Raw genomic sequence first — 57,123 nt, 5'->3', positions numbered from 1 at the left:
CCAAAGTGCGGGGGGCTTCCTTTTCCCGGAACAGGAACCCATTGGTATAGACCCGGTGATCTAAGGGAATAGTATGCACGCTGACCCTGTCATCCTCAAACAAAAGTGTTGTTTCCTTTGATTCGATCTCATGAAAGATCAGGGGAAAATTGGTCCACGAATCGCCCAGTTTCAAAAAGAGGGTAATGGCTTCCTTGATGCCCTTGGGCCCATAGATGTGCAGTTCGTTTTCCCGTCCCAAAAGCCTGAAAGTGGAAATGAGTCCGGGCAACCCAAAAAAGTGATCGCCATGGAGGTGGGAAATAAAAATATGCTTGATCCTGGAAAATTTGACCCGGTACTTCCGCAATTGCACCTGGGTTCCTTCGCCACAATCGATCAAAAAAAGATGGTTCTGTATTTCAAGCACCTGGGAGGTGGGATTGGTAAACGTTCTTGGTGTCGCGGCATAACAACCTAGAATGGTCAACCTCATAGATCCAAATCCCTTTCTATTTCCTCCATTTCAATGAGGTCCTTGGCCTCTTGTAAGGTTGGCACAAGGCTTATCTCATCGGGTATCTCATCATAGGAAACCCTGTCCGTGACCAGCACGAAGGATTTTCCGGAGCGTTTGTGCGTATTCGAAATATCCAAAAACTCCAAGATATCATTTGCTGTCAATTTATTGAATGAGAACAGGTTGACAACAATATGGTCGTGTTTCAATTTGGGATAGGCGTTGTTCAGGTTTGCCATGAAGGTAGAAAGCGAGGTTTTCTCCTGAAAAACAATGGTGGTCGTTCCTTCTTTGTCGAAAATCATCTTACTTAATTTTTGATGCCAATAAATAGAGTACTGCCATGCGGACGGCCACTCCGTTCTCCACTTGGTGCAGAATGATGGATTGGTCGGAATCCGCAACATCACTTGTGATCTCCACTCCACGGTTGATGGGTCCTGGGTGCATGATCACAATCTGTTTGTCCAAGCTGTCCAGCAGCTCCTTGTTCACCCCAAATTGCTGGGTATATTCGCGGGTGGAGGGAAAATAACTGATGTCCATCCGTTCGTTCTGGACACGGAGCATATTGGCTACATCGCACCATTGTAGGGCCTTCCTTAAATCCGTTTCCACAGTGACACCCAAAGATTCTATATGCTTTGGGATAAGGGTCCTTGGACCACAGACCTTGACATTGGCCCCTTGCAGTTTCAATGCAAAAATATTGGAAAGGGCCACCCTGGAGTGCAGAATGTCCCCGACAATGACTACGTTCTTACCACCCACATCGCCCAGTTTTTCCCGTATGGAAAAAGAATCCAAAAGGGCCTGGGTAGGGTGTTCGTGTGCCCCATCGCCGGCATTCACAATGGCCGCCTTTACGTGTTTTGAAAGAAATATGCCCGCACCGGGATTGGGATGGCGCATCACCACCATGTCCACTTTCATGGAGAGGATATTGTTCACCGTGTCGATGAGGGTTTCCCCTTTTTTTACCGAGGACTGGCCTGCGGAAAAATTGACCACATCGGCAGACAATCGCTTTTCGGCCAGCTCGAAAGAAAGCCGTGTTCGCGTACTGTTCTCAAAAAAGATGTTGGCAATGGTGATATCCCTAAGGGTGGGCACTTTTTTTATGGACCTGTTGATGACTTCCTTGAAATGGTCCGCTGTTTCAAAAATGAGCTCTATATCCTTCTTGTTCAGATATTTGATTCCCAGCAAGTGATCTACACTCAATTCGCTCATTGTTCTATTTGCTTACTAAATATACGATATCTTCTCCGTCATTTTCTTCCCACATCACCTTCACTTTTTCGTTGTTGATGGCATCCACCTGCCTGCCCCTGTAATTGGGCTGTATGGGCAAATGCCTACTGAAACGTCTGTCGATCAAGGTGAGGAGCTCGATGTTTTTTGGTCTTCCGAAGGACTGAATGGCCGTAAGGGCAGCTCTGATGCTCCTTCCCGTGTACAGCACATCGTCAATGAAAACCACTTTTTTGTCCTCGACCAGAAAGTCCATTTTAGTGGTATTGGCCTTAAGGATCTCCCCACGTCCAAAATCGTCCCTAAAAAAGGTAATGTCCAAAAAACCTAGGGAGATGTTCTTCACTTCATACTCCTGTTTCAGGATCTTGGCCAACCTTTCGGCCAAAAATACGCCTCTGGGCTGTATGCCTATAAGTGCCGTATCCGTAAAGTCCAAATGGTTTTCCAATAGCTGACAGGCCAGCCGGTGCAGTATGATGTTGATTTCCTTTGAAGTGAGAAGTACTTTTTGGCTCATAGGTTTTGCGACCGACTCTGTTGTATGCAAAAGTAAGCAATTCTTTAGAATGGCAACGACACAAAAAAAGCCCCACTGGAAACAGTGGGGCTTTTGTTTTTAGGAAAACCTGATTACTTTTTCTTGGAATCAGCTTCCATTTTATCCTTCAATGCTTGCAACTGGGCGTTGGCATCACCAAGGGTGGGTGCCGCCTCGTCAGAAGAGGAAGACCTCTTCTTGGCCGCTTTTACATTGTTCTCTTCTTGCTCTCTAAAGATAGCAGTGTGGCTGGCCACAACTCGTTTGAAATCTTTGTTGAACTCGATGATCTTGAACTCTACTTCTTCACCTTTCACCAATTTCTTACCATCTTCTTTTTCCATGTGACGTTGTGGAACAAATCCAACAATGTCCTCATTGAAGTTGATGGTAGCTCCCTTGTCCACTACTTCTGCGATCGCAGCTTTGTGAATGGTACCTTCAGCGAACTCCTCGGAGTACTTGTCCCAAGGGTTTGCCGTGGTCTGCTTGTGACCTAAGCTCAACTTGCGTCCTTCAACATCCAACTCAAGAACTTCCACTTCCAAGGTGTCACCAACGGTAACGAACTCGGATGGGTGCTTGATCTTCTTGGTCCAAGAAAGGTCGGAGATATAGATCAACCCGTCGATTCCTTCTTCCAACTCTACGAATACGCCAAAGTTGGTGAAGTTACGAACGATTCCTTTGTGTTTGGATCCCACTGGATATTTGGAAGTGATATCGGTCCATGGATCTGGGGTCAATTGCTTGATACCCAAAGACATTTTACGATCTTCCCTGTCCAAGGTAAGGACAACGGCCTCCACCTCGTCACCAACGTTCACGAAGTCTTGGGCAGAACGCAAGTGCGTTGACCATGACATTTCAGAAACGTGGATCAGACCTTCCACTCCTTCAGCAACTTCGATAAAGGCACCGTAGTCGGCGATCACCACTACCTTACCTTTTACTTTGTCACCTACTTTGATCTCATCACCAAGGGCATCCCATGGGTGTTTCTCCAACTGCTTAAGACCCAATTGGATTCTTGATTTGTTATCATCGAAATCAAGGATAACCACGTTCAATTTCTGATCCAACTCAACAACTTCGTTGGGGTGGTTGATCCTGCTCCAAGAAAGGTCGGTAATGTGGATCAAACCATCCACGCCACCTAGGTCGATGAACACACCATAAGAAGTGATGTTCTTCACGACACCTTCCAATACTTGACCTTTTTCCAATTGGCCGATGATCTCTTTCTTCTGCTCTTCGATGTCCGCTTCGATCAGGGCTTTGTGGGAAACCACTACGTTCTTGAACTCGTGGTTGATCTTCACTACCTTGAACTCCATGGTCTTTCCTACGTACTGATCGTAGTCACGGATAGGCTTCACATCGATTTGTGAACCTGGCAAGAACGCCTCGATGCCGAAAACGTCAACGATCATACCTCCTTTGGTCCTACATTTTACGAAACCTTGTACGATTTCCTCCTTGTCATGGGCAGCGTTAACGCGATCCCAAGCCATGATGGTCCTTGCCTTTCTGTGCGAAAGCACCAATTGGCCGGTCTTGTCCTCACGGATATCGATGAGTACCTCAACCTTGTCACCAACCTTTAGGTTGGGGTTGTAACGGAACTCGTTCAAGGAGATCACCCCTTCGGATTTTGCATTGATGTCAATGATGGCCTCACGGTCGGTCATGTGCACCACTGTTCCTTCGACTACTTCCTCATCGGCAGTGTCCACGAAATTTTCCTCCACAAGGGTCTCGAATTCCTTGAGTTTCTTGTCATCTACGCGCTCAATTCCTTCTTCATACTTGTCCCAATCAAAATTGGCCAGGAATTCCTGTGGATCTTGTTTGGGCTGTGTTTCTTTTACTTCTGGTGCTGCGGCAGTTTCTGTTGCCTCAACGGTTGCTTTTTCTTCAGCCATGTGCTGATTCAAATTTGTATTCCGCGCTTTACAAGAGTTGGACAATCACCGCGAAAGTGGTTTTTAAAAATGTTCCTGTTCCCTTTTCCTCTTGCTTCCTTGTCAAAAAGGTGTGCAAAAATACAATTAATTTATTGATTCACAAAGCCTACGGCACCAAAGGTTGGCGTAAAGAAAGTATTACCATAATTTAATGGTAAAATAGGGCCATAATAGCTATCTTGAGGGTTCTAATTATTAACTATAAAATAAGGAAAACATGAGCGCAAAAGCAAAGTATCAGCCCGTTCTGGACCTAGGTCTTAAACTGAACATAAAGGATGGTGATGTTACTGAGGACGGTGGCGTCCTAAAGATCAAGGGAGTGGCCGCCACCCCCTATGAAAAGAACATGCTGTGGGACAAGATAAAGGAGATCGGGGGCGAGAAACCTTCGGACATCAAGGCCAACATCACCGTGGCGGACGAGTCGGTCTATCACAGGCACACCGTAAAAAGCGGGGAATCGTTGAGCAAGATCGCGAAGCACTATTATGGGGATGCCATGAAGTACAACAAGATTTTTGAGGCGAATACGAACATCCTGAAAAACCCAGATGTGATCCATCCCGATCAGGTGTTGGTGATTCCTAATTTGTAGTGTATTCTTAATAAAATAGAAATGGCGCCTATTTTCGCCATTTCTATTTCACACGTTTAAAGTACAACTATTTTTATTTTAATGATTTGTCAGAATATCTTCCAGAAGATGATGAATCAGTGTTAATGGACAACGTTCGTGACTACGTAGTTTCTCATTGTTGAATTGCTCCTCTAGCAATTTAGCACGAGCTATAGCATCTTCTGTATTTGGAATCATCTTTGGTCGCACAACATACCTAAAGTTATTTTCACTTTTTAAACTGGATTTATAGTTGAAAGTTTCATGGACTCTTGCTCGTTCTAATTTATCTCCGGGATTGTCGATATTCCTAAACACCTCTGTTAACCTATCATAATATGAAAGTCGATGGCAGACGTTTTCATCTGTTATTTGCACCTCCTCGAAATGAAGCAAAACCCATAGCTCAAAAGAATCATTGCTCCATGCGACCTTTATTCCACGCCGCTTTGCATGAGCAATAGCCTCGTCAAATTCTATATTACCCGATTCATTATCTGCCCCATTTGAATTTTTATCTCTATCAAATACACACCACACATTTGCATCTTCTGTAAGACTCCAATCATCACCTTCATTTTCATCAATCATCCCCTGCGCTCGACAATGAGCAACAGCCTTAAGGACATTGTGCATTGAACTTTTTTGATTTGGAACTAAATTCACCTTAATCTTTTTGGTTTCAAAGTATTTAAAATACACAGGCTCACTAACCGAATCTTCACAGAAGATTATGTATGTTTTGAGCATATCCTCTTTACGCTCATCTGATTCTTTTATTTTCCAAGGCTCCTCCATCAACTTTCAACAAAATCATTGAGAATCGGTAAGGCTCCATAAAACCCTGCCAAATATTGTTTAGCAAAATCTGCATCATTTCTGATTCCCCTCAAATCAGCCAGTGAATACAGTCTAGTTGATTGATCTTCATTTTTTTCAGCAAAGTAAAATTGATCTCGTCTCATAATTGAAGGAGACATTAAATTTGTATCATGACTGGTAAACAAAAGCTGAGATTGACTTTTATTTATAGATGGGTCATTAAACATTTTTATTAGTTTAATTAGCAATGAAGGATGAAAATTACTGTCTATTTCATCTAATGTTACAAATGCCGGCTTACTTAAATTAAATGTGATTAGTAGAAGTCCTGCTAAATCAAATAATTTTTGCGTGCCAACTGATTCATTGTATTGAAGATTTAAAAATACAGAACGATTATTGCCTTCTAACGGGGAATACTCTCTAGAAAGATTGATAATATTTTGTGGTATAAGCTTTGAATTCTTAATTTCTTCCTCATCCTCTATTTCAACATCTGAATAGCGGAGATCAAATGAAGACAACATATCTAAAAATTCATCCTTTTTACCCCTAGAAGTTATCATATTAACTGACATTTTCCTGAATCTCTCATGCTCACTATTCAAATTGGAAATTGTCCAGTGACCCAAATAATTGCGTATTTTTTGACTTACTCCTTCACTATCAAATGCTGCAGCATGTGTCAAAAACAAAGTATGTTCATAAGCTACAGTAGGTGGAATAGATTCATTATTTGGCAATCGGTCCTTTTTTATATCGGCCCCTGTACGGATAAAGAGTTCTGCCATATTCTTTTCCTTTGTTCCAAAAAGCCATTCATTTGTAACAATTTCTTTGCTCCAAGATGAATCTCCTTCTTCTTTTTGTTTAGGATTTCTTTTAGCAGTTAGCCCATAACGATACTTCTTTTCATCAATAACAAGTACAATTTGAAAATAACATTCAGAATATTCTGAATCATCTTGATACAAGAATGGATCACAAAGCGCTTCCATATTAGAACTAGAGCTTGCTTCTTGAGTGACGACCTTAATAAAATTATCCAACGCTTTGACCAAATTACTTTTGCCACTTCCATTTGCACCATATATACCAACTGTTTTAAACGTTTGATATCCATGAAGCCTTGCAATATTATTCTTGTCAATAGAATCATACTTCTCTGGACTTTTTAAACCAGTTGGAACAAAACTGATTGTCTGTACATCCTTGATGGAGCGATAATTCCCCACACTAAATTCAATTAGCATTTTTTAGATATTTGCTGATTTACGTAAATAATGAAATATATATTATAGAAATATAGGCTTTTATAGGTTAATTTAAGCTTTAAAATTCAAATATCTGAAATAACACTTAAAATTATTAACTCTATATGTGGATTTAACAATATAAGAACATTGATGTTAGTAATTCTAATACACCTTAATCATTTACAATGAATTATTAAGAAAAGTCAATACAGCTATCTACTCACCCTCGCTTCGCAATCACCCGTTGGGAAAAGTCGTAAATGCGTTCAAACTGTTCTTCCAATCCCATATCGCCATTGTCGAACTCAATGGCATCCTTGGCCTTTTTTAAGGGAGAAATGGTACGGGTGGAGTCTATCCGGTCCCGTTCCTGCACATTTTTGAGCACTTCCTCATAGGTAACCTCCTCCCCTTTGTCCAACAGTTCCTTGTAGCGTCTTGCCGCCCGGGTCTCGGGAGATGCCGTCATGAACAATTTGAGCTCCGCATCCGGAAAAACCACGGTGCCGATGTCCCTTCCGTCCATCACAATGCCCTTGTCCTTGCCCATCTCTTGCTGCATCTCGACGAGCATTTCGCGCACTTCCTTGATAGCGGCCACTTTGCTGACATATCCGGAAACTTTCATGGATCGGATTTCCCTTTCCACATTTTCACCGTTCAGGTGCATTTCCGAAATCCCCAAATCCACATTGGGGACAAACTTGAGCTTTAACTGTGGTAATTTTTGGACCAATGCAGCTACCTCTATCTCCCCTTCGGCATCGATCAGTCCATGGTTCAGCGCATATAGGGACACGGCCCTGTACATGGCTCCCGTATCCACATAAATATAGCCAAGGGTCTTGGCCAAGCGTTTGGCAATGGTGCTCTTTCCTGTGGACGAATGTCCGTCTATCGCAATCGTAATTTTTCCCATGCGCCAAAAATAGGCAGAAAAGCCCTTACGATCATATGACGACCGTCATTGAATTATAGGGTTTTGGCATTTTTCACCTTCTGTCCCGTAATGGCAATGTCGATGACCTCGCTCATATCCGTGACATAATGGAAGGTAAGCCCTTTTAGATATTCTTCCTTGATTTCCTCAATGTCCTTTCTGTTGTCCTTGCACAGGATGATCTCGTTGATCCTGGCCCTTTTTGCAGCCAAGATCTTTTCCTTGATCCCCCCAACGGGCAATACCTTGCCGCGAAGGGTGATCTCTCCCGTCATGGCAAGGCTCTTTTTCACCTTGCGTTGGGTAAAGAGCGACACCAAGGAGGTCAACATCGTGATCCCTGCACTGGGTCCGTCCTTGGGCGTGGCGCCCTCGGGCACGTGGATGTGTACATTGTATTTATCGAACACGTCGGGGTCTATACCAAAGGTATCCGCATTGGATTTGATGTATTCCATGGCTATCGTCGCGGATTCCTTCATCACCTTGCCCAAGTTCCCGGTGATGTTCAGCATCCCTTTTCCTTTGGAAAGAATGGATTCTATAAAAAGGATGTCTCCGCCCACACTGGTCCATGCCAAGCCTGTGACCACACCGGCCACTTCGTTGTTTTCGTACTTATCGCGCTCCAATCGGGCAGGTCCCAAGACCTTTTCCACATCCTCATCGGATACTTTTATGCTGTACTCCTCCTCTATGGCGATGGACTTTGCGGCATAGCGCACCATTTTGGCCAATTGTTTCTCTAGGTTACGTACCCCGGACTCTCGGGTATAGCCTTCTACAATCTTTTCCAATTGGCGTTTGCCGATTTTCAGGTCCTTGGCAGAAAGTCCGTGCTCCTTCAACTGTTTGGGCAACAAGTGTTGCTTGGCAATCTCCACCTTTTCCTCTATGGTATATCCCGTCACATTGATGATCTCCATACGGTCCAGCAAAGCAGGCTGTATGGAGGACAGGTTATTTGCCGTGGCAATGAACATCACTTTGGAAAGGTCATACCCCATTTCCAGGAAATTGTCATGGAACTCCGCATTCTGCTCTGGGTCCAACACCTCCAACATCGCAGAGGAGGGATCCCCTTGATGGCTGTTCGACAATTTATCGATCTCGTCCAAAATAAAAACTGGATTGGAAGTCCCGGCTTTCTTCAAACTTTGGATGATACGCCCCGGCATGGCCCCGATATAGGTTTTTCGGTGCCCACGGATCTCGGCCTCATCACGCAAACCACCCAATGACATGCGCACGTATTCCCTACCCAAGGCCTCTGCCACAGACTTGCCCAAAGAGGTCTTACCCACCCCCGGAGGTCCGTACAAGCAAAGAATGGGCGATTTCATATCGTTGCGCAGTTTCAACACGGCGAGGTATTCTATGATACGTCGTTTCACATCTTCCAGACCGTAGTGGTCCCTGTCCAAGATCTGCTGCGCCCGTTTCAGGTCGAACTTGTCCTTGGAAAACTCGTTCCAAGGCAGGTCGAGAATCAAGTCTAAGTAATTCCGCTGAATGGAATATTCGGCCACTTGGGGGTTCATGCGCTGCATTTTGGCCAGTTCCTTTTCAAAATGCTCCTGGACGTTCTTGTTCCATTTTTTCTTTTTGGCCTTTGCACGCATTTCCTCCACCTCTTCTTCATAGGACAGGCCACCCAATTCCTCTTGGATGGTCTTCATCTGTTGGTGCAGGAAGTACTCTCGTTGCTGCTGGTCCATATCGCTGCGCACCTTGCTCTGGATATCGTTGCGCAGTTCCAGTTTCTGAAGTTCCATGTTCATGTACTTCAAGGTGGCCAAGGCCCTTTCCTGAAGGTTCGGGATCTCCAGCAATTGCTGCTTCTCCGCAACGCTCAGGTTCAGGTTGGAGGACACAAAGTTGATCAGGAACGAATTGCTCTGGATGTTCTTGATGGCAAAGGTGGCTTCACTGGGAATGTTGGGATTGTCCTTGATGATCCTAAAGGCCAATTCCTTGATGGAATCGATGATGGCCTCAAATTCCTTGCTTTTCTCATCGGGCCGTATTTCCTCGGCCTCCTTTACCTTGGCGGTCAAATAGGGCTTTTCGCTGACGATGCTCTCTATCTGGAACCGCTTTTTTCCTTGGATGATGACGGTGGTGTTGCCATCCGGCATTTGGAGCACCCTTAGGATGCGGGCCACGGTCCCCAAGGTGTTGATGTCCTCAACGCCGGGGTTTTCGGTCTGTTCGTCCTTTTGGGACACCACACCGATCGTTTTGGTGCCATTGTTGGCATCCTTGATTAGGTTGATGGACTTGTCCCTCCCTGCGGTGATGGGTATCACCACTCCAGGGAACAGCACGGTATTTCGTAGGGGAAGCACGGGCAAGGTGTCCGGCAGTTCCTCTTTGTTCATCTGTTCTTCGTCCTCAGGCGTGAGCAGTGGAATCAACTCCGCATCCTCGTCCAATCCCTGAAGGTCAATATTGTCAAATCTTGATATTTTCATCTCTCCCATTTCCTCTTTTCGGTCATTTTGTCATAAGCGACAAAAAAAACACTTTTAAATTCTTTCGACAAACCACCTCAACACTCTCATAATCAACACTTATGAAAATCATATAACTTGCCGTTCTCTCCTAAAGGGCAATTCCTGTGCCATTGAAAAATAAATTTTAAGAAAAAAGTGTAACAATTGGTAAATTCCCTAATCTATAAGACAAACCATTCATTTTTTGAGCCACCAAAATGAACATATTGATGCACTGCTCCAATCGTGCATGCAGGGAAAACAAAGTGCACAAATGGAGATCTACAATCGCTATTATAAGGCCATGTACAACACTGCCTATAGGATTGTAAAAGATCCCGCCGAGGCAGAGGATGTGATGCAGGAATCGTTCCTGAGCGCATTCACCAAGATGCATACTTTCAAAGGAGACGTCACCTTTGGGGCATGGCTGAAACGGATCGTGATCAACAACAGCATCTATCAGTACAAAAAGCAGCAAAAAAACAGGACTGCGGATTTGGATGATATCATGTACAAGGTCGAAGATAATGATGGAGTTGCTTCAGACCAGAATGGTTATACTGAACTGAAGGCTCAAAAAGTGATGGAAACCATGAAAAGTTTGAAAGACAATTACAGAGTTTCTTTGACCTTACATCTAATTGAAGGGTACGATTACGAAGAAATCAGTGAAATAATGAACATTAGCTATGCTAATTGTAGGACCATGATCTCGAGGGCCAAGGAAAGCCTGAGAAGTAAGTTGACCGTAAACATGTAGAAGATGAGCAAGGATAGTTTAGATAATTTGTTTGAGCGGCTCCAAGGAGCGTTTGATATCGAGGAGCCACAAGGTGGGCATCAAGAACGGTTTTTGGAAAAACTGAACCAGGCCCAGGGCACGGTTTCCATCCACAGGAAGAAAACTTCATGGTGGAAGCCCCTCTCCATCGCCGCCTCCGTGGCATTGGTGGCCGTATTGGGATATCAGGCATTCGGGCCTACGCCCAGCATCAAACAACAAGTGGTAGAGATCGCTCCCGAGGTAGGCCAGACGGAGTTTTACTTTGCCAACCTCATTGAGCAACAGGTGCAGCAATTGAAGGACGAGAAATCGCCCGAGACGGCAAAGTTGGTCGATGACACTTTGTCCCAGTTACAACGGTTGCAAAAAGATTACCGGGGGCTGGAACAGGATTTGGTCAACGGTGGGGACAGCAAGATCATCATGAACGCCATGATCATCAATTTCCAGACCCGCATTGACCTTTTAAGAGAAGTTTTGAGCCAAATAGAAGATATCAAGAATTTAAAATCACAAAATGATGAAAGCTTTACCATTTAAAAAGATTCTTTTCACCTTGGCTTTGATTCCCCTGGCCATAAGCGCCGATGTGGGCAATGACAACCTGAACGGCAGGTACACCAAGGAAAAGACCATTAAAAAGGAGTTCAATGTAAATGCCGATGCACTTTTCAAGGTGGACAACAGTTATGGCAACCTCAACATTACCTCATGGAACGAAAACCGGGTGGTGATAGAGGTCCAGATCAAGACCAATGGCAACAATGAAGACCGTGTGCGGGAACGATTGGACGAGATCAACGTGGATTTTGAGAACAGTTCCAGTATGGTCTCCGCCAGGACCCTCTTTGGCGACAGGAACAACAGCTGGGGATGGAGCTGGGGCAAGCGCAACAGCGTCAGCGTACAGGTGAACTACACCATCAAACTGCCCGTGAAGAACAATGTGAGCCTGAGCAACGACTATGGCAGTATTTTCCTGGACCGCATTGATGGCCATGCCAAGATCAAGTGTGACTATGGAAAAATAGATGTGGGCGAGCTACGCGGTCGCAACAATGAACTCCGTTTCGATTACACCTCACGGTCCACCTTTGATTATATCAACAGTGCCGAGATCGTGGCCGATTATTCCGGGTTCACCATCGGAAAAGCAGGCAACCTTACCATAAAGGCCGATTATACCAATGCTGTCATCGATGAGATGGAAAACTTGGAGTATTCCTGCGACTATGGTTCCCTTGAGGCCAAAAACATCAAGAACGTGAACGGCAATGGGGATTACATCGGGATAAAACTGGGCACCGTTCATGGCAATGTGGGCATCTCCGGGGACTATGGTTCCTTGAAGATCGACCAAATGGCACCGGATGCGGGCAACATCCAAATACGGACAGATTATACCGGCATCAAAATTGGCTACCACCCGCAGTATTATTTTGACTTTGAGATCATCACTGAATATGCCGGCGTGAGCGGAAAGGATGATTTTGAGATCAACATCAGCAAGGAAAAATCAAGCGAGAAGTATTACAAAGGATACTACGGACGGGAAAACTCCGGCAACACGGTGAGTATTACCAGCGATTATGGCGGCATCACATTCTATCAAAACTAAAACATCATATCAAAAAACCATTTAAACGAAAAATCATGAAAAAAATCATCACACTCGCACTAGCATTGACCACCGTGGCCATCACCAACGCCCAATGGGGACGTAGAGTAAAAGGAGACGGCAATGTGGTCACCACCGAACGTTCCGTTGGGGACTATGACGGAGTGTCACTTGCAGGTTGGTTCGATGTGGACCTAGTGGCGGGCAACGAAGGGGAAATCACCCTAAGAGGAGAATCCAACCTTTTGGAGCACATCATAACCGAGGTCAAGGACGGCGTTTTGGTCATCAAGACCGAGAAAGGGATGGAACTGAAACCTTCCAATTGGAACTCGGGAATCCTGATCACTGTTCCCGTAGAATCCATCAGCTCTGTGAGCTTGTCAGGGTCTGGCGACATCGTGGGCAGGACCACTATCGAATCCGACAGGTTCAGCACAAGGATTGCCGGGTCTGGTGACATCACCTTAGCTGTGGAGGCCAAAGAAGTGGAGGCCTCCCTCTCTGGTTCGGGTGACATCAACCTTTCCGGACGGACCACGGATTTCGATGTCATGGTATCCGGATCGGGAGACATCAAAGCCTACGAACTGGAAGCGGAATTTGTGAAAGCCACCGTTTCCGGATCAGCGGACATCAGGGTAACGGCCAACCAGTCCATAGATGCCAAGGTTTCGGGATCGGGAGACATCCATTACCGTGGAAATCCTAAAAAAATCAATTCAAAATCATCAGGCTCCGGGGATATTTCCAGAGGATAACAGGAGTTTACCACCAATCAAAAAACGAAAAAATGCCCTGGATCTCCGGGGCATTTTTTATGTTGTTGGTTTGAGATTTTGGAAGGGTCAAGCGCTAAAAGTAGATATTTGAATATCTAGAACCTTGTCCCACAGAACCCCCTAAATTTAATTGTACAACCTTCAAGAACTATAAATTCATGGCATTTGTTAGCTGGTTCCTTTTAAGGATTCACCATTGCTGAATGATAAGACATACTTGTCCATCCCTCAACGCAAATTCTTTAGCTCCCCAAGGCCGAAGTGTAATTTTGTTGAGATTGGGATGTAAATATTCTGGATATGATGAGCTGATTTTATCAAAGACTTCTTCAATATTTTTTGTCACAAGCCTAAACTCGGGTTGATGCTCCTTGGCCAATTCTTTGTGTTCGAAAAGCAGTAGATGGAACTCGTCATTTTCAATTACACAAAATGGTTCTTTTGACGCCAATTCCTCATGTCCGATTCTAAATCCAAGACAATCCACAAAAAGCTTAAGACCGTCATTAATATTTTGATAGTAGACATTAGGAACTAATCTGTTAAAATCCATTATTGCTTCAATTTAAAATTGATTTCACAAATTATACTTCTAGAAAAATACTTTTTATTCAGCTGACCTCATTTGCCAATGACAATCGACTAGCCCTTACACTAAAATAGAAATATCATCAATGTATTCTAGCATCCTTTTTTGGTTCACTCCTTGTTGTTCTTGACCCGCATCAACAAAAGGATGCCCACCAAAAAGAAAAGCCCCAAAAAGATGGTACTGTTGCGCATGCTCCCCGTAAGTTGGGCCACAATGCCATACAGGAAGGTCCCGATGATGATGCCTATTTTTTCGGCCACATCATAAAAACTAAAAAAGGATGTGGTGTCCGTGGTCTCCGGCAAAAATTTGGAATAGGTGGAGCGGGAAAGTGCCTGGATGCCGCCCATAACGATCCCTACCAGACCGGCAGCGATGTAAAAGTCCATCGGGGTCTGCAAAAAGTAGGCATACACGCAAAGGAGCACCCAAACCAAGTTGATGACCATCAACGTCTTGATGTTCCCATAGGCCTTTGAGGCCCAGGCGGTCACCGTGGCCCCAAGAATGGCCACCAATTGTATCACCAAAATACTGATAATGAGACCTGTGGTACGTTCGTTATCGGTTCCCCAACTGATTTCTTCCTCTCCAAAATAGGTAGCGATGAGCATAATGGTCTGCACCCCCATACTGTACACGAAAAAAGCACCCAAATAGCGTTTCAGACGTGTGTTCTCGCCCAATTGATGCCAAACGCTCTTCAGTTCCCGGAACCCATTAAGGATGATGTGCTTCCGCTCCCCTTCCCTTTTGTAGCCTTTGGGCAAATGGGCGAACGTATATTGGCTAAAAACGATCCACCAAATCCCTACGGAAATGAAAGAATATTTCATGGCCTTTATCTCGGCAATCTCTCCACCACCGTCTGTTATTCCAAAAAGACCCGGTTTCATGACCATGACCAGATTGAAGACCAGCAATATCACACTCCCGATGTATCCCAAAGAGAAGCCCTTCGCACTGATGCGATCCTGCTGTTCCGGGTAGGCAATGTCCGGCAAATACGAGTTATTGATGGCAAAACTGACCCAAAACCCTACCAGACCGAAGAAATAGCACACCAACCCAAAAAAGATGTTCTCCAAGGAAAACCAGTACAGTCCGATGCAGGAAATCGCGCCCAAATAGCAAAAAAACTTAAGGAACATTCTCTTGTTCCCCATATAGTCCGCAATGCCAGAAATCAAAGGTGTGACTATGGCGATGAACACAAAGGCCAATGAGGTAACATAACTGATCAAGGGCGCCCGGGCAATCTCACCGCCGAAGATGGTGACCTTTTCTATTCCGGCGGTGCGGAACAGCAATCCATAAAAAAGTGGGAAAACGGCGGAGGATATCACCAAACTGTACACCGAGTTGGCCCAATCGTAAAACGCCCAGGCATTCAACAGTTTTTTGCTTCCCTTCAATGCCAGTACCTGTTCCATAAACTTTCGTGAAAAATAAATGTCATTTCGAACTTAGTGAACATTGGTTATCCAAAGGATAAGATGTCCATTAGGTCGAAATGACATAGCTTGTTGTTGTTCGATCTCAATTTATTTGAATGAGGTCACCCCAAACTTTCGTGCTTCCTGCTTCGCAGCGGGTGCCCATGCGGTCAGGTTACTGATCCTGGTATCGTTGGATGGGTGCGTGCTCAAAAACTCAGGTGGGGCCTGCCCTCCCGAATTCGCCTTCATGCGTTGCCAAAGTTTGGCCGCTTCGTCCGGGTTATAGCCTGCAATGGCCATGATCTGCAAGCCAATGCGGTCCGCCTCGCTCTCGTGGCCACGGCTAAAGGGCAACATGACCCCTACTTGGGAACCAAGCCCATAGGCTGTATTGAACATGTTCCTTTTTTCCGGATCTTGGATGGCAACGTTGCCTGCCACGGCACCGATCTGCTGTACCATACCGGCACTCATGCGTTGGGCCCCATGGTCGGCCAAGGCGTGTGCCACCTCATGCCCCATGACCACGGCAACTCCGGTCTCATTTTGGGTAATCGGCAAAATCCCCGTGTAGAATACAATCTTTCCGCCCGGCATACACCAAGCGTTCACGGTTTCATCCTGTACCAAGTTATATTCCCATTGGTAATCCTTGAGATAGCCCGGATATCCATTGGCATCCAGCCAGCGTTCGGCCGCAGAGGCGATGCGCTGCCCTACCTTGGTGATCATTTGGGCATCCGTGGTCCCCTTGACCACCTTGTTCTCTCCCAAGAATTCATCATACTGGGCAAAAGCCATGGGGAACATTTGACTATTGGGGTAAAAGTTCAACGTGCTCTTCCCTGTAAATGGATTGGTCTTACAAGAAGCGACCATCAGAAAAACAGCGGCCGTCAGAATCAATCTTTTCATAACAATATCAGTGTTTAGTCTTAGGTAAATTACAAAAAATTACTTTCCGATAATGTGAAGTTCCGTGAAATCCTTGCTCACTTCTATGGAATTGTTCCCGTTCAACTTGATGTCGTTCAAGTCCACTTCCTCATTGTCCACTTCCACCGTTCCGATGGTGAATGGAAGTCCGTGAAGTGTCAGTTTGAAATTCTCATAGGATGTGACATAGTTTCCATCCTTGAACTGCTGGATGATGAGTTCGTTCTCCTTGCCCCTCAACCGGAACCTACGCAGGCTAAAACGTCCTTTTTTGTAGTCGTAGCCATCCTGTTGGTCCTCATACACGATTGAATTCTCCGTACCCTCCTTGTAATAGACATCCAGGAACAGCTCGGTGATCTCTTTCTCGCCCACATATTGCTGTACGGGATATTTGGGGATGATGGCCCCTTCCTTTACATAAAGGGGAATCCTGTGGATCTCCGCGGGCACCCATCTTTCAATGCCTCCCGCTACCACCTCATCGGTCCAGTAGTTGTACCAATTGCCCCTTGGGAAATACATTCTCCGGCCTTGGGCATTTGGCTCTTGGACTGGGCAGACCAGCATCTGCTCCCCAAAAAGGAACTCATCTGTCCTGAAGTGGGTCTGAGAATCTTCTTGATCATAGAACACCAAGGATTGCAACATGGGCATCCCATCTTTGATGTATTTATAGAACATGGTATAGAGATAGGGCAACAACTGGTAGCGCATCTCTATAAATTGCCTAACAATATCGGTGATCTCTTCCCCGAACGACCAAGGCTCTTGATCGCCGTGGTCCCCGCTGGAATGCACCCTGCAAAAGGGATGGAAAATGGCCAATTGTATCCATCTTGCAAAAAGTTCGCCATTGGGCTGTTCCGCAAACCCGCCAATATCCGATCCCACAAAGGAATATCCGCTCATGCACATGCGCTGCATCTGCACATTGGCGATCCAGAGGTGTTCCCAAGTGGCCACATTGTCCCCAGTCCACGTGGCACAATACCGTTGTGTACCTGAATAAGCGGCACGGGTAAGCACAAAGGGCCGTAACGGGAAGGTGAATTTTTTCACTCCTTCGTATGTGGCCCTCACCATTTGCATTCCGTAGACATTGTGTGCCTTTCTGTGACTGCAGGGATGTCCATCATAATCGTGGCGCACGTCCAAGTTGGCCGTTTTTGAGGGCACTTCCATGACGGCCGGCTCGTTCATATCGTTCCAGACGCCCCTGACGCCCATTTCGGCGATCATTTCCTTGTAGAGGCCTGCCCACCATTCACGGACTTCGGGATCTGTAAAATCGGGGAACTTACACTCCCCCGGCCATACTTTCCCCTTAAAATGGGGGCCATCTGCCCTGCGGCAGAAAAATCCATTGTCCATGGCCTGTTGGTACACCCAATAGTCCCTATCTATCTTGATTCCCGGGTCGATCATGGTGATGACCTTGAAACCTTCCTCTTCCATCTCCTCGATCATTCGCTTGGGATTGGGAAAATAGCGGTTGTTCCAAGTAAAACACCTGAACCCTTCCATGTAATCGATGTCCAGATAAATGGCATCACAGGGAATGGCCAGTTTTCTGAAGGTGGAGGCTATTTTTTTCACCTTACGTTCCGGGTAGTAGCTCCATTTGGATTGATGGAACCCCAAGGCCCACAAGGGGGGTAGTTCGGGAACTCCGGTGAGGTCGGTATAGGCTTCTACCACCTGTCCCATTTTGGGACCGTAGAAAAAGTAGTAGTTCATTTCCCCGCCATCGGCCCAAAAACTGGTGACATTCCTTTTTTCGTTGGCAAAATCAAAATAGGTACTGAACGAGTTATCGAAAAACACGCCATAGGCCACACTCTCCTTGAGCCCTACATAAAAAGGGATGGACTTGTACAGGGGTTCCTGGTCCTTGCCATAGGCATAGGAATCGGTTACCCAATTGTTCACCCTTTTCCCTTTGAGGTTGGTGTGCGAGGCCTTATCCCCCATTCCGTAGTAACTCTCCCCGGAATGACATATTTTGCTCATCTTCACGATGTTGCCCCCGTAATCAAAGTTCTCTTCCCAATGGAAGCCAAGCTCATCCTCACAAAGGATCACTTCTTCCAGATCCACGATCTGGACCTTTAGGTCCGCTTTGTTGACATAGATCTTGATCTTGGAAGTGGTGATGACATACTCCGGGATCTCTTCCTTCACGCTGAGCTCGTTGTACCCCAAGTTTACCCCATCGCTGATGGCATAGGAGAAGTCGGGCTCGAAAACATATTCCGTGGCATACCTGAACCGAACGACACTGTCACGCAAAATGGTGACCTGTAGAATGACGCCGTTATGGGTGGTAAAATAGATCTTGTCGCCTTCTTGTTTAAAGTCGACTATATGGTCTGGGTATTGATTTCCCCGCTTTTCAATTTCTGTATTGGTTATCATCTTTGGTCAATTGACATCCACAAAAGAAACACATTGGTCCGAATAATTAAAACGATGTTTTGAACATAAATCCACTATATCGTTATAGTTTGGCCGTTATTTATAGACCACAACAGACAATGGGGGCAATGTCATCACAACCGATTGCTCATGGCCGTTCCATGTTGTTTTTGATGGCTTTAGGGTCTTTTTGCCCATACCACTTCCCGAATACTTGGTATCATCACTATTGAACACCAACTTGAGCTGTGTAGGCTTCGGCACCCCTACCCTATAGCTTTCACGGGGCACCGGGGTAAAGTTACAGGCCACGATCAGGTTGTCCTTAGGGTCATTTCCCTTCCGGATATAGGTGACCACGGAATTTTCCCTGTCGTTGTACTCGATCCATTGGAAACCATCGGGACTGAACTGCTTTTCATAGAGGGCCGGACTGGTCCTGTACAGTTTGTTCAGATCCTTGATAACTTCTTGGATACCTGAGTGAAAATCGTATTGCGTGAGGTGCCAATCCAGACTTTCCTGGAAATTCCACTCGGATGTTTGCCCAAATTCCCCTCCCATAAAGAGCAAGTTGCCCCCTGGGTGTGTAAACATGTACCCGAACAAGAGCCTCAGATTGGCAAAACGTTGCCATTCATCCCCCGGCATCCGGTACAGAAGGGATTTTTTTCCATAGACCACCTCGTCATGGGAGAACGGCAGCATGAAGTTTTCCGTGAAGGCATAGGTCATGCTGAAGGTGATCATATTGAGGTCGTACGATCGGTGGATCGGTTCCTTTTTGAAGAATTCCAAGGTATCGTGCATCCAGCCCATCATCCATTTCATGCCAAAACCGAGTCCGCCATAGTGCACGGGCCTGGTCACGCCCGAAAAGGCCGTGGATTCCTCGGCAATGGTCTGGACGCCCTTAAAACTTGCATAGACCTCTTGGTTCATCTCCCGAAGGAAGGACATGGCCTCCAAGTTTTCGTTGTTGCCATACATATTGGGTTCCCATTCGCCATCTTCCCGGGAATAGTCCAAGTACAGCATGGATGCCACGGCATCTACCCGAAGTCCGTCCACATGGTACTGGTCCAACCAAAACACGGCATTGCTGATCAAAAAGGCCCTTACCTCATTTCTTCCGTAATTGAAGATGAGACTCTTCCAGTCGGGATGGTAGCCCCTTCGCCTGTCCGGGTGTTCATAGAGGTGCGACCCATCAAAAAAGCCAAGGCCGTGGGCATCTTCGGGAAAATGGGACGGTACCCAATCCAAGATGACCCCTATGCCCTTTTGGTGGAACTTATCCACCAGCACTTTAAAGTCCTCAGGTTTGCCAAAACGGGAGGTCGGCGCAAAATAACCGGTTAGTTGATACCCCCAAGAGGGATCAAAAGGGTATTCCATCACGGGCATGAACTCCACGTGGGTAAAGCCCATTTCATCCACATAGTCCACCAATTGGCCCGCCATTTCAAGATAGGAAAGGGATTCCCAACCATTTTTTTTCTTCCAGGAGGCCAAGTGCACTTCATAGACCGAATAGGGCTTGTCCAACCCATTTTTTTCCTCTCGGGTATCCATCCATTTGCTGTCCTGCCATTTGTGGGGTGCATCCCACACCAAAGAAGCAGTATTAGGGGGCTGCTCGCAATACCTCGCGAACGGGTCCGCCTTCTCTGTCCAAATATCGTTGTTGTGGGAATGGACCTTGTATTTGTACTTGGTCCCCTTGTCCACTCCGGGAACAAACCCTTCCCAAATACCACTGCCATCCCATCGCACGTGGAGTTCGTGCTCCCCTGTGGTCCAGTAGTTGAAATCCCCGACCACATAGACGGACTTGGCCGATGGTGCCCAAACAGCAAAGTAGGTGCCCTTCACCCCATCCACTTCCGTCAGGTGGGAACCCAACTTGTCATACAGGCGGAAATGTTTCCCTGCTTTGAAAAGATCAATATCGAACTCTGTGAAAAAACTATGTGGGACTACCTTGGACATACTCGAGGATTTGACATTTACAATATTAAGCATCTTTGTCCAAGAATACGACTTTGACCACTTATATCGATAAGAAAACAACATTTTTAAAAAAATGGAACGCTTTTTGATTTTCTTGCCTTGACAAACAAAAAATGAAGAGAAATCCAAAATCCAAAATCATGAATAGACTCAACACATTTTTAGGGGCATTTTTAGTATTGATAAGCATTTCCTGCGAAGGTCCACAAGGCCCTCCGGGCTATGATGGTCTTGACGGCCTTGATGGTCTGGATGGTGCGGACGGCATCCAAGGACAGGTCGTGGAAGTGGAAAACGTCAACTTTGGCTATGATGGGGAAGCCAACCTGTTCAGCACCTTGATCAATTTTAGCGATGTGACCGACTTTGAGGTCTTTGAGGCTGACGCAGTCTTGGTCTACAGATATACTGGCTCCGTCTCTTTGGACGATGGCAGTATGGCCGACTTGTGGAGCCAGATCCCACAGAACTATTTTCTGCCCGAAGGAACCATCCAATATGTCTTTGAACACACTTTCGTGGACTTGGAACTGTTTATCGACGGTAACTTTGACCTTTCTACCCTGAGCACCGACTTTACGGACGACCAAATTTTCAGGATCGTCTTTGTGCCCAGCGTATATGCCGAAGCATCCAAAATGGACACCTCAAACATCGAGAACGTAATGTCCGCATTGGGCATTCAGGAAAATCAGGTAAAGAAATTGGACTTGAACTAATTTTATCATAAATGTTTACCTTGAAGTCCCATTGGAAATTCCAATGGGATTTTTTTATTTTTCTCCTTCAAAAAACTGAAAGGAAAAAAGTCCTGCTACGTCTAAGAACTTAAAAAGTCGCATACATGGGAAAAAGATTGTTATTGATCGTACTGGTCGTACTCTCGGGGTGCAAAGGCCATACGCAGGAAAAAGAAAATAAAAAGAAAGCCGAAAAAGAGACCACCTTCAAGGTGAACAAGACCGATGCCGAATGGCGCGCCGAATTGACGGAGATGGAGTACTACGTCCTCAGAAAAGCGGCCACCGAGCATGCTTTTTCGAGCGATCTGCTGGACAACAAGCAAAAAGGCACCTATGTCTGTGCCGGTTGTGGCACTCCCCTTTTCAAGAGTGAGCACAAATTTGATTCCGGTACGGGATGGCCCAGTTTTGACAGGGAAATCAAGGGCAATGTGGCCTATAGTGTGGACTACAATATCGGGGTGGCCCGTTCGGAAGAACATTGCGCAACATGCGGTGGTCACTTGGGACATGTTTTTGACGATGGACCCCGAAAAACCACTGGCAAGCGACATTGCATCAACGGGGCGGCACTGGACTTTATCCCTGACGGAAATTGATTTGAACAAAACCATGGAAAAAAAATACGGAGTACAGAAAACCGAGCAAGAGTGGAAAGAGCAACTTTCCGCTGAAGAATATTATGTTTTGCGTCAAAAAGGCACGGAATACCCGCACACTGGGCAGTACAACCTACACTTTGAGGACGGTGACTACCATTGCAAGGCCTGCAACGCTACACTTTTTAAAAGCGACCACAAATTTGAGAGCGGTTGTGGATGGCCCTCCTTTGACCAAGCTGTGGAAGGGGCCATTGAATACATCAGGGACACTTCCCACGGCATGATCCGCACGGAGACCCTTTGTGCCAATTGCGGCAGCCATCTGGGGCACGTCTTCAACGATGGTCCACGGGAAACCACCGGCCAGAGGTACTGCATCAATTCGGTGAGCATCGATTTTGACCCTGCCTAACATAATTTTGACTGTTCTTAATTCTATTTAATATCTTTGAAAGTATGATACCAATCATCGAATCAAATATTGAAAGGTTGCGCAAAGTATGTATGAAACATCCTATTGCCGAACTATATCTATTTGGTTCGGCGGCTTCAGGATCGTTCACTGATGATAGTGATATAGATTTCGCAGTGGTGTTCAAGGAATCTTTAGATCCCCTTGAGCAAGGTGAAGCTTTCTTTGGATTACTGGATGACCTGGAAGAGCTTTTCAATAGACCCATTGACCTGATTTCATACAGTTCCCTTAAAAACCCCATTTTCATTGAAGAGCTCAATAATTCAAAAGTTTCATTGTATGCTGCATAAGGCTGCCCTGAAATATATTTTGGATATTGAATCCATTATTTTGGAATTGGAACATATCACTGAGCACCATAAACATGATTACAACAATTTCAGTTCCAACTTTATTTCTATCAGAGCTGTTGAACGGGACTTGATGATCATTGGGGAGGCGGTAAACAAGATGACCAAACTGGAGCCGAATATTACTATTTCCAACACAAAACATATCGTTGGGTTGCGGAATATGATAGTTCATGCATATGATTCAATTGACCCTACTTTACTTTGGACCATCTTGATCAAAGATATTCCAATGCTAAAGAAAGAAATTTTGGATTTGAAAGGATAGATGTCTTGCCTAAGCGGTAATTAATGTCTGATTTATCACAATCATATGGCATAATGGTACTGCATCAATTCGGTTAGCATCGATTTTGACCCCTCTGAATAAACAAACCATGGATTTCCAAGAAAATTACCTCTCCAATGTGAAGTTTGAGTTCGTTCGGTACAAGACCCTGGGGGAAAAGACCTTTGATCAACTCACGGATGATGAGATCCTTTGGAAGCATAGTGACACCGATAATTCCATTGCCTTGATCGTAAAGCACATGGTCGGGAACATGCTGAGCCGTTGGACCCACTTTTTCACCGAAGATGGCGAAAAGACCTGGCGTGACCGTGAATCGGAGTTTGAGGCCCCATATACTTCAAAAGCCATAATGGTGGCCCATTGGGAAAAGGGCTGGAAATGCCTTTTCGATGCCTTGGAAGGTATCAATCGTTCCAACTTTGTGACCAAGATCAAAATAAGGGACCAAGAACATACGGTTGTGGAGGCCATTAACCGGCAATTGGCGCATTATGCAAGCCATGTGGGCCAGATTGTGCTGTTGGGCAAAATGATCAAGGGCCCTGACTGGGCCTCACCATCCATTCCAAAAGGGAAATCCGAGGCCTTCAACCAAAAGATGTTCGGGACCCCAAAAAGCTGATTTCACAAACAAAGCCATTTTTGCCTTTTTTCAACTTGGGATTTGGGGATGGTTTTCCGTACTTTTGCACCTGCCGCTTTTAGGCCGGCTTCAAATCTAACAACTAAAAATCACGATCTAATGAGCAAGTTTGATATAATTGTTTTGGGCAGTGGTCCCGGTGGATATGTTACAGCTATCAGGGCCTCTCAATTGGGTTTCAAAACAGCCATTGTTGAAAAAGAAAGTTTGGGCGGTGTATGTCTCAATTGGGGATGTATCCCCACCAAGGCCCTTCTAAAATCCGCTCAGGTCTTTGAATATTTGAAGCATGCCGGGGATTACGGATTGAACGCCGAAAACGTGGGACACGATTTTGGTGCCGTGGTCAAGCGAAGCCGTGGGGTTGCCGACGGGATGAGCAAAGGCGTCCAATTCCTGATGAAAAAGAACAAGATCGAGGTCATCAATGGTTTTGGAACCCTAAAAAAAGGAAAAAAAATTGAGGTGAAATCCGATAGTGGAACCACTGAATATTCCGCAGACCATATCATCATTGCCACTGGAGCGCGAAGCCGAGAATTGCCCAGCCTTCCCCAAGACGGCAAAAAAGTGATCGGGTACAGGGAGGCCATGTCCCTCGACAAACAACCGAAAAAGATGATCGTTGTGGGAAGTGGTGCCATCGGCATCGAATTTGCCTACTTCTACAATTCCATGGGCACTGAAGTGACCGTAGTGGAATTTATGCCCAACATAGTCCCTGTGGAGGACGAGGACGTATCCAAGCAATTGGAGCGCAGCTTCAAAAAAGCGGGGGTCAAGATCATGACATCGGCCGAGGTCACCAAAGTGGACACTTCGGGGGATGGCGTAAAGGCCACCGTAAAGACCTCTAAAGGTGAAGAAGTTCTTGAGGCCGATATTGTTTTGTCCGCTGTCGGGATCAAGACCAATATCGAAAACATCGGATTGGAAGATGTGGGCATCGCCGTAGATCGCGATAAGATCTTGGTGAACGATTACTATCAGACCAATATTCCGGGATATTATGCCATAGGCGATGTGACCCAAGGCCAAGCCCTGGCCCACGTTGCCTCTGCCGAAGGTATCCTCTGTGTTGAAAAAATAGCGGGTATGCACGTGGAAGCCCTTGATTATGGAAACATCCCCGGATGTACCTATTGCATTCCCGAAGTAGCCTCTGTAGGATTGACCGAAAAGCAGGCCAAGGAAAAAGGTTACGACATCAAAGTTGGTAAGTTTCCCTTCTCTGCCAGTGGAAAAGCCAAGGCTTCAGGAAATGCCGACGGATTTGTAAAGGTCATTTTCGATGCCAAATATGGTGAATGGTTGGGTTGCCACATGATCGGGGTAGGCGTTACCGATATGATTGCCGAGGCCGTTGTGGCACGTAAACTGGAAACCACCGGACACGAAGTGTTGAAAGCCGTACACCCCCACCCTACCATGAGTGAAGCGGTGATGGAAGCGGTCGCAGATGCCTATGATGAAGTGATCCACCTATAAGAAGGCCATATGCTTAAGATATTTAGGGCCACCGCCATTTTAGAGGGAATTTCCTATTTGTTGCTTTTTGGTATGACCATGCCCTTGAAACATTGGGCAGACATTCCCGAACCCAACAAATTTGTGGGCTATGCCCACGGGATCCTATTTATCCTCTATGTGGTCGTGGCCTTAATTTTTTGTTGGGAGCGCAAGTGGGGCATCAAACGGTACATTGTATTGTTTGTGGCATCCCTACTTCCCTTTGGAACCTTCTATGCCGATAAAAGGTATTTGAAGGACCTAGCTTAAAAAACTCCGGATGGCCAAATCGTAACTCTGAAGGCCAAATCCCAAGATCACTCCTTTTGCCCCGGGCGATATGTACGATACATGCCTGTATTCCTCCCGCTTATGGGTGTTGGAAATATGGACCTCCACAACAGGCGTTGTCACGGCCTTCACCGCATCCCCGATACCTACCGAAGTATGGGTATAGGCGGCGGCATTCAAGATGATGCCATCATAGTCAAAGCCCACTTCCTGGATTTTCCCGATGATTTCCCCTTCTATATTGGATTGATAGTATTCCAATTCCGCTTGCGGAAATTTTTCCTGTAGTTGCTTGAAGTAATCTTCAAAAGTAGTATTGCCGTAGACTTCCGGTTCCCTTTTGCCCAAGAGGTTCAAATTGGGACCGTTGATGATGATCAGTTTCATACTGGTAAAAGTAGGATATTTTTCAAGCACAAAAAAAGCGGAAGTGATCACTTCCGCTTTTATTTCATGTAAGGGTATGACTTAATTGAACCTATACCCCGCACCAACGGTAAGGGTATTGATATCCACAAAATCGCCAAAATCCCCACCTCTGGATACTTGGAAGCCGTATCTTGCCTCCACAAACCAGTTGGAATCGATTTGGTAACCACCACCAATGGCTAAGTCAAGACCAAACTCACCATCAGGAAGATCTTCCAACAAGTAGTTGATCTGTGGTCCTCCTTGGATGTTGAACTTATCGGCAACCTTGTATTTGAACATCACAGGAATGTACAACGAGGTCAGGTCGTCCACAAAGCTGAAGAGCAAAGAAGGTTCAATGTCAAAATCCTCCGAAAGCTCAAAGTTGTAACCACCACCCACATAAAAGCCCAGTTCGCTGTCGCTTGCATCCCCAAAAAAGTCATCGCCAGTGTCAACGCTGACAGATACATTGTTGAAACCTGCCTTGGCAGCAAAACCTTCTTGTCCATATGTGCTTATGGTCAAAACAAGTACAAAAAATACCGATAGAACAAATTGTTTTTTCACGATAAAATAGTTTTAGTTAATGCACAAATATAACAATGTACTTCTTTAATTTTTTGTGGGAAAATTAAAATGTTTTGCTATTGGTCCATTCTTCCAGACACAAAAAAAGCAGGTTTTCACCTGCTTGATATTGTTTTGGAATGCCTTTCATCAATTTATGGCAAACTGGAGGCCAAAACCAAATGCGGCCACTTCGTTTTCCCCCACTTCGCTGAGGACCACGGCGGGTCGCCAATCAAAATTGATTACAAAGGGCACACCGTCCACTTTAAAGTCGATACCCAAATGCGGGCGTAGGGCAAAAATATTGTCCGTGTACTTTAAAAAGAGAATGCTGGGCCCCACTCCGGCATACCAGCGCAATCCCTTCGCCCCCACAAACTCCTTGTGGAAGGAATACAGAAAGGTGGCAATGGTGGCATTGTCCTCAAAACCAAGATCGGCCTGGCCTACATGGTTGTCAGAGAAGAAATACTTCCCCGTTGCACCAAAAAAAGTGGCCTCGTCATAAAGATCGATACCCAGACCCAAGGCCGCCTTGTAGTTGGTCTGTGCCTTTAGGGCCGTTGAACCTAGGACCGCAATCGCTAAAGCAAAAAGTAATTTTTTCATTCTTTTTCGTGTTAAATCGGTTAATATTCATGGTTTCAACTGCTCGGTCATGGGGCTATGAACAGTTGTTTTTTATTGCTAGAACAAAAACAGGATTCCCAAGGCGACCATGGAAAAATTTCCATCGTTGCTGACATTGATGTAGGAAACATTGAGTTCCGTGTTACCGGTGATGTTGTAGCCCATCATAGGACGCAAATAAAGTCCTCCATCATTGCCTTCATTGATCCCCACGGCATATCCTACATCTGCGCCCAATTTAAAATCATAGCTTGGGTACAAACGTAAGGCACCGGCCACGGGTACGAACTGTATGTCACCAAAATTACCGGATACTGTGATCGGTCCTTCGGTATATTCGACTTCGCTGCCAAATGCATTGATGAAACCCGTGACAATACCGGCATCAATCAGTTCGGACACGCCCCAATGGTAACCAAGGTCCACGCCAAGGCTAAAACTTGAAAAATCCGATGCATCACCTACGGGAAGACCCGCATGAACGCCTCCTTTAAAACTTGTCCTGTCGACCCTTTGGGCCGTGGATGTGAAACTTATGGCAACCAAAGCAATGATCACCAATACAAATGTCTTTTTCCTCATATGTTAAAATTTTGTCAAGAACAAAACGCATTCTTCCCGGTTATAGTGCACATTTGTACTAAAAATCTTAATAAAAACAGTTGAGGTCGATCTAAAAAAAAGGTCCCTCAGAAAATCATCCCGAAAATATTGAAACATTTTAATCAATTTGGTCCCACTTGACCAATGTGCCTTTTGAGTTGACCGATATGCCAAAAGGAACCATAGTTGAACATTTTTGTACCTATCTTTAGTCCATGAAGTGGCATCAGGCAATAACGGATTATCAAAATTATTTGAAGATTGAAAGGGGTCTTTCGAAGAATTCGATCACCAACTATGTCCTGGACCTTCAAAAACTGGTGGGTTATCTTGATGCCCACGAAATAACCGAAAGCCCAATCAAGATTTCTAGGGAGATGGTCCAACAGTTTGTGTATGATGTGGCCAAAAATCTCAACCCACGGTCGCAGGCACGTATCATTTCTGGACTGAAAGGGTTCTTCAATTACTTGATTTTTGAGGATTACCGGGCCGACAACCCGATGGACTTGATAGAGACCCCAAAAATTGGGCGAAAACTGCCCGACACCCTTTCCGTGGATGAAATCAATGACCTTATTTCTGCCATCGATCTTTCCAAACCCGAAGGCGAACGCAACCGGGCCATTTTGGAAACTCTTTATGGGTGTGGGTTAAGGGTTTCCGAGCTGGTGAACCTAAAACTGTCCGATCTGTATTTTGACGAAGGGTTCATCAAGGTCACGGGAAAGGGAAATAAGCAGCGTTTTGTACCCATAAGTGACCTGAACATCAAATACATCCAACTGTACCACGATGACATTCGGGTGCACCTCCCCATCCAAAAAGAGCATGAGGATGTGGTTTTTCTCAACCGAAGGGGAAAACAATTGACCAGGGCCATGATCTTTACGGTGATCAAGCAATTGGCTGAAAAGATCGGTCTGAAAAAAAGCATCAGTCCACATACATTCCGGCATTCCTTTGCCACTCATCTATTGGAGAACGGGGCCGACCTCAGGGCCATACAGCAAATGCTGGGACACGAAAGCATCACCACCACGGAGGTCTACATGCACGTCAACCGGGTGCATTTGACCAAGGTCCTGAACGAGTTCCATCCGCGGAAATAGATTTATCTTCAGAATTTCATCTTTGTACCAAGTCGAATGTGGCTGCCGACCCCTTCAAGACCAATGTTGTAAAAACCGGGATCTACACCAATTGGGCGGACCATTTGTGCCTCAAGGAACATATTGGGCCGAGCTTCATGCTCCATCCCGAAGAAATATTCCTGTCTGGGCATGGGATTTGGACGCCCTGTTCCTTTGTTGTAGAGATCCCATTCTTTTTGATATCCTCCGAAAAAATGGGCTTTTTCGGATATCTGTTGCTTTACCCGTAGGGCCATCTTGAACCGATCTGCATCATATCTCCTATAATGCTCCGCACCAAGTCCCAATTCAGTACCGTCAATCATTCTGAAGTTAAGTCTGGACCAAGCGTAGTGGGAAAGGTCATCAAATTTGGGGTAATTGAAGCCTTCAATGTAAATGGGCTTTTCCACCGGAGTGGAATTAGGGATTGCCTGACTATGCGCCATTTGGCCCAAAAGAAGGAAAGCAAGGACTGTATTTTTAAAAAAGGACACGGTCAGTAGTTTGACCCTTAATTTACTATATCAAATGATGGGAACAATGGATATTAAACAAAGTTTAACCCTTGGAAGACAACAATGTACTTATATCAATCCTGCATCAGTTTGCTCCGCTCCGCCTGGTTCTGTTTCTTGAAGGGACGGATGATCAATCGCGCCTCCCTGTCAAAACGAATGTAGTTGTAGACCCAATTGATGAAGACCACGACCCTGTTCCTGAATCCGATCAAGAAGTAGAGGTGGACGAACATCCACACAAACCAAGCGAACACACCTTGGAACTTGAACCTCGGCAGGTCCACCACGGCCTTGTTCCTCCCTACAGTGGCCATACTGCCCTTGTCCTTGTACACGAAAGGTTTCATGGGTTTTCCATCAATAAGCCTCACCATGTTTTCCCCGAGACTGCGTCCTTGCTGAATAGCGGGCTGCGCCATCATGGGGTGTCCTTCGGGAAAGTCTTCGGACTGCATTTGGGCGACATCGCCAATGGCAAAAATTTCCTCAAATCCTTCGACTTGGTGAAAATGGTTCACCTTCAACCGATTGCCCCTAGCGAGGATTTCTTTGGCATCCAGACCTTTTATACCCACGGCCTGTACTCCTGCCGCCCATACCAATGTAGCCGTTTCAAAAACGGTATCGGTGTTTGTGGTGACGCATTTTCCATCATAATCGGCCACCCTGATATTTTTCCACACATTCACCCCAAGACCTTCCAGAAAGCGCTCGGCCTTTCGTGAGGCCACCTCGCTCATGGCGGGAAGCAACCTGTCTCCGCTCTGCACTAGATTGATCTGTGCCCTTCGGGTGTCCAGATCGGGATAATCTTTGGGAAGGATCCCTTTTTTGATTTCGGCCAACGCACCGGCCAGCTCCACCCCTGTAGGTCCTCCTCCCACGATCACAAAATTCATCAGCGCATCCCGTTCGTGAAGGTCGTCCGTTAAAAGGGCCTGCTCAAAATTTTCAAGGATCAAGCTTCTCAAGTTCAAGGATTGGGGAATGGTCTTCATGGCCATGCCCATGTTCTGGATGCCCTTGTTCCCAAAATAATTGGTCTCGGAACCCGTGGCCACCACCAGATAATCGTAGCGGATGTCCCCAATGTTGGTCAACACCTTTTTAGCTTGGGTATCTATTTCCAACACATTGGCCAGCCTAAAATAGAAATTGGGATACCCCTGCAAGACTTTTCGGATAGGATAGGCTATGGAATCGGGCTCAAGCCCACCAGTGGATACTTGATAGAGCAAAGGTTGGAAGTTGTGGTAGTTGTGCTTGTCCAACAAGACCACCTGGGCCTCCTTTTTGCTCAATTTTTTAGCCAACGCTATGCCTCCAAAGCCCCCACCGATAATGATGACCCTTGGAAAACTGGATTGTGGGATATTCATGCTTGACATGCCAGCAAATGTAAGTATTCCAAAAACAGGGCCTATCATTTTGGGCCTGTTTTTTAATATCTTTGGCCCCTGATCCAAAACTCCAAAACAAGGAACTATCCTGCTCCACAGAGGGCAATGGATTCCCTGCTTTGGAATACCTGAAATGGATTTTTCGGGATAGATCGTAACAAAAACTACTTTTCATATACCAATAAGGCAAACTTACCAACCTTAGTGAACAAAGAACTGGAACATCGTTTTGTGACGGAACTTGAGAACAATCAGAACATTGTTCATAAGGTATGTAGCCTATATACCAACGACAAGGATTCGCACAACGATCTCTTTCAAGAGATCACGATCCAACTGTGGAAGGCCTATCCGAAGTTTCGCGGAGATGCCAAGTTCAGCACATGGATGTACCGGGTCGCATTGAACACTGCCATTACATTGTACCGAAAATCCAAGAAAAGGGTTCAGACCCAAGACTATGATTCTGTCGTACATAAGATAAAGACCAACGAGTACGATGACACCGAGGAAAAGCAATTGAAACTGATGTACGATGCGGTGAAACAGTTGGGCGATATTGACAAGGCATTGGTCTTTCTTTATCTGGAAGACAAGGATTATTCGGAAATAGCCGAAACACTGGGTATCACTGAGGTAAATGCAAGGGTAAAAATGAACAGGGTGAAAAATAAATTAAGAACCATACTAAATCCGTAGATCATGGTGGATGAACTGGAGCTCTTGAAAAAAGACTGGCAAAAAAGGGAAGCCGACCTTCCCAAACTGTCCTATGACCAAATCTATGGGATGACCTGGAAAAAATCGTCCTCCATAGTCAAATGGATATTTTATATCAGTCTTATCGAACTGGTATTTTGGGCGGCGATCAATATCATCTTCAGTGATTCCGAAACCATGGAAGAGCTGAAGGCCCTGCACATCCACAAAGTGATCATGGTGCTCAACATCGTCAACTATGGTATCATACTCTACTTTATCTACAAGTTCTATATCAATTACAGAAAAATCTCCTTTACCGATTCTTCCAGAAAATTGATGAAGACCATCCTCAAAGTAAAAAGAACGGTGACCCAATATGTCTGGTTCAACCTTATCATTTTCACCACCTACCTCATTATCAATATGTACGGTGTGCTGCTGTATTCACCTGAGGGACAAAAAATAGTACAGGCCGCTTCGGAAGATGGCAACAGTTTATCCTTTTGGGCGATGGTGATCACTATTTCAGTAGTCTTTACCGCTGTTGTACTGCTTCTGATATGGCTGTTCTACAAATTGCTCTATGGAATCCTGCTGAAAAGACTTCGGGAAAACTACAACGAACTGAAGAAACTGGAGGTCTAGTCTCCCCTGTAGCTGTAGCGCCTCTTCTCGTTTTCGGCTTCGTAGGCCAAGAGTTCTTCTTTGGGGATCACCTTGAGGAAAGAAGGGTGTTGCTCGATGGCATACTCCAACTTTTCCAATATGGCATCAATGGATTCATTCTCGTAGTCAATATCCAAGGGCTGTTTGATCTGCATGGATTGTAGGATGCCCTTCTTTTTCACACGGAGCCCCTTTTTGTCGAAAGAACGCCTAAAACCATCGATCACCACAGGGACCACCACCGGTTTGTATCGCTTGATGATGTGTGCCGTGCCCTTGCGCAGGGGCTTCCATGGTGTAGTGGTCCCTTGTGGAAAGGTGATTACCCAACCATCGTCAAGGGCCTTCGCAATGTTGCTGATATCGCTGAACTTCACCTGCCGGTTCACATCCTGTCCATCGGCCCTCCACGTTCTTTCAATACTAATGGAACCTGCATAGGCCAATATCTTGGTGAGCAAGCTCTTCTTCATGGTTTCCTTGGCCGCCACATAATAAATGTTCAGTTTGGGGTTCCAGAGGTAGGCCAGGTTCTTGATATTGTCGTCCCGCCCTTTAAGACTTGCGTTGAATACATGGAACATGGCCACCACGTCCGCAAAATAGGTCTGGTGGTTGCTCACGAAAAGGACGTTGGTCTCAGGAAGGTCCCGAATGATCTGTGACCCTTCAATTTCGAGGGTGTTGAACCTCTTGTAACGCGAATGGGTCATCATCCCCGCTATACGGATCAACCAACGTTTTAAAAATAAGATATGGCCGAAAGGATTACGCTTGAACAGACCCATGAATCAATAAATTGAACACAAATTTACAAAATAGCCGTTAAAGCGCTTTCAGCAAAAGCTCCTTGATCTCACTGAGCATCATGGCCGTGGCGCCCCAAACCGTGTAACCATTTAATCTATAAGCAGGTACGTTGATATCCGTGGCATAGGAAGTACTCAATATTTCTTCAATATGATTGGAATCATCCAAAAAATCCCTTAGAAAAACCTCCACAAGCTGTTCCACTTCGCTCTCCTCCTTCACAAAAGGTCGGGGGTTGGAATAGATGCCCATGAAGGGGCTCACCAAAAAATTACTGGGCGGTATATAGACCTCGCTGAGCTCTTTGATCACCTCTATGGCCTGCGGGGGCACCCCAACTTCTTCGTGGGTTTCCCGAAGGGCCGTTTGTAACAAATCCTTGTCTTCCTGCTCCTCTTTACCGCCTGGAAAACCGATCTGGTTGGAATGGATGCCCTCATACACCTTTCGCAAGATCAGCAACAAGCGGGTCTCGTTTCCTGCATCGGGATAGAAAAGGGCCATTACCCCAGCTCGCTTTGGTTGGAAATCCTCAATTTTATGTGCCTTCAACCACTGAATCCGTAATTCGGGCGACATTTTATGATGTGATGTCTCCCCAGGAAGTGGGAGATTTTTTATTTTTAAGGCTAGTTGACTAAATTCATCAAATTTCATGCTGTTGAGACCATCGGCTTTTACGACATTATTGCTCATTTTTAGCATCTCCTGCGGAGAATCCCCAAAAAAGAACACGGACAAAGTTGAGGAAAAAATCGTAAAGACGGATACCCTCCCCAAAACCGAAATCGACCCCTCCCCGGAAGAACCCGAAGAAGAACAGGCTTTTGTACTGACAGAGGAGAATGCCATTGACTTCTTTTTCAATTATCAGAAAGAACTCAAAAAGAACAAGGTAAGGCTCACCACGAACATGGGCAGTTTCACCCTTGAGCTGTACGACGATGTGCCCTACCACAAGGCCAATTTTATCTATCTGGCCCGAAAGAACTATTTTGACAGCACCCAGTTCCATAGGGTCGTAAAGGACTTTATCATTCAAGGGGGCAATTCCGATGACCGAAGGACCGCAAAAAAACGGGCCGATATAGGGAGGTATCTGCTTCCGCCCGATACAAAAAAAGGCCACAAACACCACAGGGGAACCATCTCCATGCCCAGTAGTGAAACGGACAATCCGCACAAACTGGCCTCCCCCTATGAATTCTTCATTGTGGTGACCAATCCCGGTTCCTATCACCTGGATGGTTCCTATACACCTTTTGGCCGCGTCATCGAAGGCATGGACGTGGTGGATGCCATCAACAAGGTTTCCGTGGGCGACGGTGATTGGCCGTGGAAAAGTGTTTATATCCTGAAGGCGGAAGTGTTGTAAACCAATCAAAAAATACCCTAATTTAGGTTGAACAAGGAACAACTAACTCATTATGATCAAAACAGACAAATTTACGTACTCCGGCAATGGACAGACCTATGAGGGGGTCATTGCCCATGACACCGATTTCAAGGGCAAACGCCCTGTGGTGATGGTTTCCCACACCTGGATGGGACAGTCCAAATTCGAAGAGGACAAGGCAACCGAACTGGCCAAAATGGGCTATCTGGCCTTTGCCATAGATGTGTTTGGCAAGGGAAAACGGGCAAAAGATGCCGATCAGGCCGAAGAATTGATGAACGAGGCCTTGGCAGACCGACAAGAGCTGTTGGACCGATTGCTTTTGGCTCTGGAAAAAGTAAAGGAACATGAGTTGGCAGACTCAGCAAAAGTGGGCATCATCGGTTTTTGCTTCGGTGGAAAATGTGCTCTTGATCTGGCACGTTCGGGGGTGGACATCCAAGCTTCGGTTTGTTTCCATGGCATTTTTGACCCACCAGGATTGGAGCAAGAAGAGGACATCAAGGCCAAGATACTGGTACTCCACGGTTGGGAAGATCCCTTTGCCTTCCCTAAGGACATTGTTGCCCTGGGCTATGAGCTCACTGAACGGAATGCGGTTTGGGAAATGGACGTCTTTGGCCATACGGGCCATGCCTTTACCAATCCCAATGCCAAATCCCCCGACCAAGGCATGGAATACAATGCCTTGGCCAGTGACCGATCTTGGCAGCGCATGACGCACTTTTTTGAAGAGGTATTCGGAACGAAATAAACGGTCGACCTTACATTTTCAGGTTGATCCCAAAAATGATCTGGCGGAAACCTCCGGCAAAAACCCCGGAGGTGGCCCTGTTCAGGCGGGATGCCCTGTACACTTCGTCAGTGATGTTCTTTCCGTTGACAAATACTGTCGCCTCGACCGAGTTTCCAATGGTAAAATCATAGTTCACAAAAGCGTCGATGGTGGTAAAGGAGGGCAATTGCCCTATGGCCCCATCAGCCGATTCGCTCACAAAATTGTGGACCTCCGTGAACTGTTTTCCCACGTGGTGCACGTTGAACCCACTTGAAAGTCCCTTCCAATCGTAGTTCAGCCCCAGGCTCAAGTTCACTTTTGGGGTATAGGGTGCTTCGGCATCTGAAAGCCCATCATCCCCAAAGGTGATCACACTTTTGGTGATGTTTGGAAAATCAGCAGCGTCGATGGTGGTATCGGTGAGCAAAGTTTCCCCACTTCCGGTATCCACATACACCTCATAGGCATTGCGATTGGCATTCACCTTTTCGATGTATTCGTTTTGCGTGTCCGTGCCATGGACCACTTGGGAAAACAGGTCCTTATCCTCCAATTTTCCTTCCATCACCTTGGAGTCCATATAGGTGGCATTTGCCAAGAAATGAAGCTGATGTCCATTTCCATTGAACAATTCCACATCGAGGGCCATTTCCACTCCCTGTACATTGATCTTGCCCAGTTCGTTAAAGACCTCATTGCGCCCCCCGGCATAAAAGTTTCGGCTGGCATTATGGAAATAGGTCAATTGTCCTTGGACACGATCGGCCCATAGGCTTCCCCTCCAACCCAGTTCCTTGTTCCAGCTCAACTCCGGTTCCATATTGATACTTTGTCCGGCCAAGGGATTGGTCACCACGCCATCCTGCTCCACCAAGAACCCGAATACTTTGGAAGGGGCGATCATTCCCTGATAAACGCTACCGTACAATTCACCTGACCCTAAAGGATAATCCAAGGTGATTCCCGGTAAAAATTGATTGTACACACTAGGTTCCCTTCCTTCGGAAGTGCCCTGAAGATCTGGGTCTTGTGCCAGGACCAGCAAATTCTGACGGTACATGTCCACATGCTCAAATCGCAGGATAGGGACAACGCCCAAATCGCCCAAATGGAATTCGTTACGAACATAACCGTTCGCGGACCAAAGTCGGTACCACAGATCCGTGGTGGTCCTTCCACTCCTCGCCCACCGGGAGCTATCCGCCTCCAAAAGCACATCCTTGAAAGTTTCCCTGTGCAGGTTGATGCCTGCTTCAAATTCACTGGGGGCATTGAAAGCCTCCCATTTGGCCTTTATGGTTTCCTTGATGCCCGAGACCCTATAGATCCACCTGCTGTCCGTAGTGCTTTCACGGCCGTTCAAGATCCTGCCCACAATCACATAATCCTCGTCATCAAACGACCGGCCTTGCAGATATCGGTACCGGTCCGCAAAAATCTCATCTCCTACATAGTCCTGGACTTCGGATGCCCTCACCTTTGCGGTCACCTGTCGCCACCAATCCCTTTCAAAATCGGAAGCATATACCTTTGTGGTAAAGCTCAAATCTTCATTCGGCAGCCATTTATGGATGATATCGACCCCATACCGCCTCATGGTGAACTGATCGGCATCCAAAGGATTTTGGGTTGGGTCGGCTTCAAAAGTGAAGGGTGTCTGGGAACTCAGTGAGGCCTGATTGTCCTCGAACTGCCCACTTACTTTGAAATAAAGCGACTGGTCTTCGGACAACTGGGCAAAAATCTTCGCATTCAGGTTCAAGATCTCTACGGAGGAATTGTCGATAAAGCCATCAAACTTCTTGTACACCCCTTCCACCAAGCCGCCAATATTTTTCCAAGTACCCCCGTAGGAAAAAAGTCCCGAGGTATAATTACGTTGTCCGCCTGTCAATTTCAGTCGCAGTGTTGGTTTTTGCGGGGGCAATGCGGTGATATAGTTCACCGCACCGTACATATTATTGGGCCCATACTTTAAGAGATCGGCCCCTTTGTACACCTCAACGGAAGTGATTCGGTCACTCACCGGGTTGTAGTACGCGCCAGGAGCGATGTAGGGTGCGGGTGCCGAAGGCGTACCATCTTCCATGAGCAGCACTTTTTTGGACCTTCTACCCCAAGAGCCCCGTATACTGATATTGGGACGGTTGGACAGGCCCATATCCCCCACAATGTTCACACCGGGAACGGTACGCAGCACCTCTTCGGTGTTCAATGGGTTCATGTTTTTTAAAGCCACGGGATTGATTCGATAATTGCTCCCCACAAATTCACTCTTGAAATTTTTGGCCGAGGCACTTACAACCACCTCATCCAAGGTGGTATTGGAGCGGGTGAGTCCTATGATCCCCATATCCACATCCGAAGCAGAAAGCGAAACCTGCTTTTCCTCATACCCCAAATATTTTACGGTAAGGGCATGGTCCCCTGCATTCTTCAGGATGGAAAACCTCCCAAAGTCATCCGTAACGGTTCCCTTATTGCTGGGTACCAACAGGAGTTGGGCACCCAATAAGGGCTGACCATTGTCCGCATCCACTATTTTCCCGATGATTCTGTCCTGTGCCTGGGCCAATGCCCCTGTCAAAAAAAAGAGCATAAAGCCCCAAAGGACCAACGGCCCTTTACCGTTCCTGTACATTTTTTTTTAAGATTTAGTGCTGTTTTGTGACTGTTCCCAAAGGGAACCTAAAAATATTCTACGTTGTCCGATAAGATCAGCTCTTAAATTCGCCCATCAATTCAGGGGCTACTTTTACCTTTTTGTTTGAAAAGCGATAGGAAACCCCTACGTTGATCAAATAATCGGCAAAGGCGGCATCCCCTGCCCTAGGTTCGCCCGTAAGTTCCTGGGTTTCGAGGTCGGTAACACTTTGGGGACGTTCCCTTCTTACGGCAAAAGGAACATTGAGGTTCAGGGAAAAGTTGTTCTTCATGAAGGCGATGCCCGGGTCTATGGAAAGTACATTGCCTGGCCTTCTGAAACCATCGTTCCCCCCAATAAGGTCTTTTACGGGAACCCCTTCATATCTGGCACCCAACGAAGTAGAGATGGTATTACTGATGGCATAACTGGCCCCGGCACGCACCGAAAACTGATCGGGAACGGCCATGATGGCCTCATTTTCCAGAAGAGGGCTCAAGGTTTCCCGAAACGTCCGAGTTCCGTTGGTCTCCCTTGGGTTGATCAAATAGAATCCACCACCATAAGCAAACAGTTTTTCGGCAATCTTCTGGTAAAATTGAAAATCCAGGGTAACCCCAAAACCACCATCGCCCGGTTGGATGCTCTGGTCAACAGGTCTGGTCTCCGGACCTCCTTCGGGGCCTACATTGTAGAAGATATCCGAAGCATTGAAACTTCCGGTGGGCAGTTTCATGCCCAATCCCAACGCAAGGTTTCCATTTTGATGTTTTTCCAGGTCGAACAGCCAGTAGCCTACCCCTACCCTGAAATCGGCAAGTCCTCTGGAGTAGGTGGTGTTCCGCTCGTCCCTGCCGTGTTCATATAGTGAGGAACGAGTGTTGATCACTGTTGGGATGGTAATGCTGGTATACAGTCGGTCAGTGATTCCATAGGTCAGGAAAAAATCCCAGGAGTGGGAATGATTGATCACCTCCGTTTCGTTGGAAACCCTATCCGGCTCTTCATGCGTTCCCCTGAAATGCCTAAAAGACTTAAAATAGCGATAGTTGCTCCCTATCTGGATATCTCCTGGCCCCAACAGGTTGCTCTCCAACGTATTCCCCACACAGGATGAAAAATGTCGGATTGCGACACATCCCTGGGCATTGATGCTATCCATGCCAAGAAAGGAGGCGGAGAGAAAAAGGGTCAATAAAACGATTTTTGGTGTTTTCATAAATTGGTCTCGATTGGTTTGGTAAAAAGGCCGACACTACTGGGGCGGCCCTTATTTTAATGAAGATTACAAAACTAAAGACCAAAGTAGTGCTATCCTTGGCACGGGAAGGCTAACCAAAGGAAAAAAAAGATTAATCAAGGGTTAATCATACTAAGCAATCATTAACCACCGCCGAAGACATGGTGGTCAAGGCTCTTTTTCATAGACGCTGGGCAAACGGATATCATATTTTACGGCCAACAACCTTAGGGTGATCACCACCACGATGGCCGCAATGTAGGCATAGCCTTCCTTGATGGGAAGTTCAACAAAGAGAAAGTAACTGGCCCCTCCCACGATGCAGGTGGTGGCATAGATTTCCTTTCTTCTAAAAATGATCGGGATCTCATTGCACAACATATCCCGGATGACGCCCCCAAAACAGGCCGTCATGGTACCCAGAAAAATGCACATGATGGGCAAAAGGTCGGCTTCCAAGCCTTTTTCTACCCCGATCATGGTATACAGGCCAATCCCAATGGTATCGAACAGAAAAAGGGATTTCCTCAAATACTTCAACTGCTTCACAAAAATAATGGCGAAGACCACGGCTATGAAAATGGTGACCACATAGGTAAGGTCCCGCATCCAGACCACTGGCGTGTTCCCTATGAGCAGGTCCCGCAAGGTCCCGCCCCCAATGGCCGTGACAAAGGCGATGATGAGCACCCCAAAGAGGTCCAACCGTTTTTCCATGGCCACCAAGACCCCGGAAATGGTAAAGGCCACGGTTCCCAAAATATCAATGGTCTGGTAGAGCATGGCTACATTTTTTGGGTGTAGTAGTTGTAATCTTTCAGCACCGTGTCAATATACTGCACATCATACAGGTTGGAATTGGTCTTCAAAATGCTGTCCACTTTGATGCGGAGTGCGGTCAGGGTCTTGAAATCCCCACTTTTTTTGGCAATGTGATAGGTTTCCTTGATCAACCGGACATCCTTGTCCGTGAGCAAGGTCACATTGGTGAACTGGGGCTGGTAGGCCTCCTCCACTTCTTCCAAAATGGTATGGGATACCTTGGTCTTTCGTTTCGTACTGATCACCACAGTGCCTGCGGCCGCATCCCCTACCCGTTGCCTTTTTTCCGAGAACAGGATGCTCAAAATGCCAATGGACCCCAAGAAAATCCAAATGTCCACGAGGCGCAACATCCATCGGACCAAGAGATTGCTCCAATGCACCGGGGTGCCATCCAAGCGGACCACCCGCATCTTCATCAACATCTTGCCCACCGTCTGCCCGTTAAAAAGGCTGTGCATCAAAAGGGAATAGAACATGGCCGGCAAAAAAATCAGCGACGCCAGCCCACGTTGTGTCCAAGTATCTTCATAAATGAAACCGATGGCATTGCTGATGAGGCTTACCAAATAGGCATACATGTACAAAATGAGTCCATCGATGAGAAAAGCAACGATTCGCTCCCCAAGGCCCACAATCTTATAATCTAAGTTGACATTTTGCGTTGTATTGATTTGGAGGTTGCCCATATAAACGTATTTTTAAACTTGGGAAAAATAAATTCCATTTATGCGCGAAGCTGCTTTTGTGAAGCAAAATAAGGAAAAATGGATCGCTTTTGAAAAAGCGGTCGCATCAGGTTCACATACAGATCCGGATGCGCTTGTGGACGGGTACATCCAACTCACCAATGACCTTGCCTACGCACAGACCTATTACGCGGAAAGCAAGACTTTATTGTACCTGAACTCCCTTGCTTCACAGGCACACCAAAAAATATACAAGAACAAAAAAGAATCGGGCAACCGGATCATTGAGTTCTGGGCGCATGAGTTCCCGCTTTTTTTCAGGCAATACCACAAAACTCTGTGGATCACTTTCTTGATCTTTATCACGGCCACGGCCATTGGCGCCATTTCCGCATTGAACGATACTTCCTTTGTACGGTTGATCTTGGGCGATGCCTATGTGAACGAGACCCTGAACAATATTGCCAATGGGGAACCTACGGCCATTTATAAAAGCGGAAGCGAGATAGGCACCTTTTTGGGCATCACCATCAACAATATCCGCGTGGGCTTTTTGGCCTTCGCCTTTGGAGTGATCACCAGCATTGGTACGGCCTATATTCTCTTCAGCAATGGGGTGATGTTGGGGGCGTTCATTACTTTTTTCTATACCAAAGGGGTATTTTTTGAAGCGAACCGCCAGATTTGGCTGCACGGCACCATAGAGATTTCCGTGATCATCGTGGCGGGCTGTGCCGGATTGATCATGGGCAACAGCATCTTGTTTCCCAAGACTTTTTCCAGGAGGGTCTCCTTCATGAAAGGGGCCAAGGACGGGTTGAAAGTGGTGGTGAGCACCATTCCGTTTTTCATCATTGCGGGCTTTATCGAAGGGTTCATCACCCGGTATGCCAATATGCCCGATTGGCTGGCCTTCACCATTATTGGAGGGTCATTGTTGCTGATTGTTTTTTATTACATCATATACCCCATCTTACTAAACCGAAAACTGCATGAAGGACAAATACATCGAGCTTAGGATCAACCGCGACTTTGGCGATATCCTCTCCGTTTATTTTGAATTTTTAAAACAGAACATCAAAAAGTTCACCAATGTATTCCTGAGCTACAATGGTATTTTCTTGGTCGGTCTTTTGATTACGAGCTACTTGATGGTATCCGGGTTTGTGGGAATGATCTCGGAAGGTTCCAATATCTACGGTATGGGTTCGGGAGAAAGTAACGAAGACACTTATTGGACCTACATTATCGCCGGGGCGGTCATTTTTTTCATCATATTCATTTTGGTGGCGGGCTTCAACTTTAGCCTGAGTTCCTCCTACTTGGTCAAATATGACGAACATAAGGGTCAAGGATTTGACAAAAGGGAGGTTTGGGAGCACACAAAGGGCAATTTTGGCAATACGTTCTTGTTCATTCTTTTGCTGATCCCCATTTATATCCTGTTCTTCATTGTGGCACTTGTTTTGGCGTTCATTCCATTGTTGGGCATGTTTGCACAATATATCATCCAATTTGGCATGACCGCTTGGATCGGGGTTTCCTTTTTTAGCATGATGAGCCAATCCAAGGGCGTAATCGAAGGTTTTGGGGAGGGCTGGAACTTGGTCATCAACAATTTTTGGAGATCGGTGGGGGTCAATTTCATCCTCGGCTTGCTCAATGGCCTGTTGTTCTTCATCATCCTTATTGTACCCTCCATAATCATTGGGATCTACACCTTCCATGTGGTGGAAAACAATGTGGATGTGGGCGGCTCGGTCATTTCGACCGTCATATATACCCTTGGACTGTGTGTGTTGCTCATCTTGATGGTATATGCCCAGTGCCTCTCCCAGTTCGTGAACGGCATCCTCTTTTATGCCCTACACGAAAAAACATACAATATCAACACCAGAAGTAAAATAGATCAAATAGGACAGACCGATCAGTGATCAAACAGAGCTACATCCTAATCCTTTTATTGTGGGCAAACTTGGGTCTTGCGCAAAGGGATTCCATTGCCCTGCCACTAGACAGCAGCTCGGTGCTCACAGAACGCCAAATTGGGGAAGACCTTGGTAAAAAATACACTGGGGAGGATTTTGACTATGATGTAAAAACAGGGGAGTCTGCCAATTTGCTCAGCCGCTTTGTCCGATGGTTCCTGAATGCCATCAGCAGTACTTTTGGGTTTGACATTTCGCCCAAAACCCTTTTGATCCTGGAGTACATCATTTATGCCCTCATGGGTGTGTTGGTCATTTATTTGTTGGTGCGGATGTTCGTGAACGAAAAGTTCAGTTCCATTTTTACCCAAAAAGCACGGTCCATCATCGACCTGGACCTTTCCGAACAACACATTGAGAACATCGACTTGGATTCGTTGATGGAAGAGGCCCTCAAAAACGGGGATTACCGGCTTGCCGTTCGCTACCAATTCCTAAAGATCCTGAAACTGCTTTCCCAAAAGAACATCATCGATTGGCATTTTGACAAGACCAATGTGGACTATGAACGGGAAATTGCCCATACCCAATTGCAACTGGAGTTCAAAAAAGCCTCATACCTGTACGAGAACATCTGGTACGGGGAGCAGCCCATCGATGCATCTGGCTATGCCAAAACGGACTTGCGCTTCAAGGCCGTAGAAAATTCAATCCCGAGATAGCATGGACCGAAAATCGAAAATAGTCATTGCGGTATTTGCCCTCGTTGTTGTCGGGATCATCATTACGGAAATTGTGCGTCCAAGGCCCATCAACTGGCGGCCATCGTACACTTCGGTGGACAAGATCCCGTTCGGGTGTTTTGTGCTCTACAACGAACTTCCTTCCATTTTTCCCAATAGTTCAATTGAAACAGTGGATAAAAGTGTCTATGACATCTTGATCGACCGGGATTCCACCCTAACGTCCAACTATATGTTCATCAATGAATATATTGACCTCGACCACCAGGAAACCAATCAGATCTTGGACTATGTGGACCGAGGAAATACCGTTTTCATTGCCGCCACTGGTTTTGGCTGGGAACTGATGGATACCTTGAACATCGATTTTGGGGCCGACTATTCCTTGAAAGAGGGCACGACCATTTTGGACCTGACCCACGAAAAATTCGAAAAGGAGGAGTTTAAACTGTCCCGAGGAGTGTTCAACTCTTATTTTACCAGTGTGGATTCCACCAAGACCACCATTTTGGGGCATATCTCCTACACCACTGAAAACTATCTGGACGGGGAGCCCGACGAAGAAGTGACCAAACCCAATTTGATCAAGACGCGTTTTGGAAAGGGCCATTTCATCATTTCCTCTACACCCCAGGCCTATTCCAATTATTATATGCTCAAGGGCAATTCGGACTACGTGGCCCATACCTTTTCCTATCTCCAGGATGCCGATGTGCTTTTTTGGGACAATTACAAAAAATCCGGTCGGGTGTTCATCGATTCCCCCATGCGCTTTGTGCTCAACCAAGTTTCCTTGAAATGGGCCTACTATTTGGCCGTTTTGGGCATCCTACTCTTTGTCATCTTTAAGGGCAAGCGGGAACAGCGGATCATTCCCGTCATCGAACCCCTAAAAAATTCCTCGGTGGAGTTTGCACAGGCCGTTGGATCGTTGTACCATCAAAATAAAGACTATACAGATCTGATCAACAAAAAAATAAACTACTTTTTGGCCTACATCCGCAGCCAGTACCATATCGAAACGGCACAAATCAACGAAAAGACGATACAGCTATTGGCGGCCAAAGCCGGCAAGGACATTCAAGAGACCAAGGTTTTGATCGAATATATCTTGAAACTGAAAAATAAAAATGCCCATACGGAGCAGGAAAGCATAGCACTCAATAAAAAAATAACCGCATTTAAGCAGTAACTTATGGAAGAACAAGAACCAAAAGACGACGCACTACAGTTCAATTCCCGTGTGGATCTCACCCGATTACAGGAAGCTGTTTCCAACATAAAGTCCGAACTGGGCAAAGTGATCATTGGGCAGCAGGATATGATAGAACTGCTCATTATTTCCATTTTGGCCAATGGGCATTCGCTCATCGAAGGCGTTCCCGGGGTGGCGAAGACCGTCACGGCCAAATTACTGGCCAAGACCATGAGCGTGGATTTCAGTCGCATCCAGTTTACCCCGGACCTAATGCCGAGCGATATTTTGGGGACTTCCATCTTCAACATCAAAACTTCTGAATTTGAGTTTAAGAAGGGACCTTTGTTCTCCAACATCATCCTCATCGATGAGATCAATCGGGCCCCTGCCAAGACCCAGGCCGCCCTTTTTGAGGCCATGGCCGAGAGACAGATCACGATGGACGGTGTGGAATATGCCATGGAACCCCCATTTTTGGTGTTTGCCACCCAAAACCCCATTGAGCAGGAAGGCACCTATCGATTGCCCGAGGCCCAATTGGACCGTTTCCTTTTCAAGATCAATGTGAGCTACCCCTCACTGGAAGAGGAAATCCAAATCTTGGAGAGCAAGCATGAACAAAAAGCCAAAGTGGAGGAAGACCTTGTCACCGCCCTACTCTCTGCAAAGCAGATTGCGGAGTACCAGGATACCATCAAGGAAATTGTTGTGGAGAAAAACCTGCTCAAGTACATTGCCTCCATAGTGGACAACACCCGCAGCAATGCCAATCTGTACTTAGGGGCATCCCCGAGGGCATCGATTGCCATCATGGATGCTTCAAAAGCGCTCGCCGCGATCAACGGCAGGGATTTCATCACGCCCGATGACATCAAAAAAGTGGCCATCCCCGTTTTGGGACACCGTATTTTACTTACCCCGGAAAGGGAAATGGAAGGATTGACCGCCCACCAGGTGGTGAAACAAATCGTGGACGGCATCGAAATCCCAAGATAAAAAGTGAAAAGGCTCTTCAGACCCATATACCTGCAAAAACGATTTTTCATAATCCTCACGACGCTCATCGTGGGATTTGTGATCTCGTATATGGTCCCCAACCTCTACGGGGCGCTGAAGTTGCTTTTCTTCGTTTTGGTCCTATTGCTGATCGTTGATATCATTTTGCTCTTTGCTTCCAAGGGAAAGGTAGAAGGACACCGAATTTTGTCCGACAAACTCTCCAATGGGGACGAAAACCCGATCCAACTACGATTGATGAACGGATACTTGTTCCCTGTAAAAATCAAGGTCATCGATGAGATTCCTTTCCAGTTCCAGAAAAGGGATTTTCTGTTGGAGACCAAGCTGCCCAGTGGTGGGGAAAAAATGTTCCACTATCAACTACGGCCCACCGAACGTGGGGTGTATTCCTTTGGAAGTCTGAACATTTTTTCGGTTTCACCCATAGGTTTCTTGGCCAGGAAACATGCCGTGGGCCAATCCCAGGAAGTTCCCGTTTACCCCTCGTTCCTCCAACTCCAAAAATATGATCTGCTGGCCTTCACCAACCGTTTGCACGAATATGGCCTGAAGAAAATCAGGCGTATTGGACACACCATGGAATTTGAGCAGATAAAAGATTATGTGCTGGGCGACGATATCCGGAACATCAACTGGAAAGCCACGGCCAAGCGGGGGCAATTGATGGTGAACCAATATCAGGATGAAAAATCACAGCCCATATATTCCGTGATCGATAAGGGACGGGTGATGAAAATGCCCTTCAATGGGCTCAGTCTCTTGGATTATGCCATCAACGCCACCCTGGTGATCAGTAACATTGCCCTAAAAAAACAGGACAAGGCCGGCATGTTCTCCTTTAGCGACAAAATCGAGAACAGGGTGGTCGCGGAGCGGCGGAGCTCCCAGATGAACCTCATCTTGGAAACACTCTACAACCTGGAGACGAATTTTATCGAAAGTGATTTCAGTCGTTTGTATGTGGACGTAAAACGAAACTTGAACCAACGTAGTCTTTTGCTGCTCTATACCAATTTTGAGACCATGGATGCGCTGCACAGACAGCTCCCCTACTTAGTGGCCATGGCCAAACAACATTTGTTGGTGGTGATTTTCTTTGAAAATACCGAGCTGAATGAATTTGCCCATAAAAAAGCGGAAACGGTGCATCAAATTTTTGAGCAGACCATTGCAGAAAAGTTCATTTATGAGAAAAAACTCATTGTGAACGAACTCCGAAAACACGGCATCCAGACCATCTTGACCAAACCAGAGGACCTGACCGTCAACACCATCAACAAATACCTGGAAATCAAGGCGAGGGGATTAATTTAAGTACATCTTTTAGGCGGGCCATCAAATGTCAGGTCGAGCGCAGTCGAGACCTTGATCGAACCCAAAACACTTCTCGACTGCGCTCGAAGTGACAAAAATATCATAGCAACCTTACTCAATATAAAACTGCTGATTGGAAAGTCCCAAGGTATTCAAACTGGGAAGGTTACCATCCGATACCACCAATTCAGATGTTGGATAGGAAAAGGGTTGTTGCTTTTTCAGATCTCGTTGGGAATAGCGGCCTCGCAGTCTTTTTTTGTCGTCCTTTTTGGAAAACAGATCAATGGTGACCCCTACGGTGACACCACCCAATACCGTAGCGGCCAAATCGTCGTTGTCCCAACCGTTCTCGCGCTGTCCCGCATCGACCGCTTCCTTGGCCAAGCCTATGAGCGTACTTCCTGCCACCGAGCCCACAAAGGTCCAGATACGGTTGCCCTCAGAGGCCTGTTTAGCGATTCCTGCTCCGGCCAGACCAAATAGGTTGCCGCCCAAAAAATGGAGTGCTTTGTCCCGCTCCACTTGCCCATGGCAATAGGAAACGAGCACCAAAAAAACTAGTGTGGGGATAAGTGTTCTCATTGCTCTGGGGTAAATGTATGAAAAAGTGGGGAAAGCTTCTACCCGAACAGTTTAATAGCCATTCACTTCCAACTTGGCCTTCTGGAATTCGGCCATCAAATCGGTCACAATTTCGGCTGCAGGCTTCATGGCATGGATCAATCCGGAAACTTGGCCAATTTCCAACTCCCCTTCTTCCATGTCCCCCTCGAACATACCCCGCTTGGCCCTGGCCCTTCCCAACAATGTTTTCAGGTCCTCGACGGATGCACCCTTGGCATAGGCCTCCTGCACATCTTGGTAGAATTTGTTCTTCAGCAGTCGCACGGGTGCAAGCTCCTTCAAGGTCAGTTGGGTATCCCCCTCCTGTGCCTCAACCACTCTTTTTTTGAATGCCTCGTGCGAAGAGGCTTCCGGACTGGCCACAAACCGGCTTCCCACCTGCACCCCATCCGCGCCGAGCACCATAGCGGCCAGCATGGCCCTTCCGGTCGCAATGCCACCTGCCGCAATGAGCGGAACAGTGATTTTTTCCTTCACGGAGGGAATCAGTACCATCGTGGTGGTCTCGTCCCTTCCGTTATGTCCGCCCGCTTCAAAACCTTCGGCCACAATGGCGTCCACCCCAGCTTCTTGGGCTTTCAGGGCAAACTTGACACTGCTCACCACATGCACCACGGTGATCCCTTTCTCTTTGAGAAAACCTGTCCAGGTCTTAGGGTTCCCTGCGGAAGTGAACACGATTTTCACCCCATGGGAGACAATGATCTCCATCAACTTTTCAATATCGGGGTACAGCATGGGAACGTTCACCCCAAAAGGTTTTTCGGTCGCTTTTTTGCACTTGATGATATGTTCCTCCAATACCTCTGGGTACATACTTCCCGCACCCAACAGCCCCAATCCGCCGGCATTGGAGACCGCCGAGGCCAACCGCCATCCGCTGGCCCAGACCATTCCTGCTTGGATGATGGGATACTGTATTCCGAAAAGTTGGGTGATTCTGTTTTGCATGGGATTTTACCAAATACTGTTACCCTCAAAATAAGGGTAAATATTCAGGAAATCGAAATAAAATGGCCGGTTTTGAAAAAACTATGAAATCACGCCAGATCCCACCAACTCATCCTCCACATACCAGGCCACAAACTGTCCTTCGGTAATAGCGGATTGCTTTTCTTGGAAATCCACATACAGACCATTCCCTACTTTGTAGAGAGTGGCTTTTTGCAATGGCTGACGGTAACGGATACGTGCCATCACTTCCATGGTCTGATCCTCCTTCAAGGCCAAATCGGGGCGCACCCAGTGCAGCTCGTCCTCTTTCACAAAAAGTGTGTTCCTGTAAAGACCGGGATGGAACTTGCCCTGTCCGGTATAGATGATGTTCTTGTCCACATCGGTTTCAATGACGAACAAGGGTTCCTTGGTGCCCCCAACATTCAGCCCCTTGCGTTGCCCAATGGTAAAATAATGGGCGCCTTGATGTTCTCCCACGACTTTGCCATCTTCCATGGAAAAAATGGGTTTTTCCGCCTGAAAGGCCAATTTCTCCCTTTCATTGTGAAATTCGGGAACAGCCACCGCAAATTGGGAAGCAGTGCTGGGCACTTCCACAATGATCCCTTTTTTCGGCTTCAATTTTTGCTGCAAAAAGTCGGGCAGGTGTACTTTGCCCACAAAACAGAGTCCTTGGGAGTCCTTTTTATCAGCGGTGATGAGATTGTTCTCTGCGGCAATCTTTCGAACCTCAGGTTTTAGCAATTCCCCGATCGGGAACAACGTCTTGGAGAGTTGCTCTTGGGACAATTGGCATAAAAAATAGGATTGATCCTTATTGGGGTCCTTGCCCGCCAACAACTGATAGGTTTCGCTGCCATTTGCATTCAGGATGGTCCCTTTTCTACAATAATGACCTGTGGCCACGTAGTCGGCACCCAATTGCAAGGCAATTTTTAAAAAGACATCAAACTTGATCTCGCGGTTGCAGAGCACATCCGGATTGGGTGTTCGTCCTCTTTCGTATTCGTTGAACATATAATCCACGATACGCTCCTTGTATTCCGCGCTCAAATCGACGGTTTGGAACGGAATGCCCAATTTTTCGGCCACGATGAGGGCATCATTGCTGTCCTCCAACCATGGACATTCCTCTGAAATGGTTACGGAATCATCATGCCAGTTCTTCATGAAAAGGCCAATTACCTCATACCCCTGCTCTTTTAGGAGATATGCCGCAACGCTGGAATCCACTCCTCCCGAAAGTCCTACAACAACCTTTTTCATTTCAACTTATTAAGGCTACAAAAATAAAAAATAACACGCATTAAAACGATATCCGATATCAGTCGGATTTCTAGGGTAAACTTTTCAAAAGGAACAAAAATTAAAAATGTTAAACTTTTTACAATTTTTCTTAAACAAAATGAATTTTGTTTTGTTTAACTATATCTTTAAAACATTAAACACTTATACAACAACAAGATTATGAAAACATTAGACAAACTATCCCGTTTTACATTACTATCATTGTTCTTGATTTTCACATCCTGTTCGGACGATGACAACGGACCCACCGATCCGCCGGAAACCGATGTGACCATTGTTGCTGCGGCCCAAGCTACCCCACAGTTGAGCAGTTTGGTCAGCGCTCTTCAAAAAGCCGATGAAAGTGCCAACAACGACCTTGTGGCCGCATTGAGCGGAGAAGGCCCCTTCACCGTTTTTGCCCCAACCAATGATGCCTTTGCAGATCTCTTGGCCCAATTGGATGGCTTTGATTCACTCGATGACTTCAACACGCAACAATTACAAGATCTGCTCGCTGTGGTACTGACCTATCATGTAGTTGCGGATGCTGCCGTGATGTCCTCCGATTTGAGCGATGGTCAGACCATCACCACACTACAAGGCTCTACCTTGGAGGTTTCCACCCAAGGTGGGGTGTTCATCAGCGATGCCACTGCACAGGCAGCTCAGGTAACGACCGCCGATATTGAAGCTTCCAATGGGGTTGTCCACATTATTGACAAAGTTTTGCTTCCCCAAGATGCTCTGGATGCATTGGCGGACGTTTTGCTGGTTCCCATCACCGACCTGGCTTTGGGCAATGAGAACCTTGAAAATTTGGTAGCTGCCCTTGTAGCGGCCAACGGAGACCTTCCTACTGTATTGAGGGGAGAAGGACCGTTCACCGTTCTCGCCCCTACTGATGAAGCATTTGAGACATTTTTGGATGGTGCCCAATTGGGTGACATTCCGGTGGATGTATTGACCAATGTGCTGCTCAACCATGTGATCAGTGGTGAAGTGACCTCCGATGACCTAGTTGGTTTGGGTTCTGGCTATACCAGTACGCTGGCGGTTGGTGCTGGCGATCAAAATATGAGTTTGTTCTTCGATACTTCGGGTGACGTTACATTCAATGGGGTATCCACAGTGGTGATGGCCGACGTCAAAGCACTGAACGGTATTGTGCATGTGGTGGATGCCGTGATCGGCTTGCCCGATATTGTGGACCATGCCGTGACCAATCCTAATCTGACCTCTTTGGTCGCAGCTTTGACCAATGGTGGAAACACTACGTTCACCGATCTGCTTTCCAATGAGGAAGAGGATTTCACTGTGTTTGCCCCTTTGAATGATGCCTTCGATGCCTTCACCAATCCAAATTCAAATGATTTGAATGCCATTCTGTCCAACCATGTCGTGGTCGGCGCTGCAGCATTCTCTTCGGGATTGACCAATTCGTATGTGAGCACTGCTGCTGAATTCGACACCGATGAAAACCTGAGCCTTTACATCAATACCGATGATGGCGTAACCTTGAACGGTACGAGCAATGTGGTCTTGGCCGATATTGTTGCTACGAATGGTGTTATCCATGCAGTGGATGCTGTGATCGATTTGCCAACGGTGGTCACCTTTGCCGTGGCCGACCCCAATTTCTCCACCTTGGTACAGGCTTTGACCGAATTGACCCCAAGTGTGGACTTTGTGAGCGTGCTTTCAGCCCAAGGGGGTGCAGGCAGCGATCCCTTTACGGTATTTGCCCCTACCAATGCTGCATTTGAAGCCTTGGCCGCCATACCCGCCGAAGTCGATTTGATCCCAATTTTGCAGCATCATGTGGTTGCAGGGGCCAATGTGAGGTCTGGAGACCTATCCGATGGCATCATGGCCACTACTTTGGAAGGGGATGCCATTACCATCAACTTGCCCGGAACAGGGGATAACATTGCCGATGTGACCGATGGCGCAGGGAATACCGGAATAGGTATCGATGCAGTTGACGTGCAGGCCATCAATGGGGTGATCCATGTGCTGGACACCGTATTGATTCCAGACACGACAAACTAAGATTTTAGCCGTTTCTATATCAGCGCAAAGGCCTTTTGGAAACCATTTTCAAGGGGCCTTTGTCCTTAAAAATTGCAGTTCATCGATAACACATCAAAAGGGGAAATTTTTACTACAAAAACCAATGGTTTGACAACTATTAATTTTTTTCCGATTGATTATGCCGCATCTTTGAAGTCCCAAATCTTTCCAAACTAAACCGAAATATGGAAAACTCCCCCAAGAAATTCTTGAGGGAGTTTTTTTGTTTTGTACAGAATACTATCCTTTGGATAGGCAGCCTTGAAAATCGGCTACTGCCTTTTGAAAAGTCTTATCGCTTGCCCGTTTTCTTCTGCTCCTCGGCCTGTTCCATCATCTCACGCATCTTGCGCTGGAACCTGTTCTCCTTTTTGGGCTTCTTCTTGTTCTCTTGGATCTGTGCATGGATCTTGTCCTCGTCCAAGATGTAGTTCTTGATCGCCAACATGATGAAAATGGTGATCAAGTTGGAAATGAAGTAATAGAGACTCAATCCACTGGCGTAGTTGTTGAAGAAGAACAACATCATGATGGGCGATAGGTACATGATGAACTTCATGTTGGGCATGCCGGGCTGTTGCTGCATCTGCATGCTCTGTCCTGTGGTCATCATCATATAAAAGAAAATGGCAATGGATGCCAATATCGGGAACAAGCTCACGTGGTCCCCATAAAATGGGATGGTGAACGGCAAATTGAAGATGACATCATAAGAAGACAGGTCTTCCGCCCACAAAAAGGGTTTCTGTCGCAAGGCGAAGGATGTGGGGAAGAACATGAAAAGTGCGTAGAAAATGGGCAACTGCAACAATGCCGGTACACAACCGCTCATGGGGCTCACCCCAGCCTTGTTGTAGAGCTTCATGGTCTCCTGTTGCTTTTTCATGGCATTGTCCTTGTATTTCTCGTTGATTTCGGTGATCTCAGGCTTGAGGACCTTCATCTTGGCCTGTGAGAGGTAGGATTTATAGGTGACGGGTGACAATACCAACCGCACGATGATGGTCATGACGATAATGGCGATTCCAAAAGGAAGGAAAGAGCTCAGCATTCCATAGAAAGGGGTGAATACATATCGGTTTATCCATCCGAAAATTCCCCAACCAAACGGAATGGAATCCGCAAGGCCCAATTCCTTATAATCGTCCAACACCTTCACGTCGGTGGGACCGTAGTACCAGTGCATGTTCTGTGACAGTTCGCCTCCTTGCAGTTGCAATGGGGCCTTGGTGCTGTATTCCTTGGTGAAGCGGGTTTCCTTGCTCTCGTCCTCGACCAAGTTCTTGGAGCTCAACTGAGCCGTTTCAAAATGATTGTCCGACGCCAAAATGGAGCTCCAAAAATGCTGTCGGTACGAAAGCCATTTTACATCCTCCTCGGTTTCTTCGTCCAGATCACTGCTCTCCGACAATTTGCTGATGTTGCCATCATCATGGTTATAGGTCAATCGGGTATAGCGGTTTTCATACTGCACACTCTTGTTATGGCGAATGCCCTTCATGTCCCATTCAAGGGTAATCGGTTTACCACTGTTGATGACTCCGTTCAGGCCTTGAGATCGGACCGTGAAACCCAAAAGGTATTCATCAGGTTTCATTTCGTAGCGATACTCCAAAAATTGGTTATCGGCCACTTTGGCCTTCATGGAAAGGACTTGGTTGTCCCCATTTTTGGAAAGTGTGGGTTCAAAGAAAAGGTCGCCGGTATTGAGCACTCGGTTGTCCGAAGTGGAAAAGTTCAGGGCAAAATTGGCGTTGCCCTCCTTCACCAAATACACGGGAACCGAATCAAAGGTGACAAAATTCTTCATCCGGGCCTCCACGATCTGTCCTCCTTTATTGGATACTTCCAGGTAGAGCACCTCGTTCTCCAACGTGGTGGTTCCTTCGGATGCCTGGGTAAAGCCAAATGCCCCTACAGCACTTTTGTAGTTGGCCACAGCAGTGGAATCGGCAAGGTCAATGGCCTGTGCCTGTTTGATGGGGGCCGAATCGTTTTTCGCCTCTTCTGCCTGTTTGGCCGCAGCTTCCACACGTGCCTGCTCCGCTTTTTGGGCCTCCAACTCTTCTGGGGTGGGCTGATTTTGGTAAAACATAAAAATGAGTATCCCAAAAATCAGTACAAATCCAATAATGGACTTGACATCCAGCTTCTTCTCTTCCATGAAAAATATTTAGTAGAACTCTATTATTGCTATTTCAGGTGGCAAATATATGTCCAAAACCGCATTTTATGCCAAACTGGCATTCTTTTGTTTTTGCTTCTGGACCAGTACGGCCTTTACAAAACCAACGAAAAGGGGATGCGGGTTGGCCACGGTACTCTTGTACTCCGGATGGTACTGCACCCCAATGAACCATGGGTGTGAAGGGATTTCCACCACTTCCACGAGCCCTGTTTTAGGGTTAAGTCCAGAGGCCACCAAGCCAGCTTCCTCCATTTGTTGCTTGTAGGCATTGTTGAATTCATACCGATGGCGGTGACGTTCCGCAATGTCAGCACTGCCATATACCTTCTCGACCAGACTGTCCGCTTTCAAGTGGCAGTCCCAGGCTCCCAAACGCATGGTCCCTCCCATATCGGTGATGGATTTCTGTTCTTCCATCAAACTGATGACGGGATACGGAGTGCCTTTGTCCATTTCGGTGGAATTGGCACCTTTCAAGCCTAAAATATTTCTGGCAAACTCGATGACAGCCATTTGCATACCCAGACAGATACCCAGAAATGGCACATTGTTCTCACGGGCATACTGTACCGCTTTTACCTTACCTTCGATGCCGCGCTCGCCAAAACCAGGTGCAACCAGTATACCGTCCAGCCCTTTCAGTTTTTCATTGATGTTCTTGGCCGATAGGTGCTCGGAGTGGATGGACCTTACCTCGACTTCCACCTCATTGGCGGCGCCGGCATGTATAAAGGCCTCCAATATGGATTTATAGGAATCCTGTAGTTCCACATATTTTCCGATCAGACCTATGGTCACCTTATTTTTTGGGTTCTTGTGCCGTTTCAAAAATTCCTTCCATTGGTCCAGATTGGGTTCTGTGTTGTTGGGAAGGTTCAATTTTTCAAGCGTAACGGCATCCAAGCCTTCTTCCTGCATCATCAAGGGCACATCATAAATGGTGGATGCATCGATGGATTGGATCACGGCCTCTTTTTTCACATTGCAGAACAGGGCCAATTTCTCCTTGATGTCCTCAGAAATTTCGTGTTCTGTACGGCAGACCAAAATATCGGCCTTTATCCCGCTCTCCATCAAGGTTTTTACAGAGTGCTGCGTGGGCTTGGTCTTCAGCTCGCCCGCGGCCGACAAAAAGGGCACTAGGGTAAGGTGCACCACAATTCCGTTGTGCTCGCCCAATTCCCAGAGCAGTTGTCGAACAGCTTCAATATAAGGTAAGGACTCAATATCGCCCACGGTACCCCCTATTTCGGTGATGATGATGTCATAATCACCACTCTTGCCCAAAATCTGGATGCGTTCCTTGATCTCGTTGGTGATGTGGGGCACCACCTGGACCGTTTTGCCCAAAAATTCGCCCCTACGTTCCTTTTCAATGACACTTTGGTAGATCCTTCCCGTGGTCACATTGTTCGCCTGGGAAGTACGGACGTTCAAAAAACGCTCGTAATGCCCCAAATCGAGGTCGGTCTCCGCCCCGTCATCGGTCACATAACATTCGCCATGCTCATAGGGGTTCAGCGTTCCCGGGTCAACATTGATGTAGGGATCTAATTTCTGTATGGTGGTCCGGTATCCCCTGGCCTGTAGGAGTTTGGCCAAGGATGCGGCGATGATTCCTTTTCCCAAGGATGAAGTAACGCCTCCCGTAACGAAAATGTACTTGGTCTGTGACATATTGCAGCTTCTATTACGGGGCGTAAAGGTACGAATTGCAGCGCAGAAATCAGGTGGATTCCTTGGGAAATTCTTTTTGCAGCTTTCTGATGATGGGTTCCAGGTTGTTGTCCTTGATGGTGAGCATGGTCTGGAGGTAGTTGCCCAACTTCCCTTCGGGAAAGCCTTTCTGGCTGAACCAAACAAGGTAAGGTAAGGGCAGGTCCACCAGATAACGTCCTTTGTACTTGCCGTAGGGCATCTTATAATGCGCCAGTTCCAAAAGCTGTTTTGTATCGGGCCGTATTTCCATTTGTAGGGCTAATGTACTATCTTTCGAATAAGAAATGCACAAAATGAGACGAAGAAACTTTATAACCACCGCGGCCATTGGCTCCGCTGGATTGGCCTCCGCTACTGCCATGGTTCCCGAAACAGGGCAACCCAAAGAGTTCAAATTGAAGAACAACATCAACCACAGTGTCTGCCAGTGGTGCTTTGGCCATCTTCCTTTGGAGGATTTTCTAAAGATATTGAACGAACTGGGCATCAAGGCCATCGACCTTATTGGTCCGAAGGATTGGCCGTTACTAAAGAAATACGACATCCATTGCTCCATGTGCAATGGCGCGGAAATCAGCCTTACCGAAGGTTGGAACAACCCGAAATACCACGAGCAACTCATCAAAAACTACACGGAAATAATCCCGAAGGTTGCAGAGGCGGGCTATACCAACCTCATCTGCTTTAGCGGTAACCGCAATGGGATGAACGATTATGTAGGTCTTCAAAATTGTGTGGACGGGCTTTCCCAGATCATCCCCTTGGCCGAAAAACATGGCGTGGTACTCCAGATGGAGCTTTTCAACCAGGTGAACCACCCCGACTATATGTGCGATAGTAGCCTATGGGGGGTGGAACTCTGCAAACATTTGGGCAGCGACAACTTTAAATTGTTGTTCGACATTTACCACATGCAGATCCAGGAGGGGGACATCATCCGCAGCATACAGAACTACCACCCTTATTTTGGACACTACCACACCGCCGGGGTTCCCGGTCGTCACGAGATTGATGAAACCCAAGAGCTGTACTACCCCGCCATCATCAAAGCAATACATGCAACAGGATTTAAAGGATATGTGGCCCAAGAGTTCATTGTGACCTGGGAAGACAAGGTCGGCGCGCTAAAGGATGCTTTTTTGAGGTGTGATGTGTAACCACAACTTGC

General features: G+C 46.5%; 58 protein-coding genes (1 of these 58 cut by a window edge). 26 read left to right on the top strand and 32 right to left on the bottom strand.

Annotation, left to right across the window (positions count from 1 at the left end):
* The 5 genes from DB398_RS16030 to rpsA form a co-directional block, all read right to left on the bottom strand.
* Window positions 1-475 carry the 5' portion of a ribonuclease Z gene (locus DB398_RS16030; protein WP_108425468.1) on the bottom strand. The gene continues 431 nt to the left of window position 1, outside the view, so 475 of the gene's 906 nt are visible here — the first part of the coding sequence; its start codon is at window positions 473-475; its stop codon lies beyond the left edge, outside the window.
* Window positions 472-804, bottom strand: a complete 333-nt coding sequence (locus DB398_RS16025; protein ID WP_108425467.1) for a ribonuclease Z — start codon at window positions 802-804, stop codon at window positions 472-474. The genes DB398_RS16030 and DB398_RS16025 overlap by 4 nt, the downstream gene beginning before the upstream one ends.
* 1 nt (window position 805) lies before the next feature.
* Window positions 806-1,732, bottom strand: coding sequence for an aspartate carbamoyltransferase catalytic subunit (locus DB398_RS16020; RefSeq protein ID WP_108425466.1), 927 nt, complete (start codon window positions 1,730-1,732; stop codon window positions 806-808).
* A gap of 4 nt (window positions 1,733-1,736) precedes the next feature.
* Window positions 1,737-2,273 (bottom strand): bifunctional pyr operon transcriptional regulator/uracil phosphoribosyltransferase PyrR, encoded by a 537-nt coding sequence (gene pyrR, locus DB398_RS16015; RefSeq protein WP_108425465.1) that lies wholly within the window; start codon window positions 2,271-2,273, stop codon window positions 1,737-1,739.
* Window positions 2,274-2,386: 113 nt separating this feature from the next.
* Window positions 2,387-4,219 (bottom strand): 30S ribosomal protein S1, encoded by a 1,833-nt coding sequence (rpsA, locus tag DB398_RS16010; protein WP_108425464.1) that lies wholly within the window; start codon window positions 4,217-4,219, stop codon window positions 2,387-2,389.
* A gap of 259 nt (window positions 4,220-4,478) precedes the next feature.
* On the opposite strand from rpsA, the gene DB398_RS16005 reads away from it, so the two are divergent.
* The gene (locus DB398_RS16005; protein ID WP_108425463.1) at window positions 4,479-4,859 is read left to right on the top strand and encodes a LysM peptidoglycan-binding domain-containing protein; all 381 of its coding nucleotides are present in this window, start codon (window positions 4,479-4,481) and stop codon (window positions 4,857-4,859) included.
* A 78-nt stretch (window positions 4,860-4,937) separates the two neighbouring features.
* On the opposite strand, the gene DB398_RS16000 is transcribed toward DB398_RS16005, so the two are convergent.
* The 4 genes from DB398_RS16000 to lon all read right to left on the bottom strand — a co-directional run bounded on the left by DB398_RS16000 (window position 4,938) and on the right by lon (window position 10,381).
* Window positions 4,938-5,678 (bottom strand): RloB family protein, encoded by a 741-nt coding sequence (locus DB398_RS16000; protein WP_108425462.1) that lies wholly within the window; start codon window positions 5,676-5,678, stop codon window positions 4,938-4,940.
* A complete protein-coding gene (locus DB398_RS15995; protein ID WP_108425461.1) occupies window positions 5,678-6,955 on the bottom strand; it encodes an AAA family ATPase in 1,278 nt (425 codons plus the stop codon). The genes DB398_RS16000 and DB398_RS15995 overlap by 1 nt, the downstream gene beginning before the upstream one ends.
* A gap of 223 nt (window positions 6,956-7,178) precedes the next feature.
* Window positions 7,179-7,877, bottom strand: a complete 699-nt coding sequence (cmk, locus tag DB398_RS15990) for a (d)CMP kinase (protein WP_108425460.1) — start codon at window positions 7,875-7,877, stop codon at window positions 7,179-7,181.
* Window positions 7,878-7,930: 53 nt separating this feature from the next.
* Complete coding sequence (gene lon, locus DB398_RS15985; RefSeq protein ID WP_108425459.1) at window positions 7,931-10,381, bottom strand: endopeptidase La; 2,451 nt, start codon at window positions 10,379-10,381, stop codon at window positions 7,931-7,933.
* Window positions 10,382-10,598: 217 nt separating this feature from the next.
* Between lon and DB398_RS15980 the strand changes: the two genes are divergently transcribed.
* Genes DB398_RS15980 through DB398_RS15965 form a run of 4 tightly spaced genes read left to right on the top strand, consistent with a single transcriptional unit; the run spans window position 10,599 to window position 13,559 of the window.
* Entirely contained in the window at window positions 10,599-11,156 is a 558-nt protein-coding gene (locus DB398_RS15980; protein ID WP_108425458.1) for an RNA polymerase sigma factor, read from the top strand.
* 3 nt (window positions 11,157-11,159) lie between these two features.
* Window positions 11,160-11,720, top strand: coding sequence for a hypothetical protein (locus tag DB398_RS15975; protein WP_108425457.1), 561 nt, complete (start codon window positions 11,160-11,162; stop codon window positions 11,718-11,720).
* Complete coding sequence (locus DB398_RS15970; protein ID WP_108425456.1) at window positions 11,701-12,798, top strand: hypothetical protein; 1,098 nt, start codon at window positions 11,701-11,703, stop codon at window positions 12,796-12,798. Before DB398_RS15975 ends, DB398_RS15970 begins: the two co-directional genes overlap by 20 nt.
* Before the next feature lie 35 nt (window positions 12,799-12,833).
* On the top strand, window positions 12,834-13,559 hold the full coding sequence (locus tag DB398_RS15965; protein WP_108425455.1) for a head GIN domain-containing protein: 726 nt from the start codon (window positions 12,834-12,836) through the stop codon (window positions 13,557-13,559).
* A 211-nt stretch (window positions 13,560-13,770) separates the two neighbouring features.
* Here the strand turns inward: DB398_RS15965 and DB398_RS15960 are convergent, their stop codons facing one another.
* From DB398_RS15960 to glgB, 5 genes are all read right to left on the bottom strand, one after another.
* Window positions 13,771-14,133 carry a VOC family protein gene (locus tag DB398_RS15960; RefSeq protein ID WP_108425454.1) on the bottom strand — a complete coding sequence of 121 codons (363 nt, stop codon included), beginning with the start codon at window positions 14,131-14,133 and terminating at the stop codon, window positions 13,771-13,773.
* Between the two features lie 146 nt (window positions 14,134-14,279).
* On the bottom strand, window positions 14,280-15,605 hold the full coding sequence (locus DB398_RS15955; protein ID WP_108425453.1) for an MFS transporter: 1,326 nt from the start codon (window positions 15,603-15,605) through the stop codon (window positions 14,280-14,282).
* A 111-nt stretch (window positions 15,606-15,716) separates the two neighbouring features.
* Window positions 15,717-16,526, bottom strand: a complete 810-nt coding sequence (locus DB398_RS15950; protein WP_108425452.1) for a M48 family metallopeptidase — start codon at window positions 16,524-16,526, stop codon at window positions 15,717-15,719.
* A 39-nt stretch (window positions 16,527-16,565) separates the two neighbouring features.
* Window positions 16,566-18,965: a glycoside hydrolase family 31 protein gene (locus DB398_RS15945; RefSeq protein WP_108425451.1), complete on the bottom strand. Its 2,400-nt coding sequence runs from the start codon at window positions 18,963-18,965 to the stop codon at window positions 16,566-16,568.
* Window positions 18,966-19,061: 96 nt separating this feature from the next.
* On the bottom strand, window positions 19,062-20,957 hold the full coding sequence (gene glgB / locus DB398_RS15940; RefSeq protein ID WP_108425450.1) for a 1,4-alpha-glucan branching protein GlgB: 1,896 nt from the start codon (window positions 20,955-20,957) through the stop codon (window positions 19,062-19,064).
* A gap of 161 nt (window positions 20,958-21,118) precedes the next feature.
* Here glgB and DB398_RS15935 point away from each other — a divergent pair, with 161 nt between their 5' ends.
* From DB398_RS15935 to DB398_RS15900, 8 genes are all read left to right on the top strand, one after another.
* The gene (locus DB398_RS15935; protein WP_108425486.1) at window positions 21,119-21,697 is read left to right on the top strand and encodes a dihydrolipoamide dehydrogenase; all 579 of its coding nucleotides are present in this window, start codon (window positions 21,119-21,121) and stop codon (window positions 21,695-21,697) included.
* Window positions 21,698-21,822: 125 nt separating this feature from the next.
* Complete coding sequence (msrB, locus tag DB398_RS15930; RefSeq protein ID WP_108425449.1) at window positions 21,823-22,320, top strand: peptide-methionine (R)-S-oxide reductase MsrB; 498 nt, start codon at window positions 21,823-21,825, stop codon at window positions 22,318-22,320.
* Between the two features lie 13 nt (window positions 22,321-22,333).
* Window positions 22,334-22,735: a peptide-methionine (R)-S-oxide reductase MsrB gene (gene msrB / locus DB398_RS15925; RefSeq protein ID WP_108425485.1), complete on the top strand. Its 402-nt coding sequence runs from the start codon at window positions 22,334-22,336 to the stop codon at window positions 22,733-22,735.
* A 92-nt stretch (window positions 22,736-22,827) separates the two neighbouring features.
* Window positions 22,828-23,088 (top strand): nucleotidyltransferase family protein, encoded by a 261-nt coding sequence (locus DB398_RS15920; RefSeq protein WP_159076474.1) that lies wholly within the window; start codon window positions 22,828-22,830, stop codon window positions 23,086-23,088.
* The gene (locus DB398_RS15915) at window positions 23,078-23,416 is read left to right on the top strand and encodes a HepT-like ribonuclease domain-containing protein (RefSeq protein ID WP_108425447.1); all 339 of its coding nucleotides are present in this window, start codon (window positions 23,078-23,080) and stop codon (window positions 23,414-23,416) included. The genes DB398_RS15920 and DB398_RS15915 overlap by 11 nt, the downstream gene beginning before the upstream one ends.
* A gap of 109 nt (window positions 23,417-23,525) precedes the next feature.
* Window positions 23,526-24,062 (top strand): DUF1572 family protein, encoded by a 537-nt coding sequence (locus DB398_RS15910; RefSeq protein WP_108425446.1) that lies wholly within the window; start codon window positions 23,526-23,528, stop codon window positions 24,060-24,062.
* Between the two features lie 120 nt (window positions 24,063-24,182).
* Window positions 24,183-25,571: a dihydrolipoyl dehydrogenase gene (gene lpdA, locus DB398_RS15905; protein WP_108425445.1), complete on the top strand. Its 1,389-nt coding sequence runs from the start codon at window positions 24,183-24,185 to the stop codon at window positions 25,569-25,571.
* A 9-nt stretch (window positions 25,572-25,580) separates the two neighbouring features.
* Window positions 25,581-25,862: a DUF3817 domain-containing protein gene (locus DB398_RS15900; RefSeq protein WP_108425444.1), complete on the top strand. Its 282-nt coding sequence runs from the start codon at window positions 25,581-25,583 to the stop codon at window positions 25,860-25,862.
* Here DB398_RS15900 and aroQ read toward each other — a convergent pair.
* The 4 genes from aroQ to DB398_RS15880 form a co-directional block, all read right to left on the bottom strand.
* Window positions 25,854-26,270 carry a type II 3-dehydroquinate dehydratase gene (aroQ, locus tag DB398_RS15895; protein WP_108425443.1) on the bottom strand — a complete coding sequence of 139 codons (417 nt, stop codon included), beginning with the start codon at window positions 26,268-26,270 and terminating at the stop codon, window positions 25,854-25,856. The genes DB398_RS15900 and aroQ overlap by 9 nt on opposite strands.
* 81 nt (window positions 26,271-26,351) lie before the next feature.
* Entirely contained in the window at window positions 26,352-26,864 is a 513-nt protein-coding gene (locus DB398_RS15890) for an outer membrane beta-barrel protein (protein WP_108425442.1), read from the bottom strand.
* A 150-nt stretch (window positions 26,865-27,014) separates the two neighbouring features.
* The gene (locus DB398_RS15885) at window positions 27,015-27,476 is read right to left on the bottom strand and encodes a hypothetical protein (protein WP_108425441.1); all 462 of its coding nucleotides are present in this window, start codon (window positions 27,474-27,476) and stop codon (window positions 27,015-27,017) included.
* 78 nt (window positions 27,477-27,554) lie between these two features.
* Entirely contained in the window at window positions 27,555-28,079 is a 525-nt protein-coding gene (locus DB398_RS15880) for a hypothetical protein (protein ID WP_108425440.1), read from the bottom strand.
* Between the two features lie 236 nt (window positions 28,080-28,315).
* Between DB398_RS15880 and xerD the strand changes: the two genes are divergently transcribed.
* Window positions 28,316-29,212 carry a site-specific tyrosine recombinase XerD gene (gene xerD, locus DB398_RS15875; RefSeq protein ID WP_108425439.1) on the top strand — a complete coding sequence of 299 codons (897 nt, stop codon included), beginning with the start codon at window positions 28,316-28,318 and terminating at the stop codon, window positions 29,210-29,212.
* Between the two features lie 8 nt (window positions 29,213-29,220).
* Here the strand turns inward: xerD and DB398_RS15870 are convergent, their stop codons facing one another.
* Window positions 29,221-29,730, bottom strand: a complete 510-nt coding sequence (locus DB398_RS15870) for a hypothetical protein (protein ID WP_108425438.1) — start codon at window positions 29,728-29,730, stop codon at window positions 29,221-29,223.
* Between the two features lie 95 nt (window positions 29,731-29,825).
* On the bottom strand, window positions 29,826-31,133 hold the full coding sequence (locus tag DB398_RS15865; protein WP_108425437.1) for an NAD(P)/FAD-dependent oxidoreductase: 1,308 nt from the start codon (window positions 31,131-31,133) through the stop codon (window positions 29,826-29,828).
* Between the two features lie 225 nt (window positions 31,134-31,358).
* Here DB398_RS15865 and DB398_RS15860 point away from each other — a divergent pair, with 225 nt between their 5' ends.
* Together DB398_RS15860 and DB398_RS15855 are read left to right on the top strand one after the other, a co-directional pair.
* Window positions 31,359-31,853 carry an RNA polymerase sigma factor gene (locus DB398_RS15860; RefSeq protein ID WP_108425436.1) on the top strand — a complete coding sequence of 165 codons (495 nt, stop codon included), beginning with the start codon at window positions 31,359-31,361 and terminating at the stop codon, window positions 31,851-31,853.
* 3 nt (window positions 31,854-31,856) lie between these two features.
* The gene (locus tag DB398_RS15855; protein WP_108425435.1) at window positions 31,857-32,501 is read left to right on the top strand and encodes a hypothetical protein; all 645 of its coding nucleotides are present in this window, start codon (window positions 31,857-31,859) and stop codon (window positions 32,499-32,501) included.
* Here DB398_RS15855 and DB398_RS15850 read toward each other — a convergent pair.
* The gene (locus tag DB398_RS15850; RefSeq protein WP_108425434.1) at window positions 32,498-33,310 is read right to left on the bottom strand and encodes a lysophospholipid acyltransferase family protein; all 813 of its coding nucleotides are present in this window, start codon (window positions 33,308-33,310) and stop codon (window positions 32,498-32,500) included. The genes DB398_RS15855 and DB398_RS15850 overlap by 4 nt on opposite strands.
* A 37-nt stretch (window positions 33,311-33,347) precedes the next feature.
* Complete coding sequence (locus DB398_RS15845; protein WP_108425433.1) at window positions 33,348-33,989, bottom strand: NUDIX hydrolase; 642 nt, start codon at window positions 33,987-33,989, stop codon at window positions 33,348-33,350.
* Between DB398_RS15845 and DB398_RS15840 the strand changes: the two genes are divergently transcribed.
* Together DB398_RS15840 and DB398_RS15835 are read left to right on the top strand one after the other, a co-directional pair.
* Window positions 33,988-34,707: a peptidylprolyl isomerase gene (locus DB398_RS15840; RefSeq protein ID WP_108425432.1), complete on the top strand. Its 720-nt coding sequence runs from the start codon at window positions 33,988-33,990 to the stop codon at window positions 34,705-34,707. The two genes, DB398_RS15845 and DB398_RS15840, sit on opposite strands and share 2 nt — an antisense overlap.
* A 52-nt stretch (window positions 34,708-34,759) precedes the next feature.
* A complete protein-coding gene (locus DB398_RS15835; protein WP_108425431.1) occupies window positions 34,760-35,482 on the top strand; it encodes a dienelactone hydrolase family protein in 723 nt (240 codons plus the stop codon).
* 10 nt (window positions 35,483-35,492) lie between these two features.
* Here DB398_RS15835 and DB398_RS15830 read toward each other — a convergent pair whose 3' ends face one another.
* From DB398_RS15830 to DB398_RS15815, 4 genes are all read right to left on the bottom strand, one after another.
* A complete protein-coding gene (locus tag DB398_RS15830; RefSeq protein ID WP_108425430.1) occupies window positions 35,493-38,147 on the bottom strand; it encodes a TonB-dependent receptor in 2,655 nt (884 codons plus the stop codon).
* A gap of 76 nt (window positions 38,148-38,223) precedes the next feature.
* Window positions 38,224-39,369 (bottom strand): hypothetical protein, encoded by a 1,146-nt coding sequence (locus DB398_RS15825; RefSeq protein ID WP_108425429.1) that lies wholly within the window; start codon window positions 39,367-39,369, stop codon window positions 38,224-38,226.
* A gap of 189 nt (window positions 39,370-39,558) precedes the next feature.
* Entirely contained in the window at window positions 39,559-40,173 is a 615-nt protein-coding gene (locus DB398_RS15820) for a trimeric intracellular cation channel family protein (RefSeq protein WP_108425428.1), read from the bottom strand.
* Between the two features lie 2 nt (window positions 40,174-40,175).
* A complete protein-coding gene (locus DB398_RS15815) occupies window positions 40,176-40,901 on the bottom strand; it encodes an RDD family protein (protein ID WP_108425427.1) in 726 nt (241 codons plus the stop codon).
* Between the two features lie 40 nt (window positions 40,902-40,941).
* On the opposite strand from DB398_RS15815, the gene DB398_RS15810 reads away from it, so the two are divergent.
* From DB398_RS15810 to DB398_RS15785, 6 genes are read left to right on the top strand one after another with little or no spacing between them, the layout of a single operon-like run.
* On the top strand, window positions 40,942-41,919 hold the full coding sequence (locus DB398_RS15810; protein WP_108425426.1) for a stage II sporulation protein M: 978 nt from the start codon (window positions 40,942-40,944) through the stop codon (window positions 41,917-41,919).
* Entirely contained in the window at window positions 41,894-42,835 is a 942-nt protein-coding gene (locus tag DB398_RS15805; protein ID WP_108425425.1) for a hypothetical protein, read from the top strand. Before DB398_RS15810 ends, DB398_RS15805 begins: the two co-directional genes overlap by 26 nt.
* Window positions 42,832-43,551 (top strand): DUF4129 domain-containing protein, encoded by a 720-nt coding sequence (locus DB398_RS15800; RefSeq protein ID WP_159076473.1) that lies wholly within the window; start codon window positions 42,832-42,834, stop codon window positions 43,549-43,551. The genes DB398_RS15805 and DB398_RS15800 overlap by 4 nt, the downstream gene beginning before the upstream one ends.
* Before the next feature lies 1 nt (window position 43,552).
* Window positions 43,553-44,764 (top strand): DUF4350 domain-containing protein, encoded by a 1,212-nt coding sequence (locus DB398_RS15795; RefSeq protein WP_108425423.1) that lies wholly within the window; start codon window positions 43,553-43,555, stop codon window positions 44,762-44,764.
* A 3-nt stretch (window positions 44,765-44,767) separates the two neighbouring features.
* Window positions 44,768-45,766, top strand: coding sequence for an AAA family ATPase (locus DB398_RS15790; protein ID WP_108425422.1), 999 nt, complete (start codon window positions 44,768-44,770; stop codon window positions 45,764-45,766).
* 3 nt (window positions 45,767-45,769) lie between these two features.
* Window positions 45,770-47,104 (top strand): DUF58 domain-containing protein, encoded by a 1,335-nt coding sequence (locus tag DB398_RS15785; protein ID WP_108425421.1) that lies wholly within the window; start codon window positions 45,770-45,772, stop codon window positions 47,102-47,104.
* A gap of 111 nt (window positions 47,105-47,215) precedes the next feature.
* On the opposite strand, the gene DB398_RS15780 is transcribed toward DB398_RS15785, so the two are convergent.
* From DB398_RS15780 to mnmA, 3 genes are all read right to left on the bottom strand, one after another.
* Entirely contained in the window at window positions 47,216-47,689 is a 474-nt protein-coding gene (locus tag DB398_RS15780) for a YfiM family lipoprotein (protein WP_199913424.1), read from the bottom strand.
* A 51-nt stretch (window positions 47,690-47,740) separates the two neighbouring features.
* Window positions 47,741-48,682, bottom strand: coding sequence for an NAD(P)H-dependent flavin oxidoreductase (locus tag DB398_RS15775; protein WP_108425420.1), 942 nt, complete (start codon window positions 48,680-48,682; stop codon window positions 47,741-47,743).
* Window positions 48,683-48,763: 81 nt separating this feature from the next.
* Window positions 48,764-49,954 carry a tRNA 2-thiouridine(34) synthase MnmA gene (mnmA, locus tag DB398_RS15770; RefSeq protein ID WP_108425419.1) on the bottom strand — a complete coding sequence of 397 codons (1,191 nt, stop codon included), beginning with the start codon at window positions 49,952-49,954 and terminating at the stop codon, window positions 48,764-48,766.
* Window positions 49,955-50,155: 201 nt separating this feature from the next.
* Between mnmA and DB398_RS15765 the strand changes: the two genes are divergently transcribed.
* Window positions 50,156-52,027, top strand: a complete 1,872-nt coding sequence (locus DB398_RS15765; RefSeq protein WP_108425418.1) for a fasciclin domain-containing protein — start codon at window positions 50,156-50,158, stop codon at window positions 52,025-52,027.
* A 313-nt stretch (window positions 52,028-52,340) separates the two neighbouring features.
* Here DB398_RS15765 and yidC read toward each other — a convergent pair whose 3' ends face one another.
* The 3 genes from yidC to DB398_RS15750 all read right to left on the bottom strand — a co-directional run bounded on the left by yidC (window position 52,341) and on the right by DB398_RS15750 (window position 56,205).
* Window positions 52,341-54,212 (bottom strand): membrane protein insertase YidC, encoded by a 1,872-nt coding sequence (gene yidC, locus DB398_RS15760; RefSeq protein WP_108425417.1) that lies wholly within the window; start codon window positions 54,210-54,212, stop codon window positions 52,341-52,343.
* Between the two features lie 66 nt (window positions 54,213-54,278).
* Entirely contained in the window at window positions 54,279-55,913 is a 1,635-nt protein-coding gene (locus DB398_RS15755) for a CTP synthase (RefSeq protein ID WP_108425416.1), read from the bottom strand.
* Between the two features lie 49 nt (window positions 55,914-55,962).
* The gene (locus DB398_RS15750; RefSeq protein ID WP_108425415.1) at window positions 55,963-56,205 is read right to left on the bottom strand and encodes a DUF3820 family protein; all 243 of its coding nucleotides are present in this window, start codon (window positions 56,203-56,205) and stop codon (window positions 55,963-55,965) included.
* Between the two features lie 43 nt (window positions 56,206-56,248).
* On the opposite strand from DB398_RS15750, the gene DB398_RS15745 reads away from it, so the two are divergent.
* Window positions 56,249-57,112, top strand: coding sequence for a hydroxypyruvate isomerase family protein (locus tag DB398_RS15745; protein WP_108425484.1), 864 nt, complete (start codon window positions 56,249-56,251; stop codon window positions 57,110-57,112).
* Window positions 57,113-57,123: the final 11 nt, after the last annotated feature.

This window comes from Flagellimonas amoyensis (genome assembly GCF_003058265.1).
GTDB classification, from domain to species: Bacteria; Bacteroidota; Bacteroidia; order Flavobacteriales; family Flavobacteriaceae; genus Flagellimonas; species Flagellimonas amoyensis.
Note: the sequence above shows the minus strand (reverse complement) of the source record. Positions and strands in the feature narration are given on the sequence as shown.

Bases quoted from the DNA above. Each gene is read 5' to 3' on its own strand.
- DB398_RS16025 (WP_108425467.1), bottom strand. From the start codon at position 804: ATGATTTTCGACAAAGAAGGAACGACCACCATTGTTTTTCAGGAGAAA.
- DB398_RS16020 (WP_108425466.1), bottom strand. From the start codon at position 1,732: ATGAGCGAATTGAGTGTAGATCACTTGCTGGGAATCAAATATCTGAAC.
- pyrR (WP_108425465.1), bottom strand. From the start codon at position 2,273: ATGAGCCAAAAAGTACTTCTCACTTCAAAGGAAATCAACATCATACTG.
- rpsA (WP_108425464.1), bottom strand. From the start codon at position 4,219: ATGGCTGAAGAAAAAGCAACCGTTGAGGCAACAGAAACTGCCGCAGCA.
- DB398_RS16005 (WP_108425463.1), top strand. From the start codon at position 4,479: ATGAGCGCAAAAGCAAAGTATCAGCCCGTTCTGGACCTAGGTCTTAAA.
- DB398_RS16000 (WP_108425462.1), bottom strand. From the start codon at position 5,678: ATGGAGGAGCCTTGGAAAATAAAAGAATCAGATGAGCGTAAAGAGGAT.
- DB398_RS15995 (WP_108425461.1), bottom strand. From the start codon at position 6,955: ATGCTAATTGAATTTAGTGTGGGGAATTATCGCTCCATCAAGGATGTA.
- cmk (WP_108425460.1), bottom strand. From the start codon at position 7,877: ATGGGAAAAATTACGATTGCGATAGACGGACATTCGTCCACAGGAAAG.
- lon (WP_108425459.1), bottom strand. From the start codon at position 10,381: ATGGGAGAGATGAAAATATCAAGATTTGACAATATTGACCTTCAGGGA.
- DB398_RS15975 (WP_108425457.1), top strand. From the start codon at position 11,160: ATGAGCAAGGATAGTTTAGATAATTTGTTTGAGCGGCTCCAAGGAGCG.
- DB398_RS15970 (WP_108425456.1), top strand. From the start codon at position 11,701: ATGAAAGCTTTACCATTTAAAAAGATTCTTTTCACCTTGGCTTTGATT.
- DB398_RS15965 (WP_108425455.1), top strand. From the start codon at position 12,834: ATGAAAAAAATCATCACACTCGCACTAGCATTGACCACCGTGGCCATC.
- DB398_RS15960 (WP_108425454.1), bottom strand. From the start codon at position 14,133: ATGGATTTTAACAGATTAGTTCCTAATGTCTACTATCAAAATATTAAT.
- DB398_RS15955 (WP_108425453.1), bottom strand. From the start codon at position 15,605: ATGGAACAGGTACTGGCATTGAAGGGAAGCAAAAAACTGTTGAATGCC.
- DB398_RS15950 (WP_108425452.1), bottom strand. From the start codon at position 16,526: ATGAAAAGATTGATTCTGACGGCCGCTGTTTTTCTGATGGTCGCTTCT.
- DB398_RS15945 (WP_108425451.1), bottom strand. From the start codon at position 18,965: ATGATAACCAATACAGAAATTGAAAAGCGGGGAAATCAATACCCAGAC.
- glgB (WP_108425450.1), bottom strand. From the start codon at position 20,957: ATGTCCAAGGTAGTCCCACATAGTTTTTTCACAGAGTTCGATATTGAT.
- DB398_RS15935 (WP_108425486.1), top strand. From the start codon at position 21,119: ATGAATAGACTCAACACATTTTTAGGGGCATTTTTAGTATTGATAAGC.
- msrB (WP_108425449.1), top strand. From the start codon at position 21,823: ATGGGAAAAAGATTGTTATTGATCGTACTGGTCGTACTCTCGGGGTGC.
- msrB (WP_108425485.1), top strand. From the start codon at position 22,334: ATGGAAAAAAAATACGGAGTACAGAAAACCGAGCAAGAGTGGAAAGAG.
- DB398_RS15920 (WP_159076474.1), top strand. From the start codon at position 22,828: ATGAAACATCCTATTGCCGAACTATATCTATTTGGTTCGGCGGCTTCA.
- DB398_RS15915 (WP_108425447.1), top strand. From the start codon at position 23,078: ATGCTGCATAAGGCTGCCCTGAAATATATTTTGGATATTGAATCCATT.
- DB398_RS15910 (WP_108425446.1), top strand. From the start codon at position 23,526: ATGGATTTCCAAGAAAATTACCTCTCCAATGTGAAGTTTGAGTTCGTT.
- lpdA (WP_108425445.1), top strand. From the start codon at position 24,183: ATGAGCAAGTTTGATATAATTGTTTTGGGCAGTGGTCCCGGTGGATAT.
- DB398_RS15900 (WP_108425444.1), top strand. From the start codon at position 25,581: ATGCTTAAGATATTTAGGGCCACCGCCATTTTAGAGGGAATTTCCTAT.
- aroQ (WP_108425443.1), bottom strand. From the start codon at position 26,270: ATGAAACTGATCATCATCAACGGTCCCAATTTGAACCTCTTGGGCAAA.
- DB398_RS15885 (WP_108425441.1), bottom strand. From the start codon at position 27,476: ATGAAAAAATTACTTTTTGCTTTAGCGATTGCGGTCCTAGGTTCAACG.
- DB398_RS15880 (WP_108425440.1), bottom strand. From the start codon at position 28,079: ATGAGGAAAAAGACATTTGTATTGGTGATCATTGCTTTGGTTGCCATA.
- xerD (WP_108425439.1), top strand. From the start codon at position 28,316: ATGAAGTGGCATCAGGCAATAACGGATTATCAAAATTATTTGAAGATT.
- DB398_RS15865 (WP_108425437.1), bottom strand. From the start codon at position 31,133: ATGAATATCCCACAATCCAGTTTTCCAAGGGTCATCATTATCGGTGGG.
- DB398_RS15855 (WP_108425435.1), top strand. From the start codon at position 31,857: ATGGTGGATGAACTGGAGCTCTTGAAAAAAGACTGGCAAAAAAGGGAA.
- DB398_RS15850 (WP_108425434.1), bottom strand. From the start codon at position 33,310: ATGGGTCTGTTCAAGCGTAATCCTTTCGGCCATATCTTATTTTTAAAA.
- DB398_RS15840 (WP_108425432.1), top strand. From the start codon at position 33,988: ATGCTGTTGAGACCATCGGCTTTTACGACATTATTGCTCATTTTTAGC.
- DB398_RS15845 (WP_108425433.1), bottom strand. From the start codon at position 33,989: ATGAAATTTGATGAATTTAGTCAACTAGCCTTAAAAATAAAAAATCTC.
- DB398_RS15835 (WP_108425431.1), top strand. From the start codon at position 34,760: ATGATCAAAACAGACAAATTTACGTACTCCGGCAATGGACAGACCTAT.
- DB398_RS15830 (WP_108425430.1), bottom strand. From the start codon at position 38,147: ATGTACAGGAACGGTAAAGGGCCGTTGGTCCTTTGGGGCTTTATGCTC.
- DB398_RS15825 (WP_108425429.1), bottom strand. From the start codon at position 39,369: ATGAAAACACCAAAAATCGTTTTATTGACCCTTTTTCTCTCCGCCTCC.
- DB398_RS15820 (WP_108425428.1), bottom strand. From the start codon at position 40,173: ATGCTCTACCAGACCATTGATATTTTGGGAACCGTGGCCTTTACCATT.
- DB398_RS15815 (WP_108425427.1), bottom strand. From the start codon at position 40,901: ATGGGCAACCTCCAAATCAATACAACGCAAAATGTCAACTTAGATTAT.
- DB398_RS15810 (WP_108425426.1), top strand. From the start codon at position 40,942: ATGCGCGAAGCTGCTTTTGTGAAGCAAAATAAGGAAAAATGGATCGCT.
- DB398_RS15805 (WP_108425425.1), top strand. From the start codon at position 41,894: ATGAAGGACAAATACATCGAGCTTAGGATCAACCGCGACTTTGGCGAT.
- DB398_RS15795 (WP_108425423.1), top strand. From the start codon at position 43,553: ATGGACCGAAAATCGAAAATAGTCATTGCGGTATTTGCCCTCGTTGTT.
- DB398_RS15790 (WP_108425422.1), top strand. From the start codon at position 44,768: ATGGAAGAACAAGAACCAAAAGACGACGCACTACAGTTCAATTCCCGT.
- DB398_RS15780 (WP_199913424.1), bottom strand. From the start codon at position 47,689: ATGAGAACACTTATCCCCACACTAGTTTTTTTGGTGCTCGTTTCCTAT.
- DB398_RS15775 (WP_108425420.1), bottom strand. From the start codon at position 48,682: ATGCAAAACAGAATCACCCAACTTTTCGGAATACAGTATCCCATCATC.
- mnmA (WP_108425419.1), bottom strand. From the start codon at position 49,954: ATGAAAAAGGTTGTTGTAGGACTTTCGGGAGGAGTGGATTCCAGCGTT.
- DB398_RS15765 (WP_108425418.1), top strand. From the start codon at position 50,156: ATGAAAACATTAGACAAACTATCCCGTTTTACATTACTATCATTGTTC.
- yidC (WP_108425417.1), bottom strand. From the start codon at position 54,212: ATGGAAGAGAAGAAGCTGGATGTCAAGTCCATTATTGGATTTGTACTG.
- DB398_RS15755 (WP_108425416.1), bottom strand. From the start codon at position 55,913: ATGTCACAGACCAAGTACATTTTCGTTACGGGAGGCGTTACTTCATCC.
- DB398_RS15750 (WP_108425415.1), bottom strand. From the start codon at position 56,205: ATGGAAATACGGCCCGATACAAAACAGCTTTTGGAACTGGCGCATTAT.
- DB398_RS15745 (WP_108425484.1), top strand. From the start codon at position 56,249: ATGAGACGAAGAAACTTTATAACCACCGCGGCCATTGGCTCCGCTGGA.